The organism is Cupriavidus pauculus, from assembly GCF_008801835.1.
GTDB classification, from domain to species: domain Bacteria; phylum Pseudomonadota; class Gammaproteobacteria; order Burkholderiales; family Burkholderiaceae; genus Cupriavidus; species Cupriavidus pauculus.
The window spans coordinates 115,344-171,195 of record NZ_VZOW01000007.1 but is presented as its reverse complement, the minus strand read 5'-3'; the positions used below and the strand labels follow the sequence as shown (position 1 = coordinate 171,195).

The following is a 55,852-nucleotide window of genomic DNA, read 5'->3' as shown; positions in this document are numbered from 1 at the left end:
CCCGTTTGTCGGCACGGCGCTTGCGCCTAGCGCCGCCCGCCCGCCAGTTTCACGGCGTCCGGATGTTGCCTGAGCCGCCACATCGCCACGCAGCCGAGCGCCGGGCCGATAGCGAGCATGCCGAAGCCACCGCGCCACCCCAGCAGCGCCACCACGTCGGGGAGCAGGTGGATGCTGACCAGCGTCAGCAGAAATCCGGCGCAGGTTTGCGCGGTCAGCAACGTGCCGATGGACGAGGGATCGGCCAGTTCGGTCACGCTTGCGGAAAACTGCGCGGAGTCGGCGATGACCGATACGCCCCATACCAGCGCGACTGCCACCAGCACGGTCATCGGCGCCGCGCCGAGCCAGCCCATCGCTGCGGCGCACGATGCGCTGACGGCCATCGCGCCGATCGTCACCGCGGTGCGCCCCACGCGGTCGGCCAGCCAGCCGCCGAGCCACGCGCCCAGCGCGCCGATGGCAATCACCGTGAAGGTCAGCAGTTCCGCATCGGTGCGCGCGTCGGTGGCGCCGCGGGCCGCCAGCGTCTGTTGCAGGAACAGCGCCAACCACGCCCACATCGCGTAAAGCTCCCACATATGGCCGAGATAGCCGAGATTGGCCAGCCGCACGGCAGGCTGACGCCATGCCTGCGCGATCTTGGACAGGTCGATGCGCGCGGCGCGCTTCAGATGCGGACCGATGCCAGCCAGCCCGATGATTGCCGCCGCGCACGCGGCGCAGGCCGCGGCCACGCCGTAAATCGTGCGCCAGTCTGCGCCGCCGGTGGCCGCCACCAGATGCGGGCTGGCCGATCCCAGTGTCAACGCGCCCACCAGCAAGCCGATCAGCAAACCCAAATCGCGTTGCGCCCAGGTGGCGGCAAGCCGCATGCCCACTGGATACACGCCGGCCATGCACATGCCGGTGACAAAGCGCAGCACCGCCACCGCCCCGCCGGTTGGCGGCAGGAAGGCCAGCGCGCCCGTGGCGATGGCCGCCAGCAACGCCGAGCCCGCGAACAGGCGCCGCAGATCGTAGCGATCGGCCAGGGAAAGCAGCGCGGATGCCAGCGTGCCGGCCACGAAGCCGAACTGCACGGCGCTGGTCAGCAGCGCTTCATCGAAGGCGCTGATCGAATGAGTGCGCTTGATCACCGCCACAGCCGTGCTGGCGGAAAACCACACGCCCATTGCCGCCACTTCGGCCAGCAACAGGATCACGATCGAGAACAGTTTGCCGCGTGAGGGCGATGCCGGCATGCTCACGCCGCGGCCGATAGCGCGGCGGCGCCGACGCGATGGAAGTCGCGGCCGAAATAGATCAGGCCGTCCCTATCGCTGGCGGTTTGCGCGGCCTTGATTTCGCAGAAAAACACGGTATGCGTGCCGACTTCGGTCACCGATACGATCTCGCAATCGAGTGCGGACACCGCGCCATGCAACACCGGCGCGCCGGTCACCAGCCGGTCCCACGCGGCACCGGCAAAACGCGCGTCGATCGACAGCTCCTTGTCGGCAAAGCGCATCGCCACATCGCGCTGTTCGGCGCTCAGCACGTTCACACACAGCCTGCCGTTGGCGCGCATCGCCGCATTGTTGCGGCTGGCGCGATGGATGCAGACCAGCAGCGTGGGCGGCTCATCGGTCACCGCGCACACGGCGGACGCCGTGCAGCCGGCCATGCCGGCCGGGCCGTCGGTGGTGACGACATTGACGGCGGCGCCCAGGCCGGCCATCGCGTCACGAAAGGTTGTCTTGTCGACCATGATCCAGAGCCCGACGATTACAGGTTGGCGCCCGCGCCGCGATAGCGCGCGGCGGTGTGCGATGCCGGCAGCCGCGCGCGGCCAAACAGCTTGTCGCGATAGGTGCCGGTCCGATACGCGGTCTTGTAGGCGCCGCGCTCCTGCAACAGCGGCACCACCAGATCGATCACGTCCGTGAAACACTCGGGCACCACGGTGCGCGACAGGTTGAAGCCATCGACGCCGGTTTCCTCGCTCCACGCCATCAGCAGATCCGCCACGCGCTCCGCGGAGCCCACCCACGGCGGCTGGCGGCTGCCCAGCACCATCTGTTCCAGCAGCTTGCGGCGCGTCCACTGTGGCCCGGCGCTGCGCGTCATCGCTTCGACGTTGGACACGATGGCCTGGCTCTTGCCCGTATCGATCGGCTCGTCGAGGTCATAGCGCGCGAAATCGATGCCCAGCGAAGCCGCCGCATGCACCAACGCCGCTTCGGAACTGACATAACGGCGATATTCCTCGAATTTTTCCTGCGCCTCGGCGTCGGTGCGCCCCACCACCAGCGTCGCGCCGAGAAACACCTTGACGTCCTCCGCCTGCCGGCCCAGTTGCACGGCCTGCCTGCGAATATCGTCGACGATGTCCCTGACGCCCTCCTTCTTCTGTCCGTTGACGAACACACATTCCGCGTGCGTGGCGGCAAAGCGGCGGCCCCGCGTCGATGCGCCTGCCTGATACAGCACTGGCGTACGCTGCGGCGACGGCGCGCAGAGGTGCATGGCGTCGACCTTGTACTGCGGCCCATGATGATGAATCGCACGCACCTTCGCGGGATCGGCGTAGATGCCGCGCGTGCGGTCGGCGACCACCGCATCGTCATCCCAACTGCCTTCCCACAGCTTGTAGACCAGCGCCATGTATTCGTCGGCCAGATCGTAGCGGTCGTCGTGCGCCACTTGCCCTTCCATGCCGATCGCGCGCGCAGCGCTGTCCAGATAACCGGTGACGATATTCCAGCCGATGCGCCCGCCGGTCAGGTGATCGAGCGTGGACATGCGGCGCGCGAACAGAAACGGCTGCTCGTAGATCAGATTGGCGGTGACGCCGAATCCCAGATGCTGCGTCACCGCGGCCATGGCGGGGATCAGCAGCGTGGGATCGTTGACCGGCACCTGCACAGCGCCGCGCAGCGCGGCATCGGCACTCCCGCCGAAGACGTCGTACACGCCCAGCACATCGGCAAAGAAGATGCCGTCGAACAGGCCGCGCTCGAGCGTCCTGGCGTAATCGACCCAATATTGGAGCTCGGCGTAGCGATGCGAATGGTCGCGCGGATGGGTCCACATGCCTTGCTGGATGTGGCCGACGCAATGCATGTCGAAGGCATTCAGGCGGATTTCGCGCGGCATGGGGGCTCCGTTCGGCGATTGGGGCGTTCGATTTGCCATCCACTATAGTGGACGAAATGCCATTATCGTAAGGACTTGTCGCGCAGGGTTTACCCGTATGTGTTCGATCGATGCGCGCCGGAGCCAACGCCGCGCCGCTCTTATAATGCGACGTCTCCCGACTTGCCCATCACCATGAGCCGACTGCCCGAAGACCCGACCCACGCCATCTCGGCGCGCGTGCGCATCGAGCGCGAATCGCGCGGCTGGTCGCTGGCGGATCTGGCCGACCGCTCGGGCGTATCGCGGGCGATGATCAGCAAGATCGAACGCGGTGAAGCCAGTCCAACGGCAACGGTGCTGGGGCGACTGTCCGGCGCGTTTGGGTTGCAGCTGTCGATGCTGCTGGCGCTGGCCGAGCAGAGCGGCGAACGACTGAGCCGCCATGCGGACCAGCCGGTATGGCAGGACCCCGAAACCGGCTACACGCGCCGCGCGATCTCGCCGCGCAATGGCGGCATGCTGGAACTGGTGCACGTCACGCTGCCCGGCCGTGCGCGCGTGGCCTATCCTTCGTCGGCGTTCACGTTCCAGCACCAGCAGATCTGGGTGACGGAGGGCACACTGGTCTTCGAGGAAGGAGAACTGGTGCACACGCTGCACGCGGGCGACTGCCTGCAACTGGGGCCGCCTGCGCCATGCACGTTCGTCAATCCTGGCAGCACGCCGTGCGTCTACGTGGTGGCATTGGTGCGACGCTGAACACACTGCGCGCATCGGCGGCCGGCATCAGTGCTGATCGGCGTCGATCCACACGTTGGTCGATGCACCGGCGCGCGACAGGCGCATCTGGTAGGTGTAGCGCTCCGGGTGATACAGGCCGACCAGAAACTGCACGGGGCGGCCTTTGCTGTCGCTGGCCACACGCGACACGCGCAGCAGCGGCACGCCCGGCGCGATGCGCAGGATGCGCGCCACATCGAGATCGGCCACTGCGGCGCCGAGCGTCTGCTCGGCCGACACCACCTCGACGCCATGCTGTTGCAGCGCCACCAGCATCGGCGTGTCCTGCAGCGTATGGCGATCCAGTGCGCCGGCCAGATCGCCGGGCACGAACACTTCGGTGTAAGCGATCGGCTGCGTCTTGAACTTGCGCACGCGCACCACCTTCAGCACCGGTGCGCCTGGCGGCAAGCCAAGCGCGGTGCTGACCGACGGCGGCGCCGGCATGCGTCGCCATTCCAGCACTTGCACGCGCGTGCGCATGCTGACGCTGACGATATTGTCGAGCAGCCCGCCGCTGACGTGCGGCACGGTGGACGCCTGCGCGCGCCCGTGCCGGAGCGTCGGCACAGTACCCTTGCCACGCATGCGCATGACCAGTCCCTCTTCCTGCAGCCGTGCCAGCGCCGCGCGCACCGTCACGCGCGCCACGCCGAACTCTTCGGCAAGCTGACGCTCGCCGGGCATCGGCATGCCGGTTTCATAGAGACCGGCGCGAAGGCGGTCCCGCAGGATCAGGCGAACCTGCTGAAAGCGCGGCAGGCCGGTATGGGTATCGAGCGTCATGCTGGAAATCGAAGCCGCGGACGCGGGGCCGGAAGCGCGGCGGATGGTTGGCGACGCCGCCACGGTACGCGCGCGGCGGCGCTTCGACAAGCGGGGTTATTCGTACTGCTTGCCCAGCGCCAGCATCTCGGGCGTGCCAATGACATCGTTGAGCGCCTGGAACGACAGCATCCTGTCCAGATACGGCGTGGTCGTGCCGTGGCCTTCCAGACTGTGGAGATAGCTGCGCAGCGCAAAACTCAGCGCGCGCACCGTGCCGCCTGGGAAGATCGCGATCCGAAAGCCGATCTCCTCGAGCTCCTGCGCGGGCAGTACCGGCGTCTTGCCGCCCTCGACCATATTGGCCAGCAGCGGCGCGCGCGCGCCGAGCCGGGCGATGGCCGTGGCCATGTCGGCGCGGCTGCGCAGCGCCTCCACGAACAGCACATCGGCGCCCGCGTCCGCGTAGCGTTCGGCACGTTCCAACGCGGCGTCCATGCCCTCCACGGCCACCGCGTCGGTGCGCGCGATGATCAACGTATCGTCGCTGCGCCGCGCATCGCAGGCCGCACGGATCTTGCCGGCCATTTCCGCCGTGCCGATCACCGACTTGCCGTCGAGATGTCCGCAGCGTTTCGGCATGGCCTGGTCTTCGAGCTGGATGGCGGACGCGCCCGCGCGTTCCAGCGCGCGCACGGTCTGCATCACGTTCAGCGCGTTGCCGAAGCCCGTATCGGCATCGACCATCAGCGGCAGCGTCGGGCAGCGTTCGCGGATATTGCGCGTCACCGAGGCCACGTCATCAAGCGACAGAAAGCCGATATCGGGACGGCCAAAGCGCGTGTAGGCGATGCTTGCGCCCGACAGATACGCAGCCTGAAAACCCGCCTGCTCGACCAGCAGGGCCGACAGCGCGTCGTAGACGCCCGGCGCGGTGACGATGCCTGCGGCCTGCAGGCGTTGCTTGAGTGTCATGGCACGTCCTTGTTGACAGAGAGTTGACCCGACGCGATCCTGCGCGCCAGATGCGGCACCAGACCGCCATCGCGGATCATGGCCACCAGATGCGGGGGAATCGGCTCGCATTGCAATGCGGATTCGCCTTCGACAAACACCTGCGCGGTTTCGATCTCGCACCGCGCGCGCAGACCCGCGGCAATCGACGGCAGCGACGCGCAGGTGAGCAGCGGCAGGCCTAGGTTGAAGCCGTTGCGATAGAACAGCCCCGCGAACGACGGCGCCACCACGGCGCTCACCCCGAGGTGGCGCAGCACTTCCACCGCCTGCTCGCGCGACGATCCCGCGCCGAAGTTGCGCCCGCCGATCACGATATCGCCGGGCCGCACGCGGGCGGCAAACGTCGGGTCCACCGCTTCCATGCAGTGCCGCGCGATCTCTTCGATACCGAACTTCATGTACGCGCCGGGCGCAAGCAGATCGGTGTTGATGTCGTCGCCGAACACCCAGGTGCGGCCGGTATATGCGGCGCTCATGCCAGCACCTCGCGTGGATCGGCGATGCGGCCCGCGATGGCCGACGCGGCCACCGTATAGGGCGAACCGAGATAGACCTGCGATGACGCCGCGCCCATGCGTCCCTTGAAGTTGCGCGCCGTGGTGCTGATCACCACGCTGTCTTCGCCAAAGCGGTGTTCGCCATAACCGGCGCAGGCGCCGCACGCATTGGGCAGCAGTTCCGCGCCCGCATCGGTCAGCGCGCCCAGCGTGCCTTCCTGCGCGGCGCGCGCCTGATCGGCGGCGCTGGCCGGTGCCACCAGCAAGCGTGTGCCAGTTGCCACGCGCCTGCCGCGCAGCACTTGCGCGGCCATGCGCAGGTCTTCGAGCTTGGCGCCCGTGCACGCGCCGATGTAGGCAACGTCGATGCGCACGCCGCCAAACGCATCGACATCGTCGGCATCGGCCGGCGTGTGCGGACGCGACACCTGCGGCGCCAGCGACGCCGCGTCGAACGCGTGCGTCGACAAATACGCCGCATCGGCGTCGGACTGCCATGTGGCGAGATCGATCTCGTGCGCCGCCACGCCCGCGTTGCGCAGCCAGTCGTGCGTCACGGCGTCGGGCGCCACCAGTCCCACCTGTCCGCCCAATTCAGCGGTCATGTTCGAAAGCGTCATCCGTTCCTGCATCGACAGCGCGGCCACGGCATCGCCCGTGTACTCCACGGCCTGATACTGGCCGCCGTCCATGCCAAAGCGCGTGCACATGCGCAGCATCATGTCCTTGGCCGACACGCCCGCGCGTAGCCGGCCATGCCATTGCATGCGGATGGTCTGCGGCACGCGCACCCAGATCTCGCCGGTCACCAGCACGCCGAGCATCTCGGTGGCGCCAATGCCGAACATATAGGCGCCAAACGCGCCTCCGGTCGACGAATGGCTGTCTCCGCCGACAGCGAACATGCCGGGACGCAGATAGCCGTGCTGTGGCACCACCACGTGGCAGATGCCCTCCATGTCATGAAAGCGCGTCACGCCGGCCTCCTTCACCCAATCGCGCGCGATCTGCACGATCTTGCGGCTGTCCGCGTCGTGGGCGGGCACGTAGTGATCGGTGACCACCACGACCTTGTCCGGATTCCACACCTTCGCACCCAGCTTTTCGAGCATCGGCTTGACGCGGCGCGGCCCGCCCGAGTCGTGCATCATCGCCAGATCCACGCGGCAGGTGACGATTTCCCCCGGCGCCACGGCGGCCCTGCCCGAAGCGCGGGCCAATAACTTCTGTGCCAATGTCTGGCCCATCATGCGTTCCCTTACTCCACCCGAGTGCCAGACGCCTGGATCACGCGGGCCCAATGCTGGATATCGGCGCGCACGAATTGCGCGAACGCCTGCGGCGTCATGTTCACGGTCGTAGCGGCTTCCGTTTCCATGCGCTGCTTGTACGCCGGATCTTCCAGCGCGATCCTGACCGCGCGATACAGCTGGTCGGTGGTGGCCGCCGGCAGCTTTGCCGGACCGAACAGGCCGAACCACGCCGACGATTCGAAACCCTTCACCGTTGCGCCGATCGGCGGCACGCCCGGAAACTGCGGCAGCGCGTCCTTGCTGCTGACGCCAAGAAACTTCAGCGTGCCCGCTTTCAGGTGCGGCAGCACGTTGACCGTGCTGGCGAACATCAGGTCGACGGTGCCGCCGCCTAGCAGATCCGTCAGCGCGGGATTGGTGCCCTTGTAGGGAACGTTCACGATGTCGGCACCGGTCTGCAGCTTGAACTGTTCGCTGGCCAGATGCAGCGACGATCCCTGCGCGCCGATCGCAAACGTCAGCTTGCCCGGATTGCGCCTTGCATAATCGATCAGTCCGGCCGTGGTATCGAATGGCGCGTTCTTGCGCGCCACCAGCACACTGGGCACGCGCGCCACCATCGTGATCGGCGTGAAATCCTTCACCGGATCGAACGGCAGATTCTTGTAGAGCGACGCGTTGATGGTGTGCCCGGTGAAACTCATCAGCAGCGTGCTGCCGTCCGGCGTGCTGCGCGCCACGTATTGCGCGGCGATGTTGCCGCCCGCGCCGGGGCGGTTGTCCACCACCACCGTGCGATGCAGCGTGTCGCCCATCGAACGCGCAATCAGGCGCGCCAGGGCGTCGGTAGTGCCGCCCGCGGGGCTGCCCACCACGATCGTGATCGGCTTGTCCTGCGCCGCGTGCAGCGCCGGCGCGACGAGCGCAAAGATCGCCAGCGCGGCGCCGGCCATGAGCTTTCTTCGACTGATCATCGATGTCTCCGCCTTTTTTGATGGGGTTTCGGCGGACTGTATGCCCCGGCGTCGCACCGCTCAATGGAACCAGCTGGTCCTATCCACGGGACCACCGGGCGACGCGCATTGTCCGGACATTGTCGTGCCGCCCGCATGTCGGCACATTGCGCCACGGGGGCGACCGCGCAAGCCGCGACGGGCCGCGCGCAAAGCGTGCAATGGTACACAAGACGCGCGCATCGCGTCGCCCGCGGGGCGGGTTTTCCCGCTTGACACTGCCTTGCCGAGGACTTACATTGCCCCGGCAGATTCAGATAAGAGACCATCTGTAGGATGGTCTCTTAGCGCGTGCAGTTTGCTGCGGCCTCTTACAGAACAACGATAAAGGAGACCGCCGTGCAAAGCTCTGCCATCAAGATACGTGGCATCGACGATGTCATCGCCTTCATAGATTCCTGTCCTGGTATTCGTGGCCGCGCCGGCGTTGTCTGGTGGCTGGCACTGGGCGGACTGTTTCTCGACGCCTTCTCCAATTCGGCACTGAGTGCGGGCCTGGGCCCGATGACGCGCGACCTGCATATGGAACCCGGACAGGTGGCGCTGCTCACGTCGTTCGCGTCGTGGGTGGCCATCGCCTTCAACCCGCTGGGCGGCTGGATGGCGGACCGTTGGGGGCGCGTCAGGCCGCTGATCCTGGCCAAGCTGTTTGCCGTCACCGGCGCCCTGCTGGTGGTGTTCGCACCGGATTTCCAGACCATCCTGATCGGCCGCTTCTTTGTGGGCGCCGCATACGGCATCGACTTCGCCATTGCCATGGCCGTGCTGGCAGAGTTCACGCCGGTCAAGCTCAAGAGCCGCCTGAATACCTGGCAAGGCATGTGGTACACGGCCGTCTGCCTGAACCTGGTGCTGGCGCTCCTGTTCCATTCGTGGAATGTGGGCGATGCGATCTGGCGCTACTCGGTGGCCGCCACGGCCGTGTTCGGCATCGTCATCCTGATCCTGCAGGTGCTGTTCCTGGTGGAAAGCCCAACGTGGCTGGCCCGCAAGGAAAGACTCGATGACGCCGCGCGCGCGATGACACGCATCTATGGCCGCGCCTTCGAGGCCGCGCCGCCTGCCGAGCGGATTCCGGTCACCAATATGGCGCGGCGCGGGCTGGCCAATGTGCTGCTGATCTTCCGCGGCATCTATCTGCCCCGCACGATCCTGGCCGCCACGGTGCAGATCGGGCAGTCGATCCAGTATTTCGGCATCGGCTGGTATCTGCCGCTGATCAGCGCGGCGCTGTTCGGCAAGGATTTCGTGTACGCCACGCTGGGCGCGCTGGTGTTCAACATCTGCGGCATCTTCGGCGGCTTCCTGTCGCCCGTCATCGGCCGCCGGCTCGGGCTGCGCCGCGCATCGGCGTTCGGCTTTGCCGCGGTGTTCGTCATGCTGCTGATCCTTGGCCTGTTCAACGGCAGGATGCCGACGTGGGTGGCCGTCATCGTGCCCTCGCTGTTCATCCTGTTTCATTCGGGCGGCCCCGGCGCCAACGGCAAGAGCCTTTCGTCGCTGTCGTTCCGCAGTGAACTGCGCGCGGGCGCCAACGGCGTAATCGGCGCGCTGGGCGCCATCGGCGCCGCGCTGGGCCTGCTGGTGTTTCCGCTGTTCCGCGCGCGCTATGGGCTGGAAACCACGTTCCTGATTCTTTCGGTCGTGCCGCTGGTCGCCAGCATCATCTGCTTTGCGATCCCCTGGGATCCGACGCGCACAACCATTCATCCCGATAACGAAGCCGACGCGCCGCAGTTCCGCAGCGATGCGCGCGACGCAGCCGGCTTCATGCATCCCGCCACAGAGAAGTAGATCGTCATGCCAAACAGGAACGTCATCCTCGCCATTGACGAGGGCACGTCCGGCACGCGCGCCGCGGTCGTCGCCAGCGACGGCCACGTCTCGTGCCTTGAATACACCGCGCTGCAGGTCGATTCCCCGCGCCCCGGCGTGGTGGAACAGGACGCCAACGTGCTGCTGGAAAAGACGCTCGACGTCTGCCGCGCCACGCTGGCGCAGGCCGCTCGCGAGAATCTCAACGTCGTGGCGTTGGCGGTCGCGACACAGCGCGCCACTGGCGTGCTGTGGGACACCGTGACTGGCCGCGCGCTGGTGCCCGCGATGGTCTGGCAGGACACGCGCTATGCCGCCGCGCTCGATCGCCTGGCACCCGAATGGGACCCGCGCCTGCGCGCCAGCGTCGGCCGGCCCGCCGGTGTGCGTTCGCCCTACCTGTGGGCCGCCACGCATCTGCGCGAGACACCGGCCGTGGCCGACGCCTGGCGCCGGAAACGGCTGGCGTTCGGCACTGTCGACAGTTGGCTGCTGTGGCATCTGTCGACCGAGCGCGCCTGCGTCACCACGCCCACCAACGCCACGTCCTGCAGCGCCTATGTGCTGGGCGAACACCGCTATCTGGCCGAATGGATCGACGCGCTCGGCTTTCCGCATGAGCTGCTGCCCGCGCTGCGGCAGGACGCCGACGATTTCGGCCGCACACGCGTCGACCTGCTGGGCATCGATGTGCCGATCCTGGCCTGCGCGGGCGATCAGTTGGCCGGCGCGGTCGGCCTGGGCTGTCTCGACGCCGGGCAATCGATGTGCCTGCACGGCACGGGCAGTTTCGTGGACCTCGTGATCGGTCCCGGGCTGCCGGCGCGCAGCGGACAATCGGACAGCACACTGACGATGACCGCGCGACGCCTGCACGACGTGTCACATTTCTCGGTGGAGACCTTCGTCGCCACCACGGGATCGGCGCTGAACTGGGTGTGCGACAAGCTGCGCTGGTTCGAAAGCGCCAGGCAGATCAGCGCGCTGGCATCCAGCGTGACGTCGTCGCGCGGCGTGACCTTCATTCCGGCGCTGACGGGGCTGCGTGTGCCGGCGATGCAGCCCGAGGCGCGCGCCGCGCTCAACGGCGTGTCGATGGCCACCACACAGGCCGAAATCGCCTACGCGATTCTCGAAGGCATCGCCCATTCGGTGGCCTCGTGCATCGACGCCAATCGCGACATCGCCGGCGTGCCGGTGCGCGATCTGGTGGTCGGCGGCGGGCTATCGGGCAGCGACGCGCTGCTGCAGATGCAGGCCGATCTCACCGGCTTGCCGATTCACCGCATGCAGGAAAGCGATCGCGCCAGTCTGCGCGGCATCGCCTATCTGGCCGGCGCCTCGGGCCTGCTGTGGGATGGCCTGCAGCAGGCGCGCACCACCACCCGGGCCGACGCGGTGTTCACGCCGCGCATCGGCGACGACGAACGGGCCGCGCGCCGCGCGCTCTGGCACGCGCGCGTGGCCTCCGAACTCAACCACGTGCAGGCGTTTGCCGCGCATTGACCCACCTGGAGAAGCAAGCAACATGATGGTCCTGCCATCCCGCAGCGCAAACCGCGAGCGCGCCGCCATGACCCGCACCGATCCGTTGCGGCTGGTGCGGCGCGAACAGCTCGACCGCCTGGGCGCCGACACGTTCGACATCCTGATCGTGGGCGGCGGCGTGACCGGCGCTTACGCCGCACTGGACGCCAGCCTGCGCGGCTATCGCGTGGCGCTGGTCGAAAAGAGCGACTTCGCATCGGGCACGTCGTCCAAGTCGTCGAAGATGGTGCATGGCGGCCTGCGCTATATCGAACAGGGCAACCTTGGCCTGGTGCGCCATTCCCTGCTGGAACGCCAGCGCCTGCGCCGTAACGCGCGGCATCTGGTGCAGCGCCTGCCCTTCCTGTTTCCGGTGCTGGAGCGCGACGGCGTGTTCGACCAGCGCCTGGCCAAGGCCTTCGAAGGCCTGCTGTGGACCTACGACCTGGCCGGCGGCTGGCGCGAAGGGATCCTGCACCAGAAGCTGACAAAGGCCGAAGTGCTGTCGCACTGCCCCACCTTCAACGAGGAACATCTGAAGGGCGGCTTTCTCTATTTCGACGCGCGCGTGGACGATGCGCGGCTGACGCTGAATATCGCGCGCACCGCCGCATTTCACGGCGCCGCGGTCACCAACCACGCGCGCGTCACGGAAATCACGCGCAACGCGCATGGCAAGGTGGACGGCGCGATCGTCCAGGCCGACGGCCGCGAGATCCGCGTGCGCGCCGGCGCGGTGATCATGGCCACCGGCGTGTGGCTGCGCGACTGGACCGGGCGCCGCAAGGACGAACAGAAGACGTTGCACATCCGGCCCGCCAAGGGCGTGCACATTGCCATCCCGTGGCTCAAGATCCGCAACGACTGCACGGTCACGATCCCGGTGCCGGGCCGCAGCCGCCGCGCCACCATCACGCGCTGGGGCAATGTGTCGTACCTCGGCACCACCGACGAGGACTACGACGGCGACCTCGACAACGTCATGTGCACGCGGCAGGAACTCGATTTCCTGCTGGACGGCGCACGTTCGGCGCTGAAGACCGACCTGCAGCCCGAGGACGTGGTCGGCAGCATCGCGGGATGCCGGCCGCTGGTGGCGCCCCCGGGCGGCAAGACGCTGGAAATCAAGCGCAATCACGAAATCCACGTGGCCGGCGACGGCCTGGTGACGATCGTTGGCGGCAAGCTCACCACGTCGCGCCATATGGCCGAACAGACCATCGACGCCGCACAGCAGGTGATCGGAAAACGCGCCAGATGCCGCACGAAATCGGCCTATCTGCTGGGCGCCGCGGGCTACGACGCGCAGGCCATTGTCGCCTCGGGTGGCATGGCGGCGCACCTGGGCGAGCGCTACGGCACCGAGGCGCGCTTTGTCAGCGACATCCTGCAAGCCGACCCGTCGCTGGCGCGGCCCATCGTCGAGGGCCTGCCGCACACCGAAGCCGAGATTGTCTATGCCGTGCGCCATGAACTGGCCGGCACCGTCGACGACATTCTTTCGCGCCGCATCCGCGCCCGCCTGATGGCGCGCGATGCATCGGCGCAGGCCGCGCCGCGCGTGGCCCAGATCCTCCAGGCCGAGCTCGGGTTGTCCGGGCAGGCCGTCGCGCAGCAGGTCAGTGACTATCTGGCCGCCGTCGCACTCGAAAAATCCGTCCTTATGGGAGACGCAGCATGATCAGCAAGGAAGCCATCAAACGCGGCTACAACCGCGGCAACTACGTGGTGGGCAAGCACACGCCGCCGCACTTTGCCGCAAGCATTACCGAAACGCCGGACCGGCCGGGCCTGCAGCGCGATGCGGTGCCGGTCGACGCCGCCACCATCGACGCCCTGCGCCGCGTCGCCGACGAGGTGCTCACCGCCACGGGCGACGTGGTCAACTGGACGCGCGACTGGTGGGCCGGGTCGATGATGACCGAGACCGGCGGTGCGCCGGCCACGCCGCGCGGTGTGATCGTGCGCGCCTCCACTGTCGAGCAGATCCAGGCGGTGATGCGCATTGCCCATGCCAAGGCGATTCCGGTCACGGTTTCGGCCGGGCGCAGCAACGTCACGGGCGCAGCGCTGCCGGTGCGCGGCGGCATCGTGCTCGATGTCTGCGATCTGAACGCGTTCCTCGGCTTCGATCGCGACAGCCAGATCGTCGAAGTGGAAGCGGGCATGTTCGGCGATATCTTCGAGCAGACCATCCAGCAGGAGCACGGCATGACGATGGGCCACTGGCCGTCGTCGTTTGCCATCAGCACCGTGGGCGGCTGGGTGGCGTGCCGCGGCGCGGGACAGCTCTCCACGCGCTACGGCAAGATCGAGGACATGGTCGTGGGCATGGACGTGGTGCTGGCCGACGGCCGGCTCGTCACGGTGGGCGGCTATCCGCGCGCCGCGCTGGGGCCAGACCTGATGCAGATGTTCATCGGATCCGAAGGCACGCTGGGCGTGATCGTACGCGTGCGGCTCAAGCTGCATCGCCTGCCCGACTATGGCCGCGCCATCGCCTATGGCTTCAAGTCGTTTGCGATCGGCCTCGAAGCGTGCCGCGAGATCATGCAGCGCGGCGCCAATCCCGCAGCGCTGCGCCTGTACGACGCGCTGGAAAGCGGCGTGCAGTTCGGGCTGCCCGATACCAATGTGCTGCTGGTGGCCGACGAGGGCGCGCCGGAAATGGTCGACGCGGTGATGGCGATCAGCGAGCGCGTGTGCGCCGAACTGGGCGACAGGCTCGATGGCGATGCCATCTTCGAGCGCTGGCTAGATACGCGCTACCTGACCGGCAAGAGCGCCGAGGGGTTCAAGCGCAGCCCTGGTTTTGTCGCCGATACGCTGGAAATGGCGGGCCCGTGGAGCGATCTCGCGGCGATCTACACCGACGTGGTGGCCGCGATCAACGCGGTGCCCGGCACGCTGGCCGGCTCGGCCCATCAGTCCCACGCCTACGTGGATGGCGCCTGCCTGTATTTCTCGCTGCGCGGGGACGTGGCCGTGGAAGACCGCCAGAAGTGGTATCGCGCCGCCTGGGACGCCGCCAACGCGGTGCTGATCCAATACAATGCCGCGCTGAGCCACCACCACGGCATCGGCCTGCTGCGCGCGCCCTACATGGCGCCGTCGCTCGATACGGCCTTTGCGGTGCTGGAGACGGTGAAGCGGGCGCTCGATCCGCTCAACATCCTCAATCCCGGCAAGCTCGGCCTTTCCGACACGCTGCCCCACGAAGCCAGGAAGTAACACATGGACAGGTCTCTCGGCGCCCGCCTGACACGACACCCGGTGATCGCCACGCTGTACGGCGTGGAACAGATCGACGCCTTCATCGACAGCGAGGCGGAAGTCTCGATCGTGGCCAACGTGGAGCTGCGCAAGCTGCAGCCCGTGATCGCCACGCTGACGAAAGCCGGCAAGTACGTGATCGTCAATATCGACAGTTGCGAAGGGCTGTCGCAGGACAAGGGCGGCGTCGAGTACCTGGCCGATATCGGCGTGACCAGCCTGGTTTCCACGCGCGTGGCCACCATCCAGCGCGCCAACCGGGCTGGCATGGTGACGATGCAGAAGGTGTTCGTGACCGATCGCTCGACATGGCCGCGCAGCGTCAAGGCGCTGGAACAGAGCGATCCGAACCTGGTGCAGTTGATGCCCGCGCCGATGCTGTCGCATCTGCCCGAGGCGGACCGCAAGGCGCTGCCACCTATCGTCACGTCGGGCTTCGTGTGCAACCAGGACGATATCCGCAGCGCGATCGCGCACGGCGCGGTGGCGATCTCCACCAGCGACCGCACGCTCTGGCATCTGCAGGCCACGATGCTCAAGGGCGAAGCGGCGGCGCAGGCCGATGCGCCAAAGGCCGCAACGACGCGCGCGAAGTCCAGGGCCGCCGCCCGGCCCGCTGCGGCAGCGACCGCTTCCACGTCTACGCCCGCGTCTACTGCTACGTCCGCGACATCGTTTCCGGCGTCGCCGGCGGCATTTTCCAGGGCCGCCTCGTTGACGGCTTCCTTGTCGACGCCCGCCTCTTCATCCTCATCGACGTCCGCGCGCCGTACGCGGTAAGCCAAGCGGTAAACCGCAGCGCGCCGGCCATCAGTCGATCGTGGCTCCGGAAGCCTTGACCACCTTGCCCCACTTGTCGATTTCGCGCGCGATGAACTGACCGGTATCGGCGGGCGATGTCCATGTCGCGGCAAACCCCTGGCTCGCGAATCGCGCGCGCACGTCGTCCTGATTGAGCACGGCCTTGAGCGCTTCGGACAGCCTTGACTGCACGGCCGCGGGCGTGCCCGCCGGCACCAGCAGCGCATTCCACGCCGTCGCCTCATACCCGGGCAGGCCCGCCTGCGCCATGGTCGGCACATCTGGCGCGGCGGGCGAGCGCGTGGCGCCGGTGATGGCCAGCGCCCGCAGCTTGCCATCGCGCACGAACGGCATGGCCGACAGCATCGTATCGAACATCACCGTGGCCTGCCCCGCCATCACATCGGTCAGCGCGGGCGCGCTGCCCTTGTACGGCACGTGGGTCATGCGCACGCCGGCCATGCTGTCGAACAGTTCGGCGGCCAGGTGGGTCGATTGCCCGTTGCCCGAGCTGGCAAACGTGACCTTGCCCGGATTCGCACGGGCCATCGCGATCAGCTCCGCGACGCTGCCGGCCGGCGTCGATGGCGCGGTGACCAGCACAAGCGGCCCGCTGGTCAGCATCGACACCGGCGCAAAGTCCGTGCGCGTGTTGTAGCCCGGCTTCGAGAACAGCGTCATGTTGATCGCGTGCGCCGTGGTGGCCACCAGCATCGTGTAGCCGTCGGGCGCCGACTTGGCCACCGCGTCGGCGCCGATATTGCCGCCCGCGCCGGGACGGTTGTCGACCACCACCGTTTGCCCCAGCCGCTCCGACAGTTTCTGCCCGACCACGCGCGCCACGATATCGGTGGGCCCGCCCGGCGGATATGGCACCACCATGCGGATCGGCCGGGTCGGCCAGTCCTGCGCGCCGGCTGCCGGCGCAACCGCCAGCAACGACCAGCACAGCCACAACGGCGAGGTTCGCAACAGCTTGCTTGCCAGGTACATGCGCACTCCTGAATCGCGATGGTTTGCGGAATGAAACAGCATCGACAGCGGAATCAGTGCGTATATAGGCGCCGGCCGCACGCTATGTCACTCTGCAGCGCACCAAAGTTTTGCGGATCGAAACCGTCTGTGCGTTTCGGCAGCCAGGAGGCGCGGGAGGCGTGGCCGGCAGGCGTGGAATGCAGGCGCGGGCGAAACCCGCCGACGATCACAATGGCGGCAGGCGACGCCGCACCGGTTGCGACTTGACGATGGCCGAGCTGGTTTCGGCCAGGTCGGTGATCTGTTCGAGGATATGGTCCAGGTGTTCGATCGAGCGCAGATAGAGGCGGCCGATAAAGCAGTCGTCGCCGGTGACCTTGTCGCACTCGGCAAACTCGGGAATCGCTTCGATCAGCTTCTGCACCGCGTGCAGCTTGCCCGGCAAGGGCTTGATGCGCACGATGGCCTGCATCGAAAAGCCCAGCGTGCGCGGCTCCACCTCCACCGTGAAACCCCGGATCACGCCGCGATCCTCGAGGCGGCGCAGGCGCTCCGACGCACCGGGCGCGGACAGCCCGACCTGCTCGGCCAGCGCCTTCACGGGCATGCGCGCGTCCTGCTGCAGCAGCGCCAGGATGCGGCGATCGAGATCGTCCAGCGACATAAGGTATTTTCCGTGGTTTGCCTGCAAAAATATGGAAAGCGCGTGCCAATGGCTTTCTTTTCGACTGTCGATTGTAGGGCGGAGCTCTTAAACTGCAACCCTTGATTGGCAGGAGACCCAACGTGGAAGACAGGACGCGCGGCATGCTCGAAATGGCGGCGGCGATGGTGATTTCGGGCACCATCGGCTGGCTGGTGGTGATATCGGGGCGACCGGTGACGCAGGTGGTGTTCTGGCGCTGCGCGTTTGGCGCGATGGTGCTGATTCCGGTCTGCGCGGCGCGCGGCTATTTGCGGCGCGACGCGATATCGCCGCGTCAGCTGTGGCTTGCCGTGGCCGGTGGCATCGCCATCGTGGCCAACTGGCTGCTGCTGTTTTCCGCCTATTCGGGCGCGTCGATCTCGATTGCCACGGCCGTGTACAACACGCAGCCATTCATGCTGGTGGCGCTCGGCGCGCTGTTCCTCGGCGAGCGGATCACGCTGGCAAAGCTGGCGTGGCTGGCAACCGCGTTTGGCGGCATGCTGCTGATCGTGCAGGCCAAACCCGACACCGGCGCGCTGCCTGGCAACTATCTGGCCGGCATCGGCATGGCGCTGGGCGCGGCGTTCTTCTATGCGCTGGCCGCGCTGATCGCCAAGCATCTGAAGGGCGTGCCGCCGCATCTGATCGCGCTGATTCACGTGCTGGTGGGCAGCGTGGCGCTGCTGCCGCTGCTGGCGCAGGGCGGCTGGCCCACCGGGGCGCTGACATGGGGGACGCTGGCCACCATGGGCGTGGTGCACACGGGGCTGATGTATATCCTGCTGTATGGCGCGATCCAGAAACTGCCGACGCACCTGACCGGCGCGCTGTCGTTCATTTATCCTATCGTGGCCATTCTGGTGGATCGGCTGGCATTCGGGCATCACCTGCATCCCGCGCAGATCGTGGGCGCTGCGCTGATCCTGTTGGCCGCCGCCGGCATGACGCTGGGATGGCCCTGGCGCAGGCTGCTGCCGTGGGAGGCGCGCAAGTCTTCCAGCTGAACGCTGCCGCCGGGGCCGTGACTGTCGCACACACACAGGACGGAGACACCAATATGCAAGGCAGGGAAACGCGGGGGATGTGCCGGGAGCGGCTGGGCCGGATCGAACAGTTCATCGACCAGACCTATGTATCGACCGGCAAGCTGCCCGGTGCGCTGGTGCAGGTCTGGCGGCGCGGCGAGCTGACGCTGAACACGGCGCTGGGCATGGCCGACCGCGAACGGCAGGTGCCGCTGGCCGAGGATTCCATCTTCCGCATCTATTCGATGACCAAGCCGATCACGTCGGTGGCGATCATGATGCTGCTGGAAGAATGCAAGATCGCGCTCGACGATCCGGTCAGCAAGTACATCCCTGCCTGGGAAAACCTCGGCGTGTTTGCCGGCGGTTTCATGGAGAGCTTCCAGACGCGCGCGCCGGCGCGGCCGATGCTGGTGGTGGATCTGCTGCGTCATACGTCGGGACTGACCTACGGATTCCAGCAAAACAGCAATGTCGACGCGGCATATCGCAAGCATAAGCTGGGCGACCTCGCCGTCGAAGGCACGCTCGACGACATGATCGCCAAGCTTGCCACGCTGCCGCTGGAGTTTTCGCCGGGCGAGGCGTGGAACTATTCGGTGGCCACCGACGTTCTCGGCTATCTGGTCGGCAAGATCAGCGGCATGTCCTTCGACGACTTCCTTAAGCAGCGGATATTCGATCCGCTGGGCATGGTCGATACCGCGTTCCACGTGCCGCAGGAAAAGATCGGGCGTTTCTGCGCCTGCTACGCCGTCGGTACGCTGGGCTCCAAGGTGATCTCGCCGCGCGGGCCGATGCTGCAGGACGATCCGCAGGCCAGTCTCTATCTGAAGAAACCCACTTTCCTGTCGGGCGGCGGCGGCCTGGTGTCGACGGCGGCGGACTACATGCGTTTTGCGCGCATGCTGCTCAATGGCGGCGAACTGGACGGCGTAAGGCTGTTGAGCCCGAAGACGCTGGCGCTGATGACCGCCAACCACTTGCCCGGCGGAGTCGATCTGCCGCGCATGTCGCGCTCGATGTTCAGCGAAGCCACCTACGAAGGCGTGGGCTTTGGACTGGGTTTTGCCACCACCATTGCCCCGGCCAGCACGCTGATTCCCGGCAGCGCCGGTGACTTCTTCTGGGGCGGCGCGGCCAGCACGTTCTTCTGGGTGGATCCGCAGGAAGACCTGATCGGTCTGTTCCTGACGCAACTGCTGCCGTCGTCCGCCTATCCTGTGCGACGCCAGCTGCGGACCCTGGTGTATAGCGCGATCACCGAGCCCGGCGCCGCGCCGCGCTGAAACGGCCGGCGCCCGGCGGGCCGGCGCGACCCGCCGGCCTCCGTCACGACGCTGCGGACAGGCAACGACAGGCGACTACAATACCCGCACGGAAAAACCGCACGCCCCCAATCCCTATGAAGCTCAAGACCTCGATCCTCGCCCTGACGGTGGCCGCCACGGCGGCAGCCAGCCCGCTGGCCCACGCCAGTGTGGCGTCGGATGCCCGCGCCTTCAAGGAAGGCGTCAAGGAAGCCGGCAAGAAAACCGGTCATGCCGTGGCGGATGCGGCACGCGCCGTCGGCCATGGCGCCAAGGCGGCGGGTCACGCCGTGGCCGACACGTCAAAGCGCGGCTACTACGCGACGAAAAAGGCCATCAAGGGCGACGACTGACCCGCGCCATGTCATGCGCGAACGGCGAATCGGCTGCACCGCGCCGCACCTGCGTACAATGCCGGGCTCAATCAAAGGAATGACGTCGTGAAGAAAACCGACCTGGAAAAGAACAAGGGCCTCAAGATCGCCAACAGCATGAAGCAGAGCGGCGCCAACCGGGGCGGCTCGCTGCCGAAGGCGCAACGCCAGCCGGCGAGCAAGAACGGTCTGCTGGGCAAACTGCTGGGCAAGGCCGTGCCGGCGGAAAAACCCGAAGAATAAGCCGCGCGCGGCTCAGTGCGCGGTGCGCGCCGGCATCGCGCGCGCCACCGGGCAGTTCGGATCGATCGCGCGGCATAGCGCATAAAGATCCCGCACGATCAGATGCGGCGCCTGGCCGCGGCGTGCCCATCTCGCGGCGTCCGCGGCGGCGTCGCGCACCACCCACGCGGCCTGCAGGCCTGCCGCCAGCGCCCCCACCACATCGAGATCCGCATCGTCGCCCACGTGCAGCATCTGCTCGGGACGGCAGCCTGCCGCCTGCACCGCAGCGTGAAAGATGGCGGCATCGGGCTTGGCACAGCCCGCACTCTCCGGATTCAGCGCGGCTTGAAAAAAGTGATGCCCACCGGTCACCCTGAGGCTGGCATTGCCGTTCGATACCGCCACCAACGGAAACCGTCGGCTCAGCCATTCCAGCGCCGGAAACGCATCCTCGAAGAAATCGACGCGCTGGCGCGCCGCGAAAAATACGTCGTAGGCGGCCTGCGCCAGCGCCGGATCCTCGTCCGCAAGCTCCAGCGCCATGCGGATCGACCCGAGCCGCAATTCGCGCAGGTTGTGCGCCAGATCGGGACGCGACGCCTGGAAGCGCGCACGCAACTCCCCCAGCACTTGCGGCGATGTCAGCACGGCGGCGGTGCGCGGCGCCTGTTGCAGCAACCAGTCGTGCAGCGTCTGTTCGGCGCGAATCACCGCCGGGCCGAAAGCCCACAGGGTGTCGTCGAGGTCGAGGGAAATTGCCGCGATACTGGCCAGGGAATGCATGAGGGAGGGTGCCGGGATGGGGGTAAGCCCGTGGAATTTACCAAGATCCGCGCCGGACGTAAAACCCAATCGCTGCATCGCAGCACATTGCCGGATCACTGCGCCGGATCACAGCTCCGACAGGCCGAAGCGGCGCAGCGCTTCCAGATCGGTCACGCGGATGGTCTGGTAGGACAGACCGACCATGCCTTCCGCTTCCAGCCGGCGCAGCGCCTGATTCACACGCTGACGCGACAAACCGGTCAGCAGACCGATTTCCTCCTGCGACAGCTCCAGCACGGCGCTGGTGCGCGGATACAGCGCCGGATGAAACAGCTGGGCGATGGCCTGCGCCACGCGCGCGTCGGCGCCCAGCAGGCGGTCGTTCTGCACCATGGCGATAAACTGGCCCATGCGCTCGTTGAGCTGGCGCACCACGTATCCGGCAAACGGCAGGCTGTCGGCCAGCAGCGTGTTGAAGACCGGCTCGGGCACCAGCAGCACGCGGGATTCGCGGATTGCGATCACGTCGTAACGGCGCGCCTCGCGCTTGATCACGCTGCCCTCGCCGCACCAGCCGCCCGCCGGTACGCCGCAAAACGTGCATCCACGCCCGTCCGGCGTATAGACGGCCAGCTTGATCAGGCCCGCATCGACGCCGATCCAGTAACGCGAATACTCGCCGCGCCGCGCAATATAACTGTCGGCCGGATAATTACGCACGATCGTTTCCGCCGCGGCCAGCGCCTGATGCGCGGGCGAAAGCGCGCGATACCAGTCGTGTTGATCGAGCACAGCGTGGACGTTCATCGGAAGTCGGGGAGCGAGTGAAGCGCACCTCTGTCGTCCAGGCGACAGAGTGAGCAGGCGCCGCAATGATAGCGTGCATGCGACAACACACAACGCATCCGTCAGGATCCATACAGGAGACACCCATCATGCCGACCGATTTCGACACCGGGCTGGCCCGCAATCCCGCCAACTTCGTGCCGCTGACGCCGCTCGACTTCATCGCGCGCGCCGCGCAGGTGTACGGTCACCGGCTTGCCATCGCGCACGGACCGGTGCGGCAGAACTGGCGCGACACCTACGCGCGCTGCCGCCGCCTGGCCAGCGCGCTGGCGCGTGCAGGCATCGGGCGCGGCGATACCGTGGCCGCGCTGCTGCCGAATACGCCGGCAATGGTGGAGGCGCACTTCGGCGTGCCGATGGCCGGCGCCGTGCTCAACGCGCTCAATATCCGCCTGGACGCCGCCAATCTGGTCTTCATGCTGCGCCATGGCGAGGCGCGCGTGCTGCTGGCCGACACCGAGTTTGCCGATGTGGCCCGCCAGCTTGCGCGCGAGGTGCCGGGATTGAAGGTGATCGCCGTGCATGACGCGCTCGGGCCGGCCATCGACGCACCGTTCGGCGACACCGACTACGAGCGCTTCCTGGCCGGCGGCGATCCGGAATTCGACTGGCGCACGCCCGGCGACGAATGGGACGCCATTGCGCTGAACTACACGTCCGGCACCACTGGCGACCCGAAGGGCGTGGTCTACCATCATCGCGGTGCGGCGCTCAATGCCATCTCCAACATTTTGGAATGGGACATGGGCAAGCATCCGGTCTACCTCTGGACGCTGCCGATGTTCCACTGCAACGGCTGGTGTTTTCCGTGGACCGTGGCGGCGCGCGCAGGCGTGAACGTATGCCTGCGCAAGTTCGAACCGAAGCTGGTGTTCGATCTGATGCGCGATGAAGGCGTGACCCATTACTGCGCGGCGCCGATCGTGCATACCGCGCTGGTCAGCGCGCCACCCGCATGGCGCGAGGGTCTGCGCGGACCGGTGCGCGGCATGGTGGCCGGCGCGCCGCCGCCCGCCGCGGTGCTGGCGCAGATGGAGGCCATGGGCTTCGAACTGTCGCATGTGTACGGACTGACCGAAGTTTATGGGCCGGCCGCTGCGTGCGCGGAGCAGGACGAATGGCGCGCGCTGTCCACCGAGGAACGCGCGGTGCTCAAGGCGCGTCAGGGCGTGCGCTATCACCTGCAAGCGGGCGTCACGGTGCTGGATCCCGACACCATGCAGCCGGTGCCGCGCGATGGCGAGACCATCGGCGAAATCATGTTCCGCGGCAATATCTGCATGAAGGGTTATCTGAAGAACGACCGTGCCACGCGCGAAGCGTTTGCCGGCGGCTGGTTCCATACGGGCGACCTCGGCGTGCTGATGCCGGACGGCTACATCAAGATCAAGGACCGCAGCAAGGACATCATCATCTCCGGCGGCGAGAACATTTCCAGCGTGGAAGTGGAAGATGCGATCTACCGGCATCCGGCCGTGATGGCGGTCGCCGTGGTCGCGCAGCCCGACAGCAAGTGGGGCGAAACGCCGTGCGCCTTCGTCGAACTGAAGGACGGCGCCGACGCCACGGCCGAGCAGATCATTGCGCACTGCCGCACGCTGCTGGCCGGCTTCAAGGTGCCGAAGGCGGTCTACTTCGGACCGCTGCCCAAGACGTCGACCGGCAAGATCCAGAAGTTCGAACTGCGCAAGCAACTGAAGTCGAACGCGGCGATCGACGTCTGACGCGACGCCTGATGCGACGACTGACGCGCGGCGGTGGCGGCTGGCGCGACCGGACTTCGGCAGGAATTTGCCGTGGCGTCCCGCGTCGGTTATCGCCCCGCTTCGACATGCGCAGGGTTTCCCCGCACCGGCCAATGTTGCAATGCAGCGCGACGCGCAGGCCATTCCGCAGGGCGGGTGACTGCGTGCATGCGCCGATTGTCGGGTGCGTGCCTTTGCATTAGGCTCTTGCACGATCCCGTACGGGCCGCGATGGCGTGCTATCGATTTGCCGACGCGACGACCCTGCGGTCAGCCCACTCCCGGCGGAGGTGTCCAAGATGCGCGACGTGCAGCGTTCCTTGCAGTCTTCGGTTTCCGTTTGTGCGAGCAGCTTCGCCGAATGGAGCGAGGCGATCAGCGCCAACTTCCTGCCGCTCGATTGCGCGCGCGACACGCGCGGCGATTTTCGGGGCCGTGCCAGCCTGGCCCATTTTGGCGACAGCGTGGTGGGCGATATCGAAGTCGGCGCGCATCGCGTGGTGCGTCGGCGCGCCCATGCCGAAGCCTCGGATGCGGGCTACTTCAAGATCTTCTGGCAGTTGGCCGGCGCCAGCCGGATTGCGCAGCGCGAGCACGAGGCGGTGCTGAATCCGGGCGCGTGGTCCGTCTACGATACGACGCAGCCTTACAGCGTCGAGATGGCCGAAGGCTGCCGCGCACTGGTACTGCTGGTGCCGCAAGCGCGCAGCTTTGGCTGGCAGGAGCCGGCGCGCACGCTGTGCGGGCGCGCGCTGCCCGGCGTGGGCGCGGCGCGCATCGCGGCCGCGGCGCTGGGCGGATTGCTCCATGATGCGATGGGCGGTCACGCGCTGGATCATCGCGCGCAGGGCGTGCTTGAGGATTCGATGGTGGCGCTGGTCGAAACCGCGTTGCAAGCCGCCGCGCCACCGCACGCGCCTGCTGCGCGGCATCGGCTCGGCGATAGCCGCGTGCGCCGCATCGTGGCGTATATCGACGCCGAACTGCACGACCCCGACCTGTGCGCGCAGCGCCTGGCCACCGTGTTCAACGTATCGCGCCGCACGCTTTACAACCTGTTCCGCGAATATGGGCAGACGCCCCACGCCTATATTCAGGCAAGACGCCTGCAACGCGCCGCGCAGCAGTTGGCGGCGCGCGACGGCATAGGGCCGAGCATCACGGAAGTGGCGTTCGGGCTTGGCTTTGTCGATGCGGCACATTTCAGCCGCGCGTTTCACGAGCGATTCGGCATGAGCCCGTCGCAATGGCGTCAGGGCAAGCACCACGCCCCCAGCGATCCCGCAATGCAGCAAATCTGACCCGCGTGGCGTGCACCCAGCGACAAGCACTATGCACGCACAGACAAGCCAGCGCGCGACGGCGTTGCTACCTTCTGTCCTCCACGAACAACGACAGGAGACACGCGTGAACGCCCCGGAACAGCATCCTCATCCCATCCGCAGCGACATGTTGATCGACGGCCAATGGCGCCAGGCCGCATCGGGCGAGACGTTCGCGGTCTTCGATCCCGCCACCGGCCAAACCATCGCGCACGTGCCAAGTGGCGACGCAGCCGACGTCGATGCTGCCGTGGCCAGCGCGCGGCAAGCCTTCCAGAGCGCCGCTTGGCGCGACTTGATGCCCGCGCAGCGCGAGCGCCTGCTGCTGAAACTGGCCGATCTGGTAGAGCAGCACGGCGAAGAGCTGGCGCGCCTGGAAACGCTGAACAACGGCAAACTGCTGGCCTTTGCGCATGGACTCGATGTCGGCGGCAGCGCGCAATGGCTGCGCTACATGGCGGGATGGGCCACCAAGATCGACGGCCAGACGTTCGATATCTCGATGCCGCATCCGCCGGGCACACGCTACAGCGCGTCGACGCGCCGCGCGCCGGTGGGCGTGGTGGGCGCCATCGTGCCGTGGAATTTTCCGCTGCTGATGGCGGTGTGGAAAATCGCACCCGCGCTTGCATGCGGCTGCACGGTGGTGCTCAAGCCCGCGGAAGAAACCCCGCTGACCGCGATCCGGCTGGGCGAACTGGCGCTCGAGGCAGGCTTTCCGCCCGGCGTGTTCAACGTGGTGACCGGCGATGGCGTGGCCGGCGCGGCGCTGGTGGCGCACCCCGGCGTGGACAAGATCACCTTCACCGGATCGACCGAAGTGGGCCGCCTGATCGGCGCACGCTGTGGGCAGGATATTCGCCGCGTCTCGCTGGAGTTGGGCGGCAAAAGCCCGGTGGTGGTGCTCGACGACTGCGACCCGGCGGTGGCGATCCAGGGCGCGTCAGCGGCCATCTTCTTCAATCAGGGGCAGGTCTGCACGGCTGGGTCGCGCCTTTATGTATCGCGCCGCCACTATGACCATGTGGTCGAAGGCATTGCGCGCGTGGCCGATGCGATGGTGCTGGGATCGGGGCTCGATCCGGCCAGCCAGATGGGGCCGCTGGTGTCGGCGCGCCATCGCGACAAGGTGGTGGGCATGATCGATACCAGCCGCAGGGAAGGCGCGGAAATCGTCGCGGGCGGCGCGGAGGTGCAGCGCGACGGCTATTTCGTGCGGCCCACGGTGGTGGCCAACACCGGCAGCCGCGATCTGGAAATCGTGCGCGAGGAAGTGTTTGGCCCCGTGGTGGTGGCAATGCCGTTCGACGATCTCGATGCGGTGCTGGCGGCGGCCAACCAGTCCGCCTACGGCCTGGGCGCCAGCGTGTGGAGCAACAACCTCCGCGCGGTGCAGCGGCTGGTCGACGGCATCGATGCGGGCACCGTGTGGGTCAACTGCCATAACGTCATCGATCCCAATATGCCGTTCGGCGGCTACAAGGCCTCCGGCGTGGGGCGCGAACACGGCCGCTCTGCGATCGAATCGTATACGGAACTGAAATCGGTCTGCATGGCGTATTGAGCGGCGGCCCGGAGGTTGTAGCTGGAGAGTTGAGACGAGAGGTTGAAGGTTTGGAGCCTGGCGGTCACGCGGCGACCGTCAGGCGCCGCGACGTGACAAGGACGAACCGGAAACACATAAAAGCAGGAAGCGCGCCGCACCAGAACAATTCCAGAACAACGATTCGAGGAGACAGAGAAGATGACCCACAACGCGAAACGGCTCCCGTGGTATCGATGCGCGGCCATCGCCATGGCCTGCCTGATGGCCGTGCCGGCGACGGCGGCGGCGCAGTCGGCTGCACCATCGGCCAGCAAGATCCGCGCGGCCACAAGCAAGGTCAACGGCCAGTTTATCCGCGCCAATGCCGAGAAAACGCCCGACTGGCCCAGCTATGGCCTCGACTACGCGGAAACCCGCTTCAGCCGCCTCGACGCCATCAACAGCAACAACGTAAAGGACCTGGGCCTGGTGTGGTCCTATAACCTCGAATCCACGCGCGGCGTGGAATCGACGCCGCTGGTGGTAGATGGCGTGATGTACGTCACCGCATCGTGGAGCGTGGTGCATGCGGTGGACGTGCGTACCGGCAAGCGGCTGTGGTCGTTCGATCCGAAGGTCGATCGCGCGCTCGGCTATCGCGGGTGCTGCGATGTGGTGAACCGCGGCGTGGCGCTTTATCAGGGCAAGGTCTTCGTAGCGTCGTACGACGGCCGCCTGATTGCGCTGGACGCCGCCACGGGCCGCAAGGTCTGGGAGAAGGACACCATCATCGACCGCAAGTATTCGTACACGATCACGGGCGCACCGCGCGTCATCAACGGCAAGGTGATCATCGGCAATGGCGGCGCGGAGTTCGGCGTGCGCGGCTACGTGACCGCGTACGACGCCAACACCGGCGCGCAGAAATGGCGCTGGTTCACCGTGCCGGGCGATCCGTCAAAGCCGTTCGAGGACGAGTCGATGGAACGCGCCGCCAAGACCTGGGACCCTGCCGGCAAATGGTGGGAAGCCGGCGGCGGCGGCACCGCGTGGGATTCGATCACATTCGATCCCGAGCTGAACCTGATGTACGTCGGCACGGGCAATGGATCGCCATGGTCGCGCAGCAAACGCAGCCCCGCAGGCGGCGACAACCTGTACCTGGCGTCGATCGTCGCGCTCGATCCGGACACCGGCAAGTACAAATGGCACTACCAGGAAACGCCGGGCGACAACTGGGACTACACGTCCACGCAGCCGATGATCCTGGCGGACCTGACCATCGACGGCCAGCCCCGCAAGGTCATCCTGCACGCGCCCAAGAACGGATTCTTCTTCGTGATCGACCGCACCAACGGGCAATTTATTTCCGCCAAGAACTTCGTCGATGTGAACTGGGCCACCGGTTACGACAAGAACGGCCGCCCCATCGAAAACCCGGAATCGCGCTCGGCCGACAAACCCTACGACGCGATTCCCGGCCCATACGGTGCGCACAACTGGCACACGATGTCCTTCAATCCGCAGACCGGTCTGGTGTATCTGCCCGCGCAGAACGTGCCGATCAACCTGATGGACGACAAGGCATGGACCTTCAATGGCGCAAAGCCGATGCAGCCGGGCGGCAACACGGGCTGGAACACTGCCAAGTTCCTGAACGCCGAGCCGCCGAAGTCCAAGCCGTTTGGCCGCCTGCTGGCGTGGGATCCGGTGCGGCAGCAGGTGGCGTGGTCGCACGAGCAGGTGTCGCCGTGGAACGGCGGCACGCTGACCACCGCCGGCAATCTGGTCTTCCAGGGCAGCGCCGATGGACGCTTCGCCGCGTATGACGCGAAGTCCGGCGAGAAGCTCTGGGAAACGCCCACCGGCACCGGCGTGATCGCCGCGCCGGTGAGCTACCAGGTCGACGGCAAGCAGTACATCTCTGTGGCGGTGGGCTGGGGCGGCGTCTATGGCCTGGCGCAGCGCGCCACCGATCGCCAGGGGCCCGGCACGGTCTACACCTTCGCGTTGGGCGCGAAGGCCAAGCCGCCCGCGTTCGTCCAATATCGCACCGATGGCCTGCTGCAAGGCGTGAAGTACGACGCAGCCAAGGTCAACGACGGCGCAGGGCTCTACGTCAGCAGTTGCGTGATGTGCCACGGCGTGCCCGGCGTGGACCGCGGCGGCAACATTCCCAACCTGGGCTTCGTCAGCCCGGGCGTGATCGAGCATCTGGACAAGATCGTCTTCAAGGGACCGTTCATGGCACGCGGCATGCCCGATTTCACCGGCAAGCTCACCGCCGATGATGTCGAGAAGATCAAGGCCTTTATCCAGGGCACCGCTGATTCGGTGCGGCCGAAGGCGCAGGCGGAACTGAAGTAGCCGCGCCGATGCTGGCGGCCTGCTCGCGCAGGATGTCAGCCGCCACCGTCGGCCGTCAAGGCGCGTTGGCCTTGCGGCCCGCCATATGGTGCAAATACGCCAGCAGGTCCTGCAGTTCGCTGTCGGACAGCGTCTTCTCGTCGATGGCCGACATCTTGGCCGCGGGCCACCAGCGCAACGATTGCGGATTGCGGATCAACCTGGTCAGCTTGTCGTCGCCCAGGTATTCCACCGGGTTGTACGGCACGTTCAGGTCCGGGCCCAGATGCGCGTCGCCCGCGCGATTCATCGAGTGACAGGAAAAACAGACGCGCTGGAACGTCGCAAAGCCGCGCACGACCGGGCCGTCTGCGGGCAGGTCGGCAGCCGGGCGGATTGCCGCGAAGCGTTCCGCCGCAGTCGCGCCGACGTCGATGCGCACGATCGCATAGGTCCACAGGCTTTCGTTGATGCTGACCGCCGCGTCCCCACGCGCGGCACTGGCAGATGACTTCGGCACCGTCCAGATCAGCCGGAATGGGCCGATGTCCTGCCCTTTGAGCGTCGGCCACGGCCTGGCGGGGTTTTCCACCGCGAGCCACGCGCGTGGCCCATCAGCACGATCCGCCAGCAGCAGAGGCATCGGCAGATGCGACACGTAGCCGTCGCTGGCGGCCGTGGTGGCGCTGCCATCCTTCGCAACCGGCAGTCCCGCCAGCAGCGCCGCCAGCGGAATCGCCTTGAATGTCATGCGGCGCTTCAGGTTGTCGTCGTCGACGGTGACATTGACCAGCCGCCGGTCCTTCAGCAACGCGGCGCGCGTAAAAGTCGTTTGCTGCGCACCGGCCGTAATGGTCAACGTGGCCGCGTCCTTGGGCGGGCTGTCGGCCTGCGCCTGGGCATGTGCCGCACCACCGATGCACGCCATGCCTGCCACCGCGACAGTCAGTGTCGTGGCGATGCTCTGGATCCAGCGAATCATGTTTTGCTCTCGACAGGAATGGGGGGCTGCCGGACCCGCCTTGCGCCCGGCTGCATAACCCTAGCGAATTGTGCCGCCTGCCGCAATCGGTCCGCGCGGCGGCTACGCCATCGAGATAACGCGCCGCACCTCCGGCGGCTGGGCAAGGCCTACTTGCCGCCCCTGTCAGCAGCCAGAGGCCGCTCCAGCGCTTCATGCGCGCGACGGCCGTTCTCCGGGCCGACGTGCTCGCGCAGGACCTGTGCGACCTCCCGCAACTGCGCTGTCGTCAGCCCCGCCCAACACTGCCCACAGCACCGCGGCGAGCGCTACCACGTCAAGGTGCCGGACGGTGCGCCCGGCGCGCGTTATACCGTTCATCGGTGAGCTGCTCCATCCACGTGACCGGACGCTGTTTGTCGGGCGGGTACGGGTGAATCGATGGAATCGGAATCTTCAGCGCCGACGCGCGCCATCAGCCATGCGAGTCCGGCGCCGATGCACAGCAGCGCAGCGCTGGCTTCGAGCGTGCTCCGATAGCCGAACGTATCGAACAGGATGCCGCCGACCGTGGAGCCCAGCGCGATCGACATCTGGACAATCGCCACCATCAGGCCGCCGCCTGCTTCGGCATGGTGTGGAAACGTGCGCGTGATCCAGCTCCACCATCCCACCGGCGCCGCCGTGGCAACCAGTCCCCAAAGTACCAGAAGCCCCGCGACAGCCGCCTGGTTTTGCCCCAGGCCGATCAGCGCAAGCGCTATCACCCCCATCAGCGCCGGGATCGCGACGAGTACGCCATGGAACGCGCGCTTGAGCACCGCGCCAATCAGCATCGTGCCGGCAAAACCGGCCACGCCAATTGCCAGCAGGATCAGCGACAAGCTCGGGGCATCGACATGCGTGACGGTTTCGAGAAAGGGGCGGACGTAAGTGAACAGCGTGAACTGTCCGGAGAAGAACACGCCGGCCGCCAGCATGCCCAGCGCAACGACCGGACGCTTCAGGTGGACGAATACATTGCCGCTGCCCTTGGGGCGAGCGGGCACCGGCATCGTTGGCAGGCTGAACCATTGCCAGGCCAGTGCGAGCAACGCCACGGGTACGAGGCAGTAGAATGCCCCGCGCCAGCCGATCAGCGTGCCGAGATAGCTGCCGGCCGGCGCCGCGATGACGGTGGCCAATGCGTTGCCGCTATTGAATATCGCCAACGCGCGCGGCACCTGGTGCGCAGGCACCAGCCGGATGGCAGTGGCCGCGGACATCGACCAGAAGCCGCCGACGACCACGCCGATCAGTGCGCGCCCGAGCATGTAGGCCGTGTAGGTCGGCGCCGCCGCGATGATGGCGCCCGATATCGCCATCACTGCCGTCAAACCCAGCAGCAGCGACTTGCGGTTCGTGTTTCCGGCAATGGCCGCGATGAAGAGGCTCGTGAACACCGCAAACGCACCGGAGATGGCGATGCCCTGCCCGGTCATGCCTTCCGTGACATGCAGATCGGCGGACATCGGCGTCAGCAGGCTGACAGGCATGAATTCCGAGGCGATCAACGCGAAGACGCAGAGTGTCATCGCGAACACGCCGTTCCAGTGCGCGGGCGGCTGCGACGCGGGCGATTGGGGGCCCGCATGCGGCGCAGAGCGCGGCGCGGAGGTGTGGGGTAATGCGGTGTTTTCCATTGCCCGTATCATCCGCAGATTGGAGCCGGGTGACTACCCGCACAATACTTGTTGCCTTGATGAGCAAGCTTCATGAAAGACATTGATGAATCCACCTCATGAAGGCAATGAGCAGAAGCGTGTAATCAGCGTTCGCGCCATCCGCTACCATGCTGCGGTCCCCCTGCCTCCCCTCCGCCCATGACAACGCTAAACATCAACGGCCAGGTTCACGACGTCGACCTCTCCGCCGACACCCCGCTACTGTGGACGCTACGCGACGCGCTCGGCTTCACCGGCACCAAGTTCGGATGCGGCATGGCGCTTTGCGGCGCGTGTACCGTCCATGTCGACGGCCAGGCCGTGCGGTCCTGTGTCACGCCGATCTCGGCCATCGGCAACAAGCGCGTGCGTACGATCGAATCGATGGAGTCGGATCGCGTCGGGCGGGCTGTCCAGGATGCGTGGGTCGAGCTAGGTGTCGCCCAGTGCGGCTATTGCCAGGCCGGACAGATCATGACGGCCACGGCGTTGCTGAAGGCGAATCCAAAGCCCACGGATGAGCAGATCGTCGCCGGCATGAGCGGCAATCTGTGCCGTTGCGGAACCTACACGCGCATCAATGCAGCGGTGAAACTGGCGTCCACAAGGCTCGCCGCCGGCAAGACGGGAGCCCAGGCATGACCCGCACCACGCACAACACGCTCGACACGCTCGACACGCTCGACATCCCCCAGCAACCGGCGCGCCGCCGCGTGCTGCAGGCCGGCGCGGCATTCGCGCTGGCGCTCCAGTTTGGCGGTCTGATCTCGAAGGCCGATGCGGCGCAGGCGGAAAAGAAATACGGTGGCGCGGCCATGCCGGGTGGCATCGTGGACGATCCACTGGTGTTCGTGTCGATTGCGCGCGACGGCACCGTGACCATCGTGGCGCATCGCGCCGAGATGGGTACGGGCGTACGAACCAGCCTGCCGATGGTGGTCGCCGACGAAATGGAAGCGGACTGGAGCCGCGTCAGGATCGTGCAGGCGGACGCCAACGAGGCGCGCTACGGCAGCCAGAATGTGGACGGATCGCGCAGCATGCGGCATTTTCTTGCGCCGATGCGCCGGGTCGGGGCGTCGGCGCGCCAGATGCTCGAAGCTGCAGCCGCTGCGCAATGGAAGGTGCCCGTCACCGAGGTGCAGGCGCGCAACCATGAAGTCATTCACGCGGCCACGGGGCGCCGCATCGGATATGGCGATCTGGCCGAAGCCGCCATGCGCCAGCCGGTGCCCACGCATAACCAGTTGCGCCTCAAGCAGCCGGACGCATTCCGCTATATCGGCCGCGGCAAGATCCTTCCGACCGATAGCCGCGATATCGTGCACGGCAAGGCCACCTACGGTATCGACGTGCGACTGCCGGGCATGGTCTACGCGGTGATCGCACGTCCGCCCGTCTATGGCGGCAAGCTGCGCAAGGTCGATAGCGCCGACGCATTGAAGGTACCCGGCGTGCTGCGCGTCATCGAACTGAAGCCCTACGACGGCCCGCCGCTGTTCAATCCCGTTGGCGGTGTTGCCGTGGTGGCCACCAACACCTGGGCGGCGATGCAGGGCCGCGCGGCACTCAAGCTCGACTGGGACCATGGCGCCAATGCAGGCTACGACTCGGCCGCTTTCCGCCGCACGCTCGAAGCCGGCGCGCGCAAGCCCGGCAAGGCGTTGCGCAGCGATGGCGATGCCGTGGCGGCGCTGTCGGCTGCCGGCGCGCAGCGCAAGGTTTCCGCCGAGTACTACATCCCGCATCTCGCGCATGCATCGATGGAAACCCCCGTGGCTACCGCGCGCTTTGTCGACGGCAAGTGCGAGATCTGGGCGCCTTCGCAAGCGCCGCAGGGCGCATTGGAAAGCGTGGCGAAGCACCTCGGCATCGACGCCAGGGACGTGACGCTGCATCTGACCTTGCTGGGCGGCGGATTTGGGCGCAAGTCGATGGCGGACTTTATCTCCGAAGCCGCGCTGGTATCCAAGGCGATGGACGGCAAGCCGGTCAAGCTGCAGTGGACGCGCGACGACGACATTCATCACGACTACTACCACACGGTGTCGGTCGAGCGCATCGAGTCCGTGCTCGATGCCAGCGGCAAACCGACGGCATGGCTGCACAGGTCGGCAGCGCCCACCATCGCTTCGACCTTCACGGTTGGGGCGATGGGCAAGGCGCCGTTCGAAGCCGGGATGACAGCCATCAACATCCCGTACCAGATCCCGTCGATCCGGCTGGAATCGGCCGACGTGCCCGCGCATACGCGCATTGGCTGGTTCCGGTCCGTGTCGAATATCCCGCATGCGTTCGCGGTGCAGAGCTTCGTTGCGGAACTCGCGCATCAGGCGCGTCGTGACCCGAAGGACTATCTGCTGGAACTGATCGGCCCGCCGCGCAAGATCGACCCCACAACGCTGTCGGACAGCTGGAACTACAACGAATCGCCTGACGTGTATCCACTCGACACCGGCCGCATGCGCCGGGTCATCGAGGAAGCGGCGCGCAGGGCCAATTGGGGCCGCAAGCTGCCGAAGGGGCATGGTCTGGGCATCGCCATGGCTTACAGCTTCGTGACCTATGTGGCCACCGTGGTCGAAGTGGCGGTGGATGCCAAGGGCCAGATCACCATTCCGCGCGTGGACATGGCGATCGATTGCGGGCCGCAGGTCAATCCCGAGCGCATTCGCTCGCAGGTGGAAGGCGGATGCGTGATGGGCATCGGCCTGGCGATGCTCGGCGAGATCTCTTTCAAGGACGGTCGCGTGCAGCAAAGCAACTTCCACGACTTCGAGATCCTGCGTTCCCACATGGCGCCACGAGCCATCCACACGTGGATGGTGGGCGGCGATTTCGACGTGCCGCCCGGCGGCGTCGGCGAGCCGCCCGTGCCGCCCATCGCGCCCGCGCTGTGCAACGCGATCTTTGCGGCGACCGGAACGCGCATTCGGTCGTTGCCTATCCGTGACCAGCTTTCGCAGGCTTAGACGTCATGCCATCCGGTTTGTACCGGATGGCGTCGATGACGATCTTGAGCGCCCGCGATGACTGCCTGCGGCTTGGATAAAACGCGTGATAGCCGGGGAAGGTGGGACACCAGTCTTCCATGACCTTGACCAGTTTTCCCTTGTCCGCAAAGGGCTGGATGATCGGCAACGGCAGGAACACAAGTCCGAAGCCGTCGAGCGCGGCATTGAGCATCTGATTGACGCCGTTGCACACCACCTGGCCTTCCACGCGCGCCTGCAGCTTCTTGGACCCCTTGGCCAGTTCCCACGCATAGAGCCCGCCGCTGGTGGCCAGCCGCAAGCAGATGCAGCGGTGCGATAGCAGATCGCGCGGCGTCATCGGCTTGTCGCGCCCCTTGAAATATGCGGGCGCCGCCGCGATGGCCATCTTCACGTCGGGACTGATGCGCACGGCGATCATGTCCTTCTCGATTTGATCACCGAACCGCACGCCGATGTCGTAACGATCTCCAACGATATTGGTAAGGCCGTAGTCGACGGTCAGCTCGACATTGAGCTCCGGGTACTGCGGTAGCACCTTGGCCAGACGGGGCCAGATGATGGCGTCGATCGGATGGTCCACCGCCGTGATGCGGATGGTGCCAGCCGGACGATCGCCCAGCTCGGCCACCGCCGAGAGATCGGCTTCGATTTCATCGAACTTCGGCCCGATCGAGCGGATCAGCCTTTCGCCGGCCTCGGTAGTCGACACGCTGCGCGTGGTCCGCGTAAGCAGCCGCACGCCCAGTTTTGTCTCGAGATTGCGGATGGTGTGGCTCAACGCCGATTGCGTGACGTCGAGGCGAGCCGCCGCGCGCGTGAAGCTTCGCTCGCGGGCAACGGTAATCAATGCGAGGAGATCGTTGAGGTTATGACGGGGCATGGTCAGGGCGCGCCGCGTTTGGCGCTATGAATGCATTTCATGAATTTTCGCCCTATTGTTCTGCCTGTCGCGCGCGCCGCGCAAGTGTTTTGTCAGGACGCCTCCATGCACCCTTCGCACCCTTCGCAGACTTCAGATCATCCGTTTTGCCTCTTGCCCGGCGCGAACGGCATCGCCACGACTCCGGCGCGCCGCCCCGAGATCACGGTCACGCGCGCCGAAGTCCAGCCATCGATGGAAGGGGCTGCCGCCAGCTTTACCGGCAGCGTGCGCATCGACGCGCATTTCCAGGCACCCCTGCCTGCCCGCGTCGGCGGCGCCACCGTCACGTTCGCACCCGGTGCGCGCACTGCATGGCACAGTCACCCGCTCGGGCAGACGCTTCTGGTCGTGGCCGGCACGGGCTTCGTCCAGCAATGGGGCGACTTGGTCCAGACCATCCGGCCGGGCGACATCGTCTGGATTCCACCCAATACCAAACACTGGCACGGCGCGACAGCCCATTCGACCATGGTGCATATCGCCATTGCGGAGGCGCTTGAAGGGAAGGCGGTGGACTGGATGGAGCCCGTGGACAACGAGCAGTACGGCAGCGCGGGGCAGCGGTAGGCGTATGCATCAACGCCAGCGCCTTGCCCAGAACCGCGTCGCCCTGCAGAGTCTCGATTGAGGGTTCGGCATGCCGCACCCGCTTGCCTATACGCCCGCCGGCTGCAACGTCAGATGCGCGGCAGCGCGCCGGGGTTGCGCCAGCGACAGGCCGCTCTGGTGCACGTCGATGCTGAACACCGCCACCGCATCGGACAAGCGCTGCGCCTGCTCTTCGAGTGCGCCCGCGGCGGCGGCTGCCTGTTCCACCAGCGCGGCGTTCTGCTGCGTGACCTCGTCCATTTGCGTGACGGCCTGATTCACCTGATCGATGCCGCTGCTTTGCTCGGCAGCCGCCGAGGCGATTTCGTTCATCAGATCGCTGACCCGGGCGATGGCGTCGACGATTTCGCCCATCGTGCTGCCGGATTGCGCCACCAGGCCTGCGCCCGCTTCCACGCGATTGGCGGACAACTCGATCAGTCCCTTGATTTCCTTGGCTGCGCCCGCGCTGCGCTGCGCCAGCGCGCGCACCTCGGACGCCACCACGGCGAACCCGCGCCCCTGCTCGCCGGCGCGCGCCGCTTCCACGGCTGCATTGAGGGCGAGGATATTGGTCTGGAACGCGATGCTTTCGATCACGCCGACGATGTCGCCAATCTTGTGCGAATCCGCCACGATGTGCTGCATGGTGTCGACCACCTGTTGCGACAGTTCCCCGCCCTGCGCGGCCAGACCCGATGCGCCTTGCGCCAGCCGGCTGGCTTGCGTGGCGTTGTCGGCGGTCTGCTTCACGGTGGACGTCAGTTGTTCCATGCTGGCCGCCGTCTGTTCAAGCGACGCGGCCTGTTCCTCGGTGCGCTGCGAGAGATCGGTATTGCCGCTGGAGATTTCGTGCACGCCGTGGCGGATCGCATCGGTGCCGCCACGCACCGTGCCCACGGTCTCGATCAGCGACGCCTGCATCTGCTGTAGAGCGCTGGTCAGGCGATGCATCTCGCGGCTGCGCGCAATCTGCACGCGCCCGGTCAGATCGCCGCTTGCAATGCGCTGGAATTGCGCGACAGCGGCATCGACGGGCGCGACGATGGCACGGATCATCGCCACACGCGCCAGCCACGCCAGCAACAGCGCGCCAGCCAGGCCGATCGCCACCGCCCAGACCACGATGCGAAAGCGCGCCTGCGCGTCGTTGTAGCGGCGCTCCCCGTAGGAGACCTGCAGGGTTTCCAGCGCCAGCATCGCTTTCTCGTAGGCACCGTAGAGTGGCGGCAGCTTGTGCGCCTGCAGTTGCAGGAAAGTCTGACGATCCCCAGCCTTCAGCGCGGCCAGCGCGGGATCGACGCCTTCGCGCAGGAATTTGGCGCGCTTGTCCTGCATGTCCTTGAGCAGGCGCTGCTGTTGCTCGTCGCCATTGCCTGTCACGCTCAGATAGTGATCGATGCGCTCGTTGGCGTTGACCAGATATTGGTCGAAACGCTTGAGCACGGCCTTGGCGCCATCCTGATCGCCGAGTTCGGTCAGCGACGCATAGGTGGCCAGCGCCAGACGCAAGCGCAGCAACTGGGCCGCGCTGCCCTCAAGATCGGCCACCGCTGGGGTGTCGACGGTGTAGGTCTGCCGCAGCGCATCATTGCCCGCGCGTATCGAATACAGCCCCACAGTGGCGCCGATCACCAGCGCCACACCAAAGAACGCGACCAGCAAGCTCAACGAGCCCCTGATCGACAGTTGCTTCATCATTTCATGTCTCCGTAAGCGTGCGGCGCGGGGTCATTGCCCACTGCGCGGTGATGAAGGTCTGCCGTCTGGCTGCGCCGCTGGTTATCGTTATCGGACGGACCTATTTCGGTCTACGGCTGCGGGACGCAAAACTTGAGGCGGGATGGCGGCGGCAGCCACGGCCGCGGCCATCCACTTCGCTTAATGCGCCGCGCGAAAAATCTCAATTCCATTCGCCGTTCGCGCCACGCACACTCGCCGGCTGTTCCTGTTTCGTCTCGCGCCAGCCCGCGCGTGCCTGCACATGCCCGCGTCCCACCTTGCGTCCCACCTCGTCGATTGCCGCGCAACGCGGCGGCCGCCACCCTCCGCCCGGCGCCAAGATGTCCGCTGCGCGATGCGTACGCCGCTGGCCGCGACGCTGCTGTGCCTGGCGGCGATAAGCGGCGCCGCCCACGCCGCGCCGGTCGATTTGCCGGGTGAGCTGCCCAACATGGTGGGCCTCGGCATCGGGTCCACCACGCAATACGCGGGCGGCAACGAAAGAATGCTGGGCGTGGTGCCCGGCCTGCGCTACACCACCGAGAGCGGCAAGCTGCTGGAATGGTACGGTCCGTTCGCGCAGTTCAACTTTGGCGGCCTGACCGGCCTGCAATACGGGCCCGCCGTGGGGCTGCGCCTGGGCCGCAAGAACGTCGACGACCCGGTTGTCGCGCGCATCCACGACATCGACACCACGGTGGAGGCCGGCGGATTTATCGGCTACGAATACATCGCCACGGGCGGCGTCCCCTACCGGCTGCGCGGCGGCGTCAATGTGATGACCAATGCTGGAATCGAGTACGGCGGCATGCGCGTCACCGCGTCGGGCACGTTCTGGGCGCCGGTTTCGCCGCGCGTGTTCCTTGGCGCGGGCTTCGGCATGACGTGGGTGAGCCGCAGCTTCAACCAGACCTATTTTGGCGTCACGTCCGGCGACAGCGCGGCCAGCGGCCTGCCGATCTACAGCCCCGGCGGCGGCCTCGAACAATACACGGGCTGGCTGGCGGCGATCTACCAGATCGACAAGCACTGGTATGCGGGCGCGATGATCTACATGCAACGGCTGACCGGGGGCGCCGGCGACAGCCCCATCGTGACCCAGCGCGGCACCCGCAACCAGATCACCTACGGCGCGGGCCTGGCCTACGCTTGGCGCTGAGCGTCCCCAGCGCGGCAGGCGCGTCCATGCAGGCAACGGCCATCGTGGCGCATCCGCAGCCTCAAGGCAAACCAAAGCAAAACATGTCGATCGGGCGGCGTGCGCAAGAAATACTTGCGCGATCCGAAACCTGCCGATAGAATTCGCCCCTCTTCAGGCTCGTAGCTCAGCTGGTTAGAGCACCACCTTGACATGGTGGGGGTCGTTGGTTCGAGTCCAATCGAGCCTACCAACGCACAAACAGGAACGGACGGTCGCCGAAAGGCACCGTCCGTTTTTGTCTTGGTTTTGGTCCGGTATGGCCCGATTTGGGCCCTGTTTTGGCCTTTCCCCGCCGCCAGTCGCCATGACAGCCGCGACATTTTCGGCATCACGCACCACGGAGCGCCCCCATGATTCAGCCCGGCAACGTATTCAAGGACAACCTCGCCCAGCTGCCCGCGATCGACGGCATCGCGCGCATCGATCTGCTCGATGCGCAAGGCGTCGTCGCCGCGAGCATCGAAAACATGCCGGGCAAGCAGGGTTCGGTGGCTGTCTACAACTATATTCGGCAGTCATTCGACAAACTCGATGCGCAGGCCGCGGCGCATGCGCTGGAAGTGTTTGCCGAGCACACCGCCGACGCCCGCAACCGGCCCGGCGCGCATCCCAATGTCGACCGCCTGCTGGCCATCGTGGCCGGCGCGCCCGCGCTGCGCATTGAGGTCGTCGCCAAGGACTGATTGCGCATCTGTCCACGCGCCGCGCCGGCCGCCGCAGGCATCAGTGCGCCGACGCCTGGACCGCGCCGATACCGGTTTCGGAACGCAGTTCCTGCGCCTCGAAGCCTGCCTTGTCCACACGCGCCCGCGCGGACCGGTCGTTGATCGACACCAGCCAGATGCCGACAAAGCCGATCGTCATCGAGAACAGCGCCGGCGACGTGTACGGGAACGGCGCGCTCTTGAAGTGGAACACGTCGACCCATACCGCCTGCGACAGCACGGTCAGCACCACCGCCGACAGCAGGCCGAGGAATCCGCCGACCATCGCGCCGCGCGTGGTGCAGCCCTTCCATAGCACGGACATGAACAGCACCGGGAAGTTGGCCGAAGCAGCCACGGCAAACGCCAGCGACACCATGAACGCGATGTTCTGCTTCTCGAACACGATCCCGAGCACCACGGCGACCAAGCCCAGGACCATCGTCGTGATGCGCGATACGCGCAGCTCCATGGCGCTGGAGGCCTTGCCGTGCTTGAACACCGTGGCATAGAGGTCGTGCGATACGGCTGACGCGCCGGCCAGCGTGAGGCCGGCCACCACGGCGAGGATGGTGGCGAACGCCACGGCCGAAATAAAGCCCAGGAACACGTTGCCGCCCACAGCGCTGGCCAGGTGCACCGCCGCCATGTTCACGCCGCCCAGCAGCTTGCCGCTGCCGTCCTGAAAACTGGCGTTGGTGCTGACCAGCACGATCGCGCCAAAGCCGATGATAAAGGTCAGGATGTAGAAATAGCCGATCCAGGTGGTGGCCCAGAACACCGACTTGCGCGCTTCCTTGGCATTGGGCACGGTGAAGAAGCGCATCAGGATATGCGGCAGCCCGGCCGTGCCGAACATCAGCGCGATACCGAACGAAATCGCCGAGATCGGATCCTTGATGAAGTTGCCGGGACTCATGATCGAATCCTTCTTCGCGTGCACCTCCACCGCCTTGGCGAACAGCGCCTCGGGGCTGAAGTGAAACTGCGCCAGCACCATGAAGGCCATGAACGACGCGCCGCCCAGCAGCAGGCAGGCCTTGATGATCTGCACCCACGTGGTGGCCGTCATGCCGCCAAACAGCACGTAGATCATCATCAGCGCACCGACGATGACCACCGCCACCCAGTACTCCAGCCCAAACAGCAGCTTGATCAGTTGCCCCGCGCCCACCATCTGGGCGATCAGGTAGAACGCCACGACGACGAGCGTGCCCGACGCCGCGAAGGCGCGGATCGGCGTCTGCTTGAAGCGATACGCCGCCACGTCCGCAAACGTGAAGCGGCCCAGGTTACGCAGCCGCTCGGCCATCAGGAACGTGATGATCGGCCAGCCCACCAGGAAGCCGATGGAATAGATCAGGCCATCGTAGCCGCTGGTGTACACCGCAGCGGAAATGCCCAGGAACGAAGCCGCCGACATGAAATCGCCAGCAATCGCCAGGCCATTCTGAAAACCCGTGATACCGCCGCCGCCCGTATAGAAGGTGGCCGCCGATGTGGTCCTCTTGGCGGCCCATTTGGTGATGAACAGCGTGCCGATGACGAACACCACGAACATGGCGATGGCCGTCCAGTTGGTGGGCTGCTTGACCGCCTGCCCCAGATCGCCGCCCGCCGCAAACGCGGCCGTGCAACACAGGCCCAGCAGCGCGCTGGCGCCCATCGCGCGATACGTATTCATGCGACCTCCCGCTTGATCTTCTCGGTCAGGTCGTCATAGACGCCGTTGGCGTGGCGCACATAGAGCCCGGTGATCACCACCGTGAACACGATCACGAACAGCCCGATCGGCATGCCCCACGTCGTCACGCCGTCGCCCACGCGGCGCGCCAGCAGTTCCTTGTCGAACGCAATCAGCAGCACATAGCCGTAGTAGACCACCAGCACCACGGCCGTCAGCAGCCAGCCCAGCCGGCTGCGCCGGCGCACCAGGTCCCGGTAATGCGGGCTGGCCTTCAGTTTCTCGATCAGATCATCGTGCATCGCGTGTCTCCTGCGTATCAGCTTTTGTTTCGACGATGACCGTAAGGTAAAGCGCGCCGCTTACCCGGTTCTTACAGCGTGCGCCGCGCGTTGCCGGGGTAAACGTTAAGCGCCGCGCATCGCACGTGGCGACGGCGGCGCGTTGTGATCGACGATGCGCGTACGCGCCGCGCTTCGAACAGCGCACCAGCGCCGCGGCCTACCGGACACGCAAGCGAGCGCCATGACATCGCGCGCCACGGTGTGCGATCATCGTGGCCTGTTCGCCCACACGCCCCGCCATGCCCGAACGCATCAGCGAAGACATCACCTTCCGCAAACTCGAAGCGCTGCTCGCTTTCATGGAGACCGGCAATCTGGCGAAGGCGGCCGAAACGCTGGACGTCAGCACCGTCAGCGTGCACCGTGCGCTGCATTCGCTCGAAGAAGGACTGCGCTGCGCGCTGTTCCGCCACGAGGGCCGCAGCCTGTTGCCGACCGAAGCCGCGCATGTGTTGGCCGATGTGGCGCGCGATGTGATCAAGACCATGGCCGACGGCGTGCGCATGACGCGCGAGGCCGCCGGGTATTCAGCCGACCAGCTCAAGATCGGATCGCTGTATTCGCTGACCATCCGCACCGTGCCGCAGGTGGTCATCGGCATCAAGATGCGCCGCCCGGAACTGCAGACTGAACTAGTGCTCGGTTCCAACGCCGACCTGCTCGACAAGCTGCGCCAGGGCACGATCGACGCCACGCTGATGGGCCTGCCCGAAGCCTCCACCGAGATCGAGTCGATCCCGATGTTCGAGGACGACATCTTCTTCGCCGCGCCGGCCGATTCCCACTATGCCAGCATGGACGCCGTGGATCTGCGCCAATGCCGCGACGAGCCTTTTGTGGCGCTCGGCGATGGCTTCGTGACGTCGAGCGGATTTGCCGAGGCTTTCCGCATCGCCGACTTCACGCCAAACGTGGTCATGAAGGTGGGCGATATTTTCTCGCTGATGAATCTGGTGGGCGGCGGCATCGGCTACTCGCTGCTGCCGGGCCGGGTGCGCGACGTCTTTGCGCGCAACGTTGCCTTGATACCGCTGACGCCCGACTTCGACATGAAGCAGTCCATCGGCCTGAGCTTCCTACGCCGCCGCGAACGCGATCCCAATCTGCTGGCGCTGGCGGCCGTGTGCCGCATGCTCACACACTGAACGCTCATCCCCCGACGATCGCCTTGGTCGCCAGATACAGCACCGACGGCCCCAGCAGGCAGCCGAGGCCAGTGTGGAAAGTGGCCACCAGCGCGCCGTATGGCACCAGGCGACGGTCCGTTGCGGCAAGTCCGGCCGATACGCCACTGACCGTTCCGGCCAGTCCGCCAAACACCATGGCCGCGCGCGGGTTGTTCAAGCCCAGGAAGCCCGCCGCGAACGGCGTGCCGACCATCACGATGATGGCCTTGATCAGCCCCGTTGCGATCGACAGCGCGATGACATCGGAACTGGCGCCCAGCGCCGCCCCGGTCACCGGGCCGACGATGTACGTCACCGCGCCGGCGCCGATCGTTGTCATGCTGACGGCGTCGTCATAGCCAAAAGCGCGCGCCACACAGGCGCCCACCACAAATGGCACCACGGTGCCCAGCAGCAGCGACACCACGCCCACCATGCCGGCCTTGCGCGCCTCGCGCACCTGCACTTCGAAGGCCGTGGCGACGATGGCGAAGTCGCGCAGCATTGCGCCGCCCATCAGGCCGATGCCCGAAAACAGCGCGAAATCGGCCAGGCCCTTGTCCTTTCCCGTGACCACGCCACCGTAATACGCCAGCGCCAGGCCGATCATGATGGCAATGGCCGACGCATGCAGGCGTCCCTTCGTCAGTTTCCGCGAGATCTGGGACGACACCCACATCACGATGCCAACGGCGGCAAACGCCGTTACCAGGCCGTTGTGCAGCAGTACGTTCTGGGCCATCACGGCCAGCGAAGCAATCGACATGTCAGTCTCCCGGTCTTATTGCGCTGCGGCTTCGGCCGGCAATGGCGGTAGCGGTTCGTGGTCGCCGGTGCGGCTCAGCAGCGCGATCAGGCAGGCGCACACGCCGGCCGCCAGCACCGCCGCGATAAGCGCGACCGGCCCGCCGCGCAGCGCTGCCACCACGTTCTGCTGCGCCGCCATCGCCACCACCACGGGGATATACATCGCGCCCCAGAAGCCAACGCCCGCCTCCGTTTCGCGCGGCAGCAGACCGCGGTCATGCAGATACAGCCGGATCGAAATCAGCATCAGCATGGCGATGCCCACGCCGCCCACATTGGCCTTCACGCCGATGGCGACGCCCAGCAGGTCGCCAAGATAGAGCCCTACGAGATGGCAGATCGCCAGCAGGGCGGTTCCGTAGATGATCATGGTTGTCTCCGGTGGTGTTGTCTGTGTGATGCTGCCGGTACGGTGCCGGGCATATACCAACAACTCTAGGAAGCGCGCAGGCGCGCATCAATCAACCTGCCCCGCCGGATCGTTACGGTGCGGTTAATCGTGACCGGCACCGGGTACCCGGCACATGGCGCGCGGATCATTTACGCGGGGCGTAACGTTTCGCCGCCGATGTTGATTGTTCGCGAGGTGCGCCCTCCCCTATCTTTGCTGTAACGATCGCAGCACACCGGAGACGCCATGCTGAACCCGATACCGGAACGACAGTGGGACACGCGCCGCGCAGAAAAGCGCCGCCGGCAGGCCCTGGGGGCGAGCATCGCCACAGGCAAGGTCATTCCCACCGGCGACATCGTTGCCTTCCTCGAAGCCGTGACCGCGCCGGGCGACCGCGTGGTGCTGGAAGGCAACAACCAGAAGCAGGCGGACTTTCTGTCGCGCGCGCTGGCCGATGCCGATCCCACGCGCCTGCACGACCTCCATATGATCATCCCCAGCGTCAGCCGCGTGGAACATCTGGATCTCTTCGAGCGCGGTATCGCACGCAAGCTGGACTTTGCGTATGCGGGCGCGCAGAGCGTGCGCATCTCGCAGTTCCTCGCCGATGGACTGCTCGAAATCGGCGCGATCCATACCTATATCGAACTGTATTCGCGGCTCTATGTCGACCTGACGCCGCACATCGTGCTGACCGCCGGGTACAAGGCAGATCGCCACGGCAACCTCTACACCGGGCCCAGCACCGAGGATTCCCCGGCGCTGGTGGAAGCGGCGGCGTTTCGCGACGGCATCGTGATTGCGCAGGTCAACGAGATCGTCGACGACCCGGCCGACCTGCCGCGCGTGGATATCCCGGGCTCCTGGATCGACTATGTCGTGCAGTCGGACAAGCCGTTCTTCTGCGAGCCGTTGTTCACGCGCGATCCGCGACTGATCAAGCCGGTGCACATCCTGATGGCGATGATGGCGATCCGCGGCATCTACGAACGCCATAACGTGCAGTCGCTCAATCACGGCATCGGCTTCAACACGGCCGCCATCGAGCTGATCCTGCCCACCTATGGCGAGCAACTGGGCCTGAAGGGCAAGATCTGCAAGTACTGGACGCTCAACCCGCATCCCACGCTGATCCCCGCGATCGAATCGGGCTGGGTGGAAAGCGTGCACAGCTTTGGCAGCGAGCTCGGCATGGAAGACTACGTGGCCGCGCGGCCCGATGTGTTCTTCACCGGCGCGGATGGCAGCATGCGTTCCAATCGCGCCCTGTGCCAGTTGGCCGGGCAATATGCGGTGGATCTGTTCATCGGCTCGACGCTGCAGATCGACGGCGACGGGCACTCGTCGACCGTTACGCGCGGACGCCTGTCCGGCTTCGGCGGTGCGCCCAACATGGGCCACAATCCCGGCGGCCGACGCCACGCCACGCCGGCCTGGCTGGACCTGATCGAAAGCGACGACCCGCTCGCGCGCGGGCGCAAACTGGTGGTGCAGATGGTGGAAACCTTCCAGGCGGGCGGCAAACCGACCTTTGTCGAATCGATGGATGCAGTGCAGGTGGCCAAGGACAGCGGCATGCCGTTGGCGCCGGTGATGATCTACGGCGACGACGTGACGCACGTGCTGACCGAAGAAGGCATTGCTTACCTGTACAAGGCGCGCTCGCTGGAAGAACGTCGCAGGATGATCGCGGCCGTGGCGGGCGTGACGCCGATCGGCATGCGCCACGATCCCGCCACCACGCGCCAGATGCGCAGCGACGGGCTGATCGCGCTGCCCGAGGATCTCGGCGTGCATCGCGCACAGGCCACGCGGTCGCTGTTGGCCGCCAAAAGCATGGCGGATCTGGTCGAATGGTCGGGCGGCCTCTACAACCCGCCCGCACGCTTCCGGAGCTGGTGATGGGATTCCCCGCATCGCAGGCAGCCCTGCCCGTCGCGCCCTTGCCTCCCGCACCGCACGCAGCGCACGCCGCGCACGCCGCGCCGGTTGTCGACATGGCGCAGGCCCTAGGCGATCTCGCCGTGGCGGTCCTGATCGACGAAGCCACGCTCGCTCCCAAACCCGGACTCGTCGACGCCCGCGGCAACGGCAGCCATCGCGACATGTCGCTGCAACTGATGATCGATTCCGCGCACAGCCTGCGCGACGGCTTTGTCGCGATGGCGCGCGCCGGCCAGCATGCCAGACGCCTCGACGCGGGGCTGCGCGAGCAGCTTGGCGCGCTCGGACGCAGCGCAGAAGCGCAGATGCTGCGCGCCACGGGCGGCGTCAACACGCATCGCGGCGCAATCTGGGCGCTCGGCCTGCTGGCCGGTGCTGCGGGTTGGCTCGGCAGCACGCGCAGCGCGTCGTCGGTGGCGCGCATGGCTGGCGTCATCGCACGCATGCCGGATCGTCATCGGCCTGCGCACACCGGCAACAAGGGTGAATGGGTGCGCGCCACCTACGCCGTGGGCGGCGCGCGCGAACAGGCCGAGGCCGGGTTTCCGCATGTCACCGGCGTGGGCCTGCCCATGCTGCGCGCGTGCCGCGCGCGCGGCGACGCCGAACCGACCGCACAGGTCAACACGCTGCTCGCCATCGTTGCGCAGCTGGACGATACCTGCGTGCTGGCGCGCGCCGGACTGGCGGGACTGGCCGACGTGCAGGCCGGCGCCGAAGCAGTGATCGACGCGGGCGGTATTGGCACGCTGAGCGGCCGACGCCGCCTGCACGATCTCGAGGCCACGATGCGTGCGCACCAGACATCGCCCGGCGGCGCAGCCGATCTGCTGGCCGCCACGTTATTTCTTGATCGGCTTTGCGCCGTGGGAGAGCCCTGATGGAACAACTCCGATTCGAATATGCCGCCGGCGCGCCGGCATCGCGCCGAGTGCTGGTTGGCGTGGTTGGCTCCGGCGATCTCGAGGTGATGATCGAACCGGGCGAAGCCGGAAGGACATCGATCGACGTCACCACATCGGTCAACGGCTACGGTCGTGTCTGGGATGCGCAACTGACGCGCGTCTTCAGCGCCGAGCCGCGCGCCGCCATGCGCATCCGCATCCACGATTTCGGCGCCACGCCGGGCGTGGTGGGCATGCGGCTGGCCGAAGCGTTCGAAGCGCTGGCACCGCACCCCGATCAGGAGCCGACATGAACCGCGCCGCCTTGTTATCGCGTGAGAGCTTTATCGAACTCGGTGCGCGCGAGCGCGCCCGCGCGCTGCTCGACGCAGGCACGCTGCGCGAACTGGCCGGTCCGTTCGACGGCCTGACGTCGCCCTGGCTGGAGCGTCAAGGCGTGGTGCCGCAAGGCGATGACGGCGTGATCGTCGCCAAGGGAAAGATCGACGGCCAGCCAGCGGTCGTGATGGCCATCGAAGGCGCGTTCCAGGGCGGCAGCCTGGGCGAAGTCGGCGGCGCCAAGATTGCGGGCGCGCTCGAACTGGCCGCCGACGACAATCGCAACGGCGTGCCTACGCGCGCGGTGATCCTGTTCGAAACCGGCGGCGTGCGGCTGCAGGAAGCCAATCTGGGCCTCGCTGCGATTGCCGAGATTCACGCGGCCATCGTCGACCTGCGGCGCTACCAGCCGGTGGTCGGCGTGATCGCCGGACAAGTGGGCTGCTTTGGCGGCATGTCGATCGCGGCGGGGCTGTGCTCTGCGCTGGTAGTCACGCGCGAGGCGCGCCTTGGCCTGAATGGCCCTGCCGTGATCGAGCAGGAAGCGGGCATCGCCGAATACGATTCGCGCGATCGGCCGTTTATCTGGGGCCTGACGGGCGGCGAGCAACGCTACGCGACCGGACTGGTTGATCGCTTCGTCGACGACGACGCGCGCGAGATTCGCGAAGCCGTGGCGGCGCTGGCCAATGCCTCGGTGCAACACACGCGCGATGCGGCACTGCGCAGCGAACGGTACGACGATTACCTGCAACGCATCGCCGGCTATGTGGCGCACGGCGCGACGCAGCAGATCGACCCCGCCACGGCACGCAGCATTCTTGGAGAACGGCAATGAGCACGACCAGCGATTCCCATCGCGCGCAGGACATCGCCGGGCGCGGGCAGGCATGGCTCGATGCCTTGAGCGGGCGTGCGGTGCGCAGCGCCGGATATCCGCGCTCGGTACAGCTGGCCGACGTCGAGCTGTGGGGACGTGGCACGCGGCTGATCGCGGTGGTGCCGGATCCGGACAACCCTTTTCCGCGCGCCCGGAACGGCGAAGTGGGACTGCTGGAAGGGTGGTCGCTCGCGCGCGCCGTGCATGAGGTCATCGACGCCGATCGCGACGCATCGATAAAGCGCGCCATCGTCGCCATTGTCGACACGCCAAGCCAGGCCTACGGACGCCGCGAGGAAGCGCTCGGCATTCATCAGGCGCTGGCCAGCGCGGCCGCCGCCTATGCCACGGCGCGTCTGCAAGGGCATCCGGTCATTGCGCTTCTGGTGGGCAAGGCGATGTCGGGCGCGTTCCTGGCGCATGGTTATCAGGCCAACCGCATCCTCGCGCTGGCCGATCCGGGCGTGCAGGTGCACGCGATGGGCAAGGAAGCCGCCGCGCGCATTACGCTGCGCAGCGTGGAGGAACTCGAGGCATTCGCCGCGACCGTGCCGCCGATGGCGTACGACATCGACAACTATGCAAGCCTGGGCCTGCTGTGGCGCACGATCGCGGTGGAGAACGCCGCGTCGCCCAATGCCGGCGATGTCGAAGTCGTGATGCGTCATCTGCACGACGCGCTGGCCGACATCGATGCCGATCCCCAGTGCGACCTGCGCTCGCGTCAGCACGGAGAACACCGTGGCGCCACGCGGCGCGTTCGCGCATTGCTGGCCAGCCAGTGGCGCGACTGACGTCTCCCGCCATCGCCATGCGCGCGCAACCACACGATCTGATCTGGCTTCGCGATCCCGCCGCGTTTCTGGCGGCGGGCGCCGTGCCCGAGTGGGCCGACGCGCCGTGGCTTGCCCAGGCGCCGCTGGTGGTGCGGCGCGATCGCGATGCGAGCGGACGCGGGCGCATTCCCGTCGGCATTCGCGGACGCACGCGCGCGCAGCGCTACGCAACGTGGATCGATGCCGATCAGTGCGCCACCGTCGTCACGCCCGTCGACATCGCACGCGCCGGCTTCTGGCGCCTGCACCCGCGCCGCGACGAGATCCCCGCCTTGCGCGCGCTCGATCCCATCGCCCGCCAGCTTGGCGGGCTGCCGCATGCGTGGGGCGTAACCGGCGCGGTGGGCTTCACACTGGCCGCAGGCATCGACGTGCTCCACGCCGGCAGCGATATCGACCTGCTGCTTCTGGCGCTACAGCCGCTGTCGTCGGCGGAGACCGCCATCCTGCGCGACGTCATCGACCACGGCGCGGCTCGGATCGACATGCAGATCGGCACACCGTACGGCGCCTTTGCGCTGCGCGAGTTTCTGCGCACGCAAGGCCACGTGCTGCTGAAGACCGACACCGGCCCGCTGCTGTGCGACGATCCCTGGAACATCGCATGTCAACACTGCTGACGTTCCCCGGACAGGGCTCGCAACGCCCCGGCATGCTGCATGCGCTGCCCTGCCATCCACACGTCCAGCGCACGCTGGCGGAAGCGAGCGAGTCGCTCGGCGACGATATCCTGGTGCACGATGACGCCGCGCATCTGGCCTCCACGGTTTCCGTACAGCTTTGCCTACTGGTGGCTGGCGTCGCCAGCGCGCGCGCGTTGCTCGCCGACGGCGCGCAGGCGCATGCCGTGGCAGGACTGTCGATTGGCGCATTTGCGGCAGCCGTGGTGGCCGGCGTGCTGCCATTTGCCGATGCGGTGCGGCTGGTGGCGATGCGCGGCGCGCTGATGGAGACCGCCTATCCGTCCGGCCACGGCATGACCGCCATCCTGGGTCTCGACGCGGGTCGGCTTGAGGCGATCGTGGCGCGCGTGCATCGCATCGACGCGCCCGTCTACATGGCCAATTACAACGCCGATACGCAAATGGTGATCGCTGGTGCCGATGCGGCCATGGCTCGCGTGGCAGAGCTGGCACTGGCCGCCGGCGCGCGCAGCGCACAGCGGGTGGCGATCGCCGTGCCGTCACACTGCGCCCTGCTCGATGACGCCGCCGACGCCCTGCATCGCGCCTTCACGGAGCCATCGCTTGTCCAGTCTCTGAAACGTCCGGCGCTGCGCTACTTCAGCGCCAGCGCCGCGCGCGAACTGCGCGATCCGGCACGCATCGCAGAAGATCTGGCACTCAACATGTCACGGCCGGTGCGCTGGCACGAAACCATGCTGCTGGCCCGCGCGTGCGAGATGCGCCTTGCGGTGGAAATGCCGCCGGGCAATGTGCTGACGCGACTGTGCCAGCCGCTGTTTGCGCAGGCGGTGGCGCTGTCGGACATGCGGGCCGACAGCGTGATGGTGTTGATGCAGCGGGAAGCTACGCGCGAATAAGCCGTCGGCGCGCCGAGGTTTCATCCTGGATTCGTGTCTGTCGTAGCGGAGACTGGAGGGGCGAGCGATGGATGCCGGTGGGAGGGGGAGCGGACGTTTTTGCTAAATTTACGGGCTCAGTAAGTCAGTTCCAGCACGCCGATCAGCGGCACACCGTTTCCTGGCAAGGTCCGGAACCACTTCGTCATCACTTCATCGTCCAATGCGGTGCGCTGCCGAAAAATGCCAATACCTTCTGCGGAATCGTACACGGCGATATCTTTGCCTCTTACCGCCAGCGCCGTGGCATGGAAGTCGCTGGCGAGAATGAACGTCCGCAATCCGGGGCTGCGGCAGCATTCCTTCGCCAGTCGGGTCACACCTTCCGGCGCACGTACACCTTTGTGGATCGGGGTGAATCCCACCCGCGTGCAGTAGGCAATGAGGATGGGACGCCGGACTGCGTCGTCGGGAAGAAAGGCTGAATTGTCCTCAGCGGCTAGCGCCGGATCGACAACACGCAGGACTGGAAATGCGTAGCAACCGAACTGGTTTAGTGCGCCTTCGAAGTCCGTTGGCATGTATTCGAAATCGCCGCCGGCATGCAGATGCCGGATCCAGGCGAGGGCCATGCCCAGACAGGTGCCGGGAGACGTCGTTGGTCCCTTTGGAATGGCCGTACGCCGTTGATAGGTTTGCCCAAAGACGATGGATCCCGACGAGGCACCCTTCAGAAACGTCATCATTTTTTGTTGCCCACGCGAACGGTACTTGGCCGCTGTTCCGGCCAAAAAGCGGCAATATACCGGCGACATTTCCGTCCTCATTTACCCCAAATCAAGCGCGAGCCATCGCATTGCCACAGTGCGCCGCGGTGCACAGATGCGAGTGCCGGCTTACCGTCGCGACCTGAGTTCGAGTACGCCAATCCCGCGGTGTGGTGAATCTTCGGGCAGCCCGTTCAGGCATCGCGCCAGCCGCCCATCAGCGAAAGCATCCTCAGCATCGAGTGTGACAATGCCTGTGCTGGGGTCGAACAGTGCGATGCAGTCGTTCTTCCTTGCCAACGCCACCGCATGGCTGGCCGCAACCAGCAGAAAGGTTCTAAGCAGATGCGGCCGGTGTCCCGCATGGAGCAGGTATGAGATCGTGTGGCCCGATTGCTCGCCCCAATCGATGGGTGTCAGATTCAAGCGCTCGCAATGTCGAAGCAAGCCGGGCATCTTTATCGCAAGCCCCGGCGAAAACATCTCGAAGCTGACTCCTTCCGGCCATGGTTGGCCGCGCGCACCGTATTCGAATACATAGCAGCACTGGCCGATGGCCGCTTCCACTTCACTCGGCACATAGCTCATGGGCTTGCCCTCTCGCAAGCGCCGGATCCATGCCATCGAGAATCCGAGGCACAGCCCGGGCGATACGGCGGCCGCCATTGGCACGCAGGTGCCGCGCCGATAGGGAACTCCGAGCGTGGCAAAACTGCGGTTGACCGCGGCGGGATAGAACTTTGGCATCGGATTGACAACGCCCGCGCATATGCTGACGCGGGCAGAAAAATAAGAAGCGTCAATCTACTTGCCCCCGTCGCCGCGACCGTTACCACAGATCAATTGCTGTATCGGATCATTGCCATCCGTGTGCCGCTGATGCGCAGCCGCGTCTGGAAAGTGCGCGGCGCGTTGGCACGGGCAGCAGAGCTGCATCGGCTCGCCGTCACGCAAGCGACTGACGAAAAACAAAGAACGGAGAAATCACTCATTCAAGCGGTTGCGACATTGGCATTCAAGGCAGAGGCTATCCGGTTCGACAAATCTGCAGCGCCGGAACCTGCAATGACCCCTGTCCTACGACCAGACAAGCTCACCGCAAAGCAGAAGATGATTCTCAAGAGCCTGCGCGATGGGCATCGCGCGAGCCTGCAGTTTTCCGCGGTGACCGGAGAATTTACGGGCAGCGTGCGCGTGTTCGATACGGCCGCGGCGCGCTATGTCCAGGTGCCGTGGTATCGCATCGCCGCGCTGGTCGATCGCGGGCTGGTGCGGCTCGATGGCACATCGATTGCCAACTCGCACTATGTCGTGCTGGTTGCCCGACACCCCAGGTAGTGCTGCATGCCGGATATCTTCCGGACGCGCTTATCGCGCACTGAACCGGCGCGCAAGACCCTTGCTTTGAAAAGCGTCGACGATGAATTCGACGAACACCCGCGTCTTGGACGGCAACAACTTGCGATTCGGGTAATACAGCGCGAGCGGGCCAATATCGGCCGACCAGCCCGGTAACAAACGCACGAGATCGCCGCGTTCGAGCCACGGCGCCGCATGCGGCATCGGCAACAGCGCCACGCCCAGCCCTTGCATCGCGGCGTAGGCCATGGCCTCGGGGTCATCGAAAATCATCCGCGTGCGCGGTTCGGCCAGCGCCTGCTCGCCGACCTGATTGCGCAGGTTCCACACACGCAGCCGCCCGGAAGACACCGAACGCCGCGCGATGCCATCGAACGCGGCCAGATCCGACGGATGCCGCGGCATGGAGCGCCCCTTCATGAACGATGGCGACGCCGTCGCCACCACGTGGCTACGCGCCAATTCGCGCACGATCAGGCCTTCGGTCAATTCGATGCCGCCGCCGATTGCCACATCGAAGCCGCCCGCGATCAGGTCCACCGTGCGGTTGTCGAAATGCCAGTCCGGCACGATCGCCGGATAGCGGTCGAGGAATTCTCCAAGCAACGGCACCAGATATTCGCGGCCGAAGGCCACGCCCATGCTGACCTTGAGTACGCCCGCAGGTTTGCCATCGTCCTGCGCGGCGCTGGCAAACGCATCGCGCAAGGTAAAGAACGGATCGGACACCTGACGGAAAAACTGCTCGCCACCCATGGTCAGCGTGAGCTTACGGGTGCTGCGCTGGAACAGGCGCAAGCCGAGATGGTTTTCCAGCCGGGCCACATTCTTGCTGACGGCCGCGGGCGTCAGGCCTAGCCGGCGCGCGGCAGCGGAAAAGCTGCCGGTGTCCGCACTATGCACAAAGGATTCGAGCAGGTTCAGGGCTTCCATCGCGTCAGCATATACCAATGGTTGAAAAAGTTACTACCGATTAGATACTACCGGTAGGGGATTCCGCCGACCATACTTGGGTCACCTTCTCCCGATACAAAGGAATCCATCATGACTTCGCTTTCTAACAAGGTCGCTTTCGTTACCGGTGGCTCGCGCGGCATTGGCGCTGCGATTGTGCGTCGCCTGGCCCGTGACGGCGCCGCCGTGGCTTTCACTTACCAAAGCTCGGGCGCCGGCGCGCAGCAACTGGTTGAATCGATCCAGGCCGCCGGCGGCCGGGCGCACGCCTATCAGGCGGACGCCGCGGACGCGGCCGCCGTCACGCGCGCCATCAACGAGGCCGCGAACCATTTCGGCAAGATCGACATCCTGGTGAACAACGCCGGCGTACTGTTTCTGGGCCCGGTCGACCAGTTTTCACTCGAGGATTTCGACAAGACACTGGCCGTCAACGTGCGCGCCGTGTTTGTCGCATCTAAGGCTGCACTGGCACATATGGGCGAAGGCGGACGCATCATCAACATCGGCAGCACAAACGCGGACCGCATGCCGTTCCCCGGCGGCGCCGCGTATGCGATGAGCAAATCGGCCCTGAAGGGGCTGGTGCAAGGGATGGCGCGCGACCTGGGGCCCAAGGGCATTACCGTCAATAACGTGCAGCCGGGCCCGGTGAATACGGATATGAATCCGGAAACCTCCGATTTCGCGCAATCGCTTCATGGCCTGATGGCATTGCCGCGACATGCACGGCCCGAAGAAATTGCCAGCATGGTGGCGTATCTGGCCGGCCCGGAATCGAGCTTTGTCACCGGTGCAAGCCTGAACGTGGACGGCGGATTTGCGGCCTGACGGCTGGCCAGTCGGAACGAACGCATCAGGGGCGCGGGAGGCCATTCACTGCGCCGCGCTCCCGTCATGCCGCCGTCGGAACAGCCGGACGGTGGGCCGCCGCGCCAGCCGACGGCATGTCGAGGTGCGGCGATTCAATCGAGTTCAACACATCAACGCATCAATACATCAATATCTCAATTCCATTACGCCAAAGGCCTTGTTAGTACAGTCCGAAACCAAACTGGCGAGATACGCCAAAAGACGTGCCTCATCCATCTCCTCTCTAACGGAAAATACCGTCGTACCAGTATTGGAGTCGAATATCGCAATGTTGCCGTCTCGGATCGCCATGGCGTGCACATGGAGCTTCGCACAGAGCAGATAAGTCCTCACAGGATCGTTGTTGTACAGGGCCTCGGCAACTAACAGGTGCACATCGTGTGGACCGAGCTCGCCCCGATACAGCCCCTCCAGTCCATGCAAAGCAAGTAGCTCGATAAAAACCGGGTCTTGTGCGTATAGGCCGGGCATGCGGTTATGAGCCACCTCCTCTTGTTCCTCATGTTCGTCATCACTGTCAGGTTCCGCACTGTCTCTGGCCACTGACGGTAAAAAGCCGAATGTGTAGAACTGCTGATTGATCATCGCTTCGATCTCGTCCGGCACGTAACTGAAGCTCCAACCCAACTGCATGCGGCGAATCCACGTGATACTCAAACCCATGCACATCCCCTCGATCACGCAGTGCCCGGCAGGTTTCAAAGAACGCTTCCGATAAAGTTGCTGCAGGCCTATGGCCTTATTGGTCCCAGTGTTATAAAAAATTGGCATGAATAATGGCGTGAGAGTTTCTTTCCGCCACACGAAGAATTGACTACCTGTGGCGCTTTCCAGCGCGTGCACTGTAGCAATTCGCCGCGTGCCACACCCTCAGCAACTACATGCATTCCGGGCTTCTTTGCGTTGGCGCAATTTGCGCCTGAGGGCTCGGCGCGGGTTGGCCCCCGGCCATCGCAAGTCCCCCAAAGGACCGTGCTGCAACAGTAATTGAGGATCACAAACGCTGACCATCGGCGCAACAGGAGACCGATGCAACGCGCCGCTGCCGAAGCGATATGCCCGACGGAGACACGATTTTGGGTGTCCCAAAGGCCGACCCCGTTGGGCTGCGTCCAGCCATATCGCTGTATGAGACAATCGCGACCGGTTTCCGGCCGCAGCCGCGGCGCTCATTACTGCCTTGCCCGTCATGTCCAGCACACCTCGTAGCGCTTCCGCCCCCGTCGAGGGCTCCGACCCCTGGTCGAATCTCGACGAAGCCGGCAACGGCCTGACCGTGAACGACTTTCTCA

The 55,852-nt window shown here is 66.0% G+C and carries 53 protein-coding genes, 1 tRNA gene and 1 pseudogene (1 of these 55 running past the window's edge); 31 read left to right on the top strand and 24 right to left on the bottom strand.

All coding sequences use genetic code 11. The features are described 5' to 3' along the window. Positions 1–26 precede the first annotated feature (26 nt). The 3 genes from F7R19_RS10840 to F7R19_RS10830 are packed head-to-tail and all read right to left on the bottom strand — an operon-like array spanning position 27 to position 3,138. The gene (locus F7R19_RS10840; RefSeq protein ID WP_150980405.1) at positions 27–1,244 is read right to left on the bottom strand and encodes an MFS transporter; all 1,218 of its coding nucleotides are present in this window, start codon (positions 1,242–1,244) and stop codon (positions 27–29) included. A gap of 2 nt (positions 1,245–1,246) precedes the next feature. Further along, positions 1,247–1,750: a flavin reductase gene (locus tag F7R19_RS10835; RefSeq protein ID WP_061954655.1), complete on the bottom strand. Its 504-nt coding sequence runs from the start codon at positions 1,748–1,750 to the stop codon at positions 1,247–1,249. A gap of 17 nt (positions 1,751–1,767) precedes the next feature. Next, a complete protein-coding gene (locus F7R19_RS10830) occupies positions 1,768–3,138 on the bottom strand; it encodes an LLM class flavin-dependent oxidoreductase (RefSeq protein ID WP_150980403.1) in 1,371 nt (456 codons plus the stop codon). A gap of 174 nt (positions 3,139–3,312) precedes the next feature. On the opposite strand from F7R19_RS10830, the gene F7R19_RS10825 reads away from it, so the two are divergent. Next, entirely contained in the window at positions 3,313–3,879 is a 567-nt protein-coding gene (locus F7R19_RS10825; RefSeq protein ID WP_061954651.1) for a helix-turn-helix domain-containing protein, read from the top strand. Positions 3,880–3,906: 27 nt separating this feature from the next. Here F7R19_RS10825 and F7R19_RS10820 read toward each other — a convergent pair whose 3' ends face one another. The 5 genes from F7R19_RS10820 to F7R19_RS10800 are packed head-to-tail and all read right to left on the bottom strand — an operon-like array spanning position 3,907 to position 8,406. Beyond that, positions 3,907–4,776 (bottom strand): GntR family transcriptional regulator, encoded by an 870-nt coding sequence (locus tag F7R19_RS10820; protein WP_150980398.1) that lies wholly within the window; start codon positions 4,774–4,776, stop codon positions 3,907–3,909. A gap of 6 nt (positions 4,777–4,782) precedes the next feature. Continuing rightward, positions 4,783–5,640 carry an isocitrate lyase/PEP mutase family protein gene (locus tag F7R19_RS10815; protein WP_150980396.1) on the bottom strand — a complete coding sequence of 286 codons (858 nt, stop codon included), beginning with the start codon at positions 5,638–5,640 and terminating at the stop codon, positions 4,783–4,785. Next, the gene (locus F7R19_RS10810) at positions 5,637–6,158 is read right to left on the bottom strand and encodes a LeuD/DmdB family oxidoreductase small subunit (protein WP_150980392.1); all 522 of its coding nucleotides are present in this window, start codon (positions 6,156–6,158) and stop codon (positions 5,637–5,639) included. The genes F7R19_RS10815 and F7R19_RS10810 overlap by 4 nt, the downstream gene beginning before the upstream one ends. Continuing rightward, positions 6,155–7,429 (bottom strand): 3-isopropylmalate dehydratase large subunit, encoded by a 1,275-nt coding sequence (locus tag F7R19_RS10805; RefSeq protein WP_150980391.1) that lies wholly within the window; start codon positions 7,427–7,429, stop codon positions 6,155–6,157. Before F7R19_RS10805 ends, F7R19_RS10810 begins: the two co-directional genes overlap by 4 nt. An 8-nt stretch (positions 7,430–7,437) precedes the next feature. Next, complete coding sequence (locus tag F7R19_RS10800; RefSeq protein WP_150980388.1) at positions 7,438–8,406, bottom strand: Bug family tripartite tricarboxylate transporter substrate binding protein; 969 nt, start codon at positions 8,404–8,406, stop codon at positions 7,438–7,440. 378 nt (positions 8,407–8,784) lie between these two features. Between F7R19_RS10800 and F7R19_RS10795 the strand changes: the two genes are divergently transcribed. The 5 genes and pseudogenes from F7R19_RS10795 to F7R19_RS10775 all read left to right on the top strand — a co-directional run. Beyond that, positions 8,785–10,239: an MFS transporter gene (locus tag F7R19_RS10795; protein WP_150980385.1), complete on the top strand. Its 1,455-nt coding sequence runs from the start codon at positions 8,785–8,787 to the stop codon at positions 10,237–10,239. Between the two features lie 6 nt (positions 10,240–10,245). Continuing rightward, the gene (locus F7R19_RS10790) at positions 10,246–11,766 is read left to right on the top strand and encodes an FGGY family carbohydrate kinase (protein WP_150980382.1); all 1,521 of its coding nucleotides are present in this window, start codon (positions 10,246–10,248) and stop codon (positions 11,764–11,766) included. 22 nt (positions 11,767–11,788) lie between these two features. Then, positions 11,789–13,468, top strand: coding sequence for a glycerol-3-phosphate dehydrogenase/oxidase (locus tag F7R19_RS10785; protein ID WP_150980380.1), 1,680 nt, complete (start codon positions 11,789–11,791; stop codon positions 13,466–13,468). Further along, on the top strand, positions 13,465–15,018 hold the full coding sequence (locus F7R19_RS10780; RefSeq protein ID WP_150980377.1) for an FAD-binding oxidoreductase: 1,554 nt from the start codon (positions 13,465–13,467) through the stop codon (positions 15,016–15,018). The genes F7R19_RS10785 and F7R19_RS10780 overlap by 4 nt, the downstream gene beginning before the upstream one ends. A gap of 3 nt (positions 15,019–15,021) precedes the next feature. Further along, positions 15,022–15,582: pseudogene (locus F7R19_RS10775) on the top strand (glycerol-3-phosphate responsive antiterminator); the annotation flags it as partial. A 288-nt stretch (positions 15,583–15,870) separates the two neighbouring features. Here F7R19_RS10775 and F7R19_RS10770 read toward each other — a convergent pair. Beyond that, positions 15,871–16,854: a tripartite tricarboxylate transporter substrate binding protein gene (locus tag F7R19_RS10770; RefSeq protein WP_061954699.1), complete on the bottom strand. Its 984-nt coding sequence runs from the start codon at positions 16,852–16,854 to the stop codon at positions 15,871–15,873. A 208-nt stretch (positions 16,855–17,062) separates the two neighbouring features. Continuing rightward, positions 17,063–17,500 carry an Lrp/AsnC family transcriptional regulator gene (locus F7R19_RS10765; protein WP_061954630.1) on the bottom strand — a complete coding sequence of 146 codons (438 nt, stop codon included), beginning with the start codon at positions 17,498–17,500 and terminating at the stop codon, positions 17,063–17,065. A 122-nt stretch (positions 17,501–17,622) separates the two neighbouring features. Here F7R19_RS10765 and F7R19_RS10760 point away from each other — a divergent pair, with 122 nt between their 5' ends. The 4 genes from F7R19_RS10760 (at position 17,623) to F7R19_RS29740 (ending at position 20,476) form a co-directional block, all read left to right on the top strand. Continuing rightward, entirely contained in the window at positions 17,623–18,528 is a 906-nt protein-coding gene (locus F7R19_RS10760) for a DMT family transporter (protein ID WP_223506209.1), read from the top strand. Between the two features lie 53 nt (positions 18,529–18,581). Beyond that, positions 18,582–19,838 (top strand): serine hydrolase domain-containing protein, encoded by a 1,257-nt coding sequence (locus F7R19_RS10755; RefSeq protein WP_061954694.1) that lies wholly within the window; start codon positions 18,582–18,584, stop codon positions 19,836–19,838. Positions 19,839–19,954: 116 nt separating this feature from the next. Further along, entirely contained in the window at positions 19,955–20,212 is a 258-nt protein-coding gene (locus F7R19_RS10750) for a hypothetical protein (protein ID WP_150980374.1), read from the top strand. Positions 20,213–20,299: 87 nt separating this feature from the next. Then, a complete protein-coding gene (locus tag F7R19_RS29740) occupies positions 20,300–20,476 on the top strand; it encodes a hypothetical protein (RefSeq protein ID WP_157779473.1) in 177 nt (58 codons plus the stop codon). A 12-nt stretch (positions 20,477–20,488) separates the two neighbouring features. Here the strand turns inward: F7R19_RS29740 and F7R19_RS10745 are convergent, their stop codons facing one another. After that, the gene (locus F7R19_RS10745; RefSeq protein ID WP_150980371.1) at positions 20,489–21,241 is read right to left on the bottom strand and encodes an HAD family hydrolase; all 753 of its coding nucleotides are present in this window, start codon (positions 21,239–21,241) and stop codon (positions 20,489–20,491) included. A gap of 108 nt (positions 21,242–21,349) precedes the next feature. Then, positions 21,350–22,030, bottom strand: a complete 681-nt coding sequence (locus tag F7R19_RS10740) for a Crp/Fnr family transcriptional regulator (protein ID WP_061954625.1) — start codon at positions 22,028–22,030, stop codon at positions 21,350–21,352. A 128-nt stretch (positions 22,031–22,158) separates the two neighbouring features. Here F7R19_RS10740 and F7R19_RS10735 point away from each other — a divergent pair, with 128 nt between their 5' ends. The 4 genes from F7R19_RS10735 (at position 22,159) to F7R19_RS10720 (ending at position 29,031) form a co-directional block, all read left to right on the top strand. Further along, complete coding sequence (locus tag F7R19_RS10735) at positions 22,159–23,796, top strand: acyl-CoA synthetase (protein WP_061954623.1); 1,638 nt, start codon at positions 22,159–22,161, stop codon at positions 23,794–23,796. A gap of 320 nt (positions 23,797–24,116) precedes the next feature. Further along, positions 24,117–25,118 (top strand): helix-turn-helix domain-containing protein, encoded by a 1,002-nt coding sequence (locus tag F7R19_RS10730; protein WP_150980369.1) that lies wholly within the window; start codon positions 24,117–24,119, stop codon positions 25,116–25,118. 148 nt (positions 25,119–25,266) lie between these two features. Then, positions 25,267–26,703 carry a phenylacetaldehyde dehydrogenase StyD gene (styD, locus tag F7R19_RS10725; RefSeq protein WP_223506289.1) on the top strand — a complete coding sequence of 479 codons (1,437 nt, stop codon included), beginning with the start codon at positions 25,267–25,269 and terminating at the stop codon, positions 26,701–26,703. Positions 26,704–26,883: 180 nt separating this feature from the next. Continuing rightward, positions 26,884–29,031: a PQQ-dependent dehydrogenase, methanol/ethanol family gene (locus tag F7R19_RS10720; protein ID WP_150980363.1), complete on the top strand. Its 2,148-nt coding sequence runs from the start codon at positions 26,884–26,886 to the stop codon at positions 29,029–29,031. A gap of 55 nt (positions 29,032–29,086) precedes the next feature. On the opposite strand, the gene F7R19_RS10715 is transcribed toward F7R19_RS10720, so the two are convergent. Beyond that, entirely contained in the window at positions 29,087–29,992 is a 906-nt protein-coding gene (locus tag F7R19_RS10715; protein WP_407648916.1) for a cytochrome c, read from the bottom strand. 356 nt (positions 29,993–30,348) lie between these two features. Further along, positions 30,349–31,545 carry an MFS transporter gene (locus F7R19_RS10710; RefSeq protein ID WP_150980486.1) on the bottom strand — a complete coding sequence of 399 codons (1,197 nt, stop codon included), beginning with the start codon at positions 31,543–31,545 and terminating at the stop codon, positions 30,349–30,351. 288 nt (positions 31,546–31,833) lie between these two features. Here F7R19_RS10710 and F7R19_RS10705 point away from each other — a divergent pair, with 288 nt between their 5' ends. After that, a complete protein-coding gene (locus tag F7R19_RS10705) occupies positions 31,834–32,316 on the top strand; it encodes a (2Fe-2S)-binding protein (protein ID WP_150980360.1) in 483 nt (160 codons plus the stop codon). After that, positions 32,313–34,646, top strand: coding sequence for a xanthine dehydrogenase family protein molybdopterin-binding subunit (locus F7R19_RS10700; RefSeq protein WP_150980357.1), 2,334 nt, complete (start codon positions 32,313–32,315; stop codon positions 34,644–34,646). The genes F7R19_RS10705 and F7R19_RS10700 overlap by 4 nt, the downstream gene beginning before the upstream one ends. Here F7R19_RS10700 and F7R19_RS10695 read toward each other — a convergent pair. Continuing rightward, a complete protein-coding gene (locus F7R19_RS10695; protein ID WP_150980354.1) occupies positions 34,618–35,550 on the bottom strand; it encodes a LysR family transcriptional regulator in 933 nt (310 codons plus the stop codon). The two genes, F7R19_RS10700 and F7R19_RS10695, sit on opposite strands and share 29 nt — an antisense overlap. Before the next feature lie 105 nt (positions 35,551–35,655). Here F7R19_RS10695 and F7R19_RS10690 point away from each other — a divergent pair, with 105 nt between their 5' ends. Continuing rightward, entirely contained in the window at positions 35,656–36,159 is a 504-nt protein-coding gene (locus tag F7R19_RS10690) for a (R)-mandelonitrile lyase (RefSeq protein WP_150980351.1), read from the top strand. A gap of 87 nt (positions 36,160–36,246) precedes the next feature. Here F7R19_RS10690 and F7R19_RS10685 read toward each other — a convergent pair whose 3' ends face one another. Beyond that, complete coding sequence (locus tag F7R19_RS10685; protein WP_150980349.1) at positions 36,247–37,881, bottom strand: methyl-accepting chemotaxis protein; 1,635 nt, start codon at positions 37,879–37,881, stop codon at positions 36,247–36,249. 376 nt (positions 37,882–38,257) lie between these two features. Between F7R19_RS10685 and F7R19_RS10680 the strand changes: the two genes are divergently transcribed. The 3 genes from F7R19_RS10680 (at position 38,258) to F7R19_RS10670 (ending at position 39,786) form a co-directional block, all read left to right on the top strand. Continuing rightward, positions 38,258–39,061, top strand: a complete 804-nt coding sequence (locus tag F7R19_RS10680; RefSeq protein ID WP_061954606.1) for a MipA/OmpV family protein — start codon at positions 38,258–38,260, stop codon at positions 39,059–39,061. A 155-nt stretch (positions 39,062–39,216) separates the two neighbouring features. Next, a tRNA-Val gene (locus tag F7R19_RS10675) sits at positions 39,217–39,293 on the top strand. Between the two features lie 160 nt (positions 39,294–39,453). Continuing rightward, positions 39,454–39,786 carry a DUF2322 family protein gene (locus F7R19_RS10670; RefSeq protein ID WP_150980347.1) on the top strand — a complete coding sequence of 111 codons (333 nt, stop codon included), beginning with the start codon at positions 39,454–39,456 and terminating at the stop codon, positions 39,784–39,786. A gap of 40 nt (positions 39,787–39,826) precedes the next feature. Here the strand turns inward: F7R19_RS10670 and F7R19_RS10665 are convergent, their stop codons facing one another. Next, the gene (locus tag F7R19_RS10665) at positions 39,827–41,491 is read right to left on the bottom strand and encodes a cation acetate symporter (RefSeq protein ID WP_150980344.1); all 1,665 of its coding nucleotides are present in this window, start codon (positions 41,489–41,491) and stop codon (positions 39,827–39,829) included. Continuing rightward, positions 41,488–41,793: a DUF485 domain-containing protein gene (locus tag F7R19_RS10660; protein WP_061954600.1), complete on the bottom strand. Its 306-nt coding sequence runs from the start codon at positions 41,791–41,793 to the stop codon at positions 41,488–41,490. The genes F7R19_RS10665 and F7R19_RS10660 overlap by 4 nt, the downstream gene beginning before the upstream one ends. A gap of 281 nt (positions 41,794–42,074) precedes the next feature. On the opposite strand from F7R19_RS10660, the gene F7R19_RS10655 reads away from it, so the two are divergent. Continuing rightward, positions 42,075–42,980 carry a LysR family transcriptional regulator gene (locus F7R19_RS10655; RefSeq protein WP_150980342.1) on the top strand — a complete coding sequence of 302 codons (906 nt, stop codon included), beginning with the start codon at positions 42,075–42,077 and terminating at the stop codon, positions 42,978–42,980. A gap of 4 nt (positions 42,981–42,984) precedes the next feature. On the opposite strand, the gene madM is transcribed toward F7R19_RS10655, so the two are convergent. Together madM and madL are read right to left on the bottom strand one after the other, a co-directional pair. Beyond that, positions 42,985–43,767 (bottom strand): malonate transporter subunit MadM, encoded by a 783-nt coding sequence (madM, locus tag F7R19_RS10650; protein ID WP_200898999.1) that lies wholly within the window; start codon positions 43,765–43,767, stop codon positions 42,985–42,987. A gap of 15 nt (positions 43,768–43,782) precedes the next feature. After that, entirely contained in the window at positions 43,783–44,178 is a 396-nt protein-coding gene (gene madL, locus F7R19_RS10645) for a malonate transporter subunit MadL (protein ID WP_061954597.1), read from the bottom strand. A gap of 267 nt (positions 44,179–44,445) precedes the next feature. On the opposite strand from madL, the gene mdcA reads away from it, so the two are divergent. From mdcA to mdcH, 7 genes are read left to right on the top strand one after another with little or no spacing between them, the layout of a single operon-like run. Continuing rightward, positions 44,446–46,104 carry a malonate decarboxylase subunit alpha gene (mdcA, locus tag F7R19_RS10640; RefSeq protein ID WP_150980339.1) on the top strand — a complete coding sequence of 553 codons (1,659 nt, stop codon included), beginning with the start codon at positions 44,446–44,448 and terminating at the stop codon, positions 46,102–46,104. Beyond that, positions 46,104–47,027 carry a triphosphoribosyl-dephospho-CoA synthase gene (locus F7R19_RS10635; RefSeq protein WP_150980337.1) on the top strand — a complete coding sequence of 308 codons (924 nt, stop codon included), beginning with the start codon at positions 46,104–46,106 and terminating at the stop codon, positions 47,025–47,027. Before mdcA ends, F7R19_RS10635 begins: the two co-directional genes overlap by 1 nt. Then, positions 47,027–47,344 carry a malonate decarboxylase subunit delta gene (locus F7R19_RS10630; protein ID WP_061954591.1) on the top strand — a complete coding sequence of 106 codons (318 nt, stop codon included), beginning with the start codon at positions 47,027–47,029 and terminating at the stop codon, positions 47,342–47,344. Before F7R19_RS10635 ends, F7R19_RS10630 begins: the two co-directional genes overlap by 1 nt. Further along, positions 47,341–48,207 carry a biotin-independent malonate decarboxylase subunit beta gene (locus tag F7R19_RS10625; RefSeq protein WP_150980335.1) on the top strand — a complete coding sequence of 289 codons (867 nt, stop codon included), beginning with the start codon at positions 47,341–47,343 and terminating at the stop codon, positions 48,205–48,207. Before F7R19_RS10630 ends, F7R19_RS10625 begins: the two co-directional genes overlap by 4 nt. Further along, a complete protein-coding gene (gene mdcE, locus F7R19_RS10620) occupies positions 48,204–49,043 on the top strand; it encodes a biotin-independent malonate decarboxylase subunit gamma (protein ID WP_150980332.1) in 840 nt (279 codons plus the stop codon). The genes F7R19_RS10625 and mdcE overlap by 4 nt, the downstream gene beginning before the upstream one ends. 17 nt (positions 49,044–49,060) lie before the next feature. Then, positions 49,061–49,705 (top strand): malonate decarboxylase holo-ACP synthase, encoded by a 645-nt coding sequence (locus tag F7R19_RS10615; RefSeq protein ID WP_150980329.1) that lies wholly within the window; start codon positions 49,061–49,063, stop codon positions 49,703–49,705. Then, positions 49,690–50,628 (top strand): malonate decarboxylase subunit epsilon, encoded by a 939-nt coding sequence (mdcH, locus tag F7R19_RS10610; protein WP_150980326.1) that lies wholly within the window; start codon positions 49,690–49,692, stop codon positions 50,626–50,628. Before F7R19_RS10615 ends, mdcH begins: the two co-directional genes overlap by 16 nt. Positions 50,629–50,744: 116 nt before the next feature. Here mdcH and F7R19_RS10605 read toward each other — a convergent pair whose 3' ends face one another. Both F7R19_RS10605 and F7R19_RS10600 read right to left on the bottom strand, forming a co-directional pair. Beyond that, positions 50,745–51,422, bottom strand: coding sequence for a hypothetical protein (locus F7R19_RS10605; RefSeq protein ID WP_150980323.1), 678 nt, complete (start codon positions 51,420–51,422; stop codon positions 50,745–50,747). A gap of 81 nt (positions 51,423–51,503) precedes the next feature. Next, a complete protein-coding gene (locus F7R19_RS10600; RefSeq protein WP_150980320.1) occupies positions 51,504–51,962 on the bottom strand; it encodes a hypothetical protein in 459 nt (152 codons plus the stop codon). A 255-nt stretch (positions 51,963–52,217) separates the two neighbouring features. Here F7R19_RS10600 and F7R19_RS10595 point away from each other — a divergent pair, with 255 nt between their 5' ends. After that, the gene (locus tag F7R19_RS10595; RefSeq protein WP_150980318.1) at positions 52,218–52,712 is read left to right on the top strand and encodes a hypothetical protein; all 495 of its coding nucleotides are present in this window, start codon (positions 52,218–52,220) and stop codon (positions 52,710–52,712) included. Between the two features lie 30 nt (positions 52,713–52,742). Here the strand turns inward: F7R19_RS10595 and F7R19_RS10590 are convergent, their stop codons facing one another. Then, on the bottom strand, positions 52,743–53,666 hold the full coding sequence (locus F7R19_RS10590; protein ID WP_150980315.1) for a LysR family transcriptional regulator: 924 nt from the start codon (positions 53,664–53,666) through the stop codon (positions 52,743–52,745). Between the two features lie 111 nt (positions 53,667–53,777). Here F7R19_RS10590 and F7R19_RS10585 point away from each other — a divergent pair, with 111 nt between their 5' ends. Continuing rightward, on the top strand, positions 53,778–54,518 hold the full coding sequence (locus F7R19_RS10585) for an SDR family oxidoreductase (RefSeq protein WP_084003882.1): 741 nt from the start codon (positions 53,778–53,780) through the stop codon (positions 54,516–54,518). Between the two features lie 168 nt (positions 54,519–54,686). On the opposite strand, the gene F7R19_RS10580 is transcribed toward F7R19_RS10585, so the two are convergent. Continuing rightward, complete coding sequence (locus F7R19_RS10580; protein WP_150980313.1) at positions 54,687–55,403, bottom strand: hypothetical protein; 717 nt, start codon at positions 55,401–55,403, stop codon at positions 54,687–54,689. A gap of 346 nt (positions 55,404–55,749) precedes the next feature. Here F7R19_RS10580 and F7R19_RS10575 point away from each other — a divergent pair, with 346 nt between their 5' ends. Continuing rightward, on the top strand, positions 55,750–55,852 hold the 5' end (the start) of the coding sequence (locus F7R19_RS10575; RefSeq protein WP_061954571.1) for a MarR family winged helix-turn-helix transcriptional regulator. Its footprint extends 422 nt past the window's final position; only the first 103 of its 525 coding nucleotides appear in the window; the start codon lies at positions 55,750–55,752; the stop codon falls past the right edge of the window.

Bases quoted from the DNA above. Each gene is read 5' to 3' on its own strand.
- F7R19_RS10805 (WP_150980391.1), bottom strand. From the start codon at position 7,429: ATGATGGGCCAGACATTGGCACAGAAGTTATTGGCCCGCGCTTCGGGC.
- F7R19_RS10835 (WP_061954655.1), bottom strand. From the start codon at position 1,750: ATGGTCGACAAGACAACCTTTCGTGACGCGATGGCCGGCCTGGGCGCC.
- F7R19_RS10600 (WP_150980320.1), bottom strand. From the start codon at position 51,962: ATGAGCTATGTGCCGAGTGAAGTGGAAGCGGCCATCGGCCAGTGCTGC.
- F7R19_RS10710 (WP_150980486.1), bottom strand. From the start codon at position 31,545: ATGACACTCTGCGTCTTCGCGTTGATCGCCTCGGAATTCATGCCTGTC.
- F7R19_RS10800 (WP_150980388.1), bottom strand. From the start codon at position 8,406: ATGATCAGTCGAAGAAAGCTCATGGCCGGCGCCGCGCTGGCGATCTTT.
- F7R19_RS10585 (WP_084003882.1), top strand. From the start codon at position 53,778: ATGACTTCGCTTTCTAACAAGGTCGCTTTCGTTACCGGTGGCTCGCGC.
- F7R19_RS10745 (WP_150980371.1), bottom strand. From the start codon at position 21,241: ATGCATTCCCTGGCCAGTATCGCGGCAATTTCCCTCGACCTCGACGAC.
- F7R19_RS10830 (WP_150980403.1), bottom strand. From the start codon at position 3,138: ATGCCGCGCGAAATCCGCCTGAATGCCTTCGACATGCATTGCGTCGGC.
- F7R19_RS10750 (WP_150980374.1), top strand. From the start codon at position 19,955: ATGAAGCTCAAGACCTCGATCCTCGCCCTGACGGTGGCCGCCACGGCG.
- F7R19_RS10740 (WP_061954625.1), bottom strand. From the start codon at position 22,030: ATGAACGTCCACGCTGTGCTCGATCAACACGACTGGTATCGCGCGCTT.
- F7R19_RS10785 (WP_150980380.1), top strand. From the start codon at position 11,789: ATGATGGTCCTGCCATCCCGCAGCGCAAACCGCGAGCGCGCCGCCATG.
- F7R19_RS10755 (WP_061954694.1), top strand. From the start codon at position 18,582: ATGCAAGGCAGGGAAACGCGGGGGATGTGCCGGGAGCGGCTGGGCCGG.
- F7R19_RS10705 (WP_150980360.1), top strand. From the start codon at position 31,834: ATGACAACGCTAAACATCAACGGCCAGGTTCACGACGTCGACCTCTCC.
- F7R19_RS10720 (WP_150980363.1), top strand. From the start codon at position 26,884: ATGACCCACAACGCGAAACGGCTCCCGTGGTATCGATGCGCGGCCATC.
- mdcE (WP_150980332.1), top strand. From the start codon at position 48,204: ATGAGCACGACCAGCGATTCCCATCGCGCGCAGGACATCGCCGGGCGC.
- F7R19_RS10840 (WP_150980405.1), bottom strand. From the start codon at position 1,244: ATGCCGGCATCGCCCTCACGCGGCAAACTGTTCTCGATCGTGATCCTG.
- madM (WP_200898999.1), bottom strand. From the start codon at position 43,767: ATGTCGATTGCTTCGCTGGCCGTGATGGCCCAGAACGTACTGCTGCAC.
- F7R19_RS10605 (WP_150980323.1), bottom strand. From the start codon at position 51,422: ATGTCGCCGGTATATTGCCGCTTTTTGGCCGGAACAGCGGCCAAGTAC.
- F7R19_RS10815 (WP_150980396.1), bottom strand. From the start codon at position 5,640: ATGACACTCAAGCAACGCCTGCAGGCCGCAGGCATCGTCACCGCGCCG.
- F7R19_RS10590 (WP_150980315.1), bottom strand. From the start codon at position 53,666: ATGGAAGCCCTGAACCTGCTCGAATCCTTTGTGCATAGTGCGGACACC.
- F7R19_RS10715 (WP_407648916.1), bottom strand. From the start codon at position 29,992: ATGATTCGCTGGATCCAGAGCATCGCCACGACACTGACTGTCGCGGTG.
- F7R19_RS10700 (WP_150980357.1), top strand. From the start codon at position 32,313: ATGACCCGCACCACGCACAACACGCTCGACACGCTCGACACGCTCGAC.
- F7R19_RS10765 (WP_061954630.1), bottom strand. From the start codon at position 17,500: ATGTCGCTGGACGATCTCGATCGCCGCATCCTGGCGCTGCTGCAGCAG.
- F7R19_RS10690 (WP_150980351.1), top strand. From the start codon at position 35,656: ATGCACCCTTCGCACCCTTCGCAGACTTCAGATCATCCGTTTTGCCTC.
- F7R19_RS10670 (WP_150980347.1), top strand. From the start codon at position 39,454: ATGATTCAGCCCGGCAACGTATTCAAGGACAACCTCGCCCAGCTGCCC.
- F7R19_RS10825 (WP_061954651.1), top strand. From the start codon at position 3,313: ATGAGCCGACTGCCCGAAGACCCGACCCACGCCATCTCGGCGCGCGTG.
- madL (WP_061954597.1), bottom strand. From the start codon at position 44,178: ATGATCATCTACGGAACCGCCCTGCTGGCGATCTGCCATCTCGTAGGG.
- mdcA (WP_150980339.1), top strand. From the start codon at position 44,446: ATGCTGAACCCGATACCGGAACGACAGTGGGACACGCGCCGCGCAGAA.
- F7R19_RS10780 (WP_150980377.1), top strand. From the start codon at position 13,465: ATGATCAGCAAGGAAGCCATCAAACGCGGCTACAACCGCGGCAACTAC.
- F7R19_RS10660 (WP_061954600.1), bottom strand. From the start codon at position 41,793: ATGCACGATGATCTGATCGAGAAACTGAAGGCCAGCCCGCATTACCGG.
- F7R19_RS10655 (WP_150980342.1), top strand. From the start codon at position 42,075: ATGCCCGAACGCATCAGCGAAGACATCACCTTCCGCAAACTCGAAGCG.
- F7R19_RS10680 (WP_061954606.1), top strand. From the start codon at position 38,258: ATGCGTACGCCGCTGGCCGCGACGCTGCTGTGCCTGGCGGCGATAAGC.
- F7R19_RS10685 (WP_150980349.1), bottom strand. From the start codon at position 37,881: ATGATGAAGCAACTGTCGATCAGGGGCTCGTTGAGCTTGCTGGTCGCG.
- F7R19_RS10730 (WP_150980369.1), top strand. From the start codon at position 24,117: ATGCGCGACGTGCAGCGTTCCTTGCAGTCTTCGGTTTCCGTTTGTGCG.
- F7R19_RS10625 (WP_150980335.1), top strand. From the start codon at position 47,341: ATGAACCGCGCCGCCTTGTTATCGCGTGAGAGCTTTATCGAACTCGGT.
- F7R19_RS10635 (WP_150980337.1), top strand. From the start codon at position 46,104: ATGGGATTCCCCGCATCGCAGGCAGCCCTGCCCGTCGCGCCCTTGCCT.
- styD (WP_223506289.1), top strand. From the start codon at position 25,267: ATGTTGATCGACGGCCAATGGCGCCAGGCCGCATCGGGCGAGACGTTC.
- F7R19_RS10735 (WP_061954623.1), top strand. From the start codon at position 22,159: ATGCCGACCGATTTCGACACCGGGCTGGCCCGCAATCCCGCCAACTTC.
- F7R19_RS10770 (WP_061954699.1), bottom strand. From the start codon at position 16,854: ATGTACCTGGCAAGCAAGCTGTTGCGAACCTCGCCGTTGTGGCTGTGC.
- mdcH (WP_150980326.1), top strand. From the start codon at position 49,690: ATGTCAACACTGCTGACGTTCCCCGGACAGGGCTCGCAACGCCCCGGC.
- F7R19_RS10790 (WP_150980382.1), top strand. From the start codon at position 10,246: ATGCCAAACAGGAACGTCATCCTCGCCATTGACGAGGGCACGTCCGGC.
- F7R19_RS10630 (WP_061954591.1), top strand. From the start codon at position 47,027: ATGGAACAACTCCGATTCGAATATGCCGCCGGCGCGCCGGCATCGCGC.
- F7R19_RS10810 (WP_150980392.1), bottom strand. From the start codon at position 6,158: ATGAGCGCCGCATATACCGGCCGCACCTGGGTGTTCGGCGACGACATC.
- F7R19_RS10615 (WP_150980329.1), top strand. From the start codon at position 49,061: ATGCGCGCGCAACCACACGATCTGATCTGGCTTCGCGATCCCGCCGCG.
- F7R19_RS10695 (WP_150980354.1), bottom strand. From the start codon at position 35,550: ATGCCCCGTCATAACCTCAACGATCTCCTCGCATTGATTACCGTTGCC.
- F7R19_RS10665 (WP_150980344.1), bottom strand. From the start codon at position 41,491: ATGAATACGTATCGCGCGATGGGCGCCAGCGCGCTGCTGGGCCTGTGT.